Here is a 57,671-nt window from a genome sequence, read left to right as displayed (position 1 = left end):
AATTACAGCGTTTACGCATTGGTAATAATACCAGGGTCAATTTTATTGTGACAGGCGATGTTGAAAGCAAAACAATAGCGCCACTTGTTCTGATGACCTTTATTGAAAATGTATTTAAATACGGTGTAAGTAAACATGAAAAAACCACCATCGATATTAAGATCAGTGTGAGTGATACCGATATTTCTTTCTTTTGCAGAAATCATATTTTTGTGCGCCGGGTGGAAAATCAGCGCGGTGGAATAGGCATCAGGAATACACAGCTGCGTTTAAATCATTTGTACCCGGACAAGCATTTACTCAACATATGGAATGAGGATAAAGAGTATTCAGTACAGCTTATAATTAATCAAATATAGTTTATGGCATTGCAATGTATAGCTATTGATGATGAGCCCCTGGCTTTAAGGCTGATAAGCGAGTATGTATCGCGTTTCCCGGCCCTGCAACTGGTTAAAACATTCGACGATGCTATATCCGGGGCCGAGTTTTTAAAGGCCAAACCCGTCGATCTTCTTTTCATTGATATTAATATGCCCGATATCACCGGCATCGACCTGGTAAGAGCCTTGCAGGTAAAGCCTATGGTGATATTTACTACCGCCTATAAAAACTTCGCCTACGAAGGTTTTGAGCTGGAGGCACTGGATTATATCCTGAAACCCATCAATTTTAAGCGTTTTGAAAAAGCGGTGGAAAAAGCCGTTGATTACTACCGTTACAAGAACCAGGCAGGCAGCGAACAGCCCGAAGAAAGCTTATATGTATATTCGGAATACCGCATGGTAAAAATAGATCTGAGCGCCATTGAATATATTGAAAGCATGGAAGATTATATCAAGATACATCAAACCAATGCCCCAACGGTGCTTACGCTGATGTCATTAAAAAAAGTGCTTGAAAAATTACCTCCTGATAAATTTCAGCGTATACACCGCAGTTATATTGTATCGCTTGGTAAGATCCGTTCTATCCAGAACCGCAAAATTAAATTGACCTATGTTGAGCTTCCTGTGAGCGACAGTTATCATGATATCATCCGCAACTGGATGAAATCCAGGTAAAAAACCGTATCTATCGGCACAAAACACCCGTTTACCGATACATCCCCCTTCCAGACCACTCCCCCATATACATTTACATTAATTAATAAACACATTGTTTAACCTTATTAATGCTTGTATATCATGGAACGTAAAAGCTTTCTTCGCACCTTTGCCGTAGCAGCAGCGGCGGGCCCTTTGCTTATTGAAGCCTGTAAAAAAGACTCTTCATCAACCCAAACTGAAACAACAACTACTACATCAACTAACGGCACTACCTGTACCACCTCCCCAACAGAAACAGAAGGACCATATCCTTACGTTGGCGGCGAAATAACCAACCCACTGAACCGGGCCGATGTTACCGGTGGGCAAACCGGGGTGCCTTTAACAGTAACTTTCCTGGTAGTGAACGTGAACGACAATTGTAACGTAGTTACCGGTGCCCGGGTAGATATATGGCATTGCAATAAAGATGGCTATTATTCTGGATATGCAAATCAGCCCGGTCTGCTGGGTAGCAAAAGCTATGTAGGTGAAACCTGGTTGCGGGGTTATTTACTGACAGACGCTTCAGGTATAGCCAAATTTACTACCATTTACCCTGGCTGGTATGGCGGCAGGGCTACACACATACATATGGAAGTTTTTGTGAATAGCGTGTTGAAAAAAGTATCGCAGCTTACTTTCTCTGAAACCATATCTGATGCCGTGCATGTTTCTACTTTATATGCTGCACACGGGGTAAACCCTATACGCAACGCGAGCGACAGTGTTTTTGGCGACTCGGCAACCGACCTGGCATTGGAAACCCTGGCTTTAACGGGCAGCGTTTCGGCAGGATATTCGGGCACTTTTACTATTGGCGTGGCACTTTAAAAAGGTTGTACGTGATGCGTTTGACGTTATACGTACACAGCTGTATTCTCATTCAAAACTTATTACGTATTACGTACAACGTATGACCTAAAAAAATCAAAAGAAATGGCACTCATCAAATTAGCATATAAACAGATCATTGATGCATCGGCGCAGGGCAGATTTGAAAGAAGCGTGTTGCAGGCATCGTACCAGGAGTTTTTGCTCAAAATGCAAACCTATAACCCTAACCTGGAATTTAAAACTTTTACCGCGTTAAAAGCCCATGACGGGCGGGCCAATTCGCTGCATTATAAATTGAGTTTCTCGATTGGGCATTTTATACAGGCCCTGGATAATAAAATACCCGGATTGACCGATAACCTGGGTAACGCCGTCAAATTTGAGCTGCCGCAGTTTGAATTGATAGAATCGCACATCAATGATATTTCGTCGCATAAAGTGGCTATTACTTATACTACCGGTATTTTAACCCTGGTTAACCAACTGGCGGAGTTTATGGTATTGGCAGAGGGCGATGTATCCGAAAAATTTGTAGCCGATACCTTTATATTAAAAATGCAGCATGGGCTTTCTATAACCAGTTACCAGGAGTATCAGCCAGAGTCGCTGTTTAAAGATACTTTCCAGCAGGTTTAACCCTATTATTCCCTTTTTTTCATGATGTCAGGTTGGCGTCTGTGTGTTTTACACGCAGGCGCTTTTTTGCTATGCTTTAACAAAGCCTACCACATTTTGCAGGTAGTTGTCCATCATATCAATATCAACCACATCGTTAATAAAACCAATGTGCATATCCGGGCGTACGATGATGGCTTTCTTCTGCTTTTCTTTAATACCAAAGGCATCAAATACCTGCTGGTTTCTGGCTGATGGCGGCAGGTAAAAAAAGTTAAGGGTTCCCGTATAGTTTTGGGTGATCCATTTGGCCAGGGTAAACAGATCGAGTTCCTGTAGCTTACCCAGGGTTATCATGGTGAAGCCGGGCTTGCTGCACCACTCATGCAGATCGGTTTCCTGTTGTTTCTTTTCATCGAACACTTTGAGATATGGTAATCTGTCGCCGGCTTTTACGGGCGAATCATGACTCAGGTGTAGGTTGATCTGGCTTTCGCGATAGTTGATACCGGTTTGAGATATCCGCTTAAAAAAAGCTGCCCTTAGTGCCGGTTTACCCCAAACGTTTTTCAGGATAGCGGGTAAAGCCCACTTTTTGAACAGCCCTACAAACCAATTGCGCGATAGGATCAGTTTAAAAACACGGTCGGTCGTGTTTAGTAGATCTTTCGCTACGGGCATGCGTTCGGCAGCATAGGTATCCAGTATTTTTTCCTGAAGTTGGTTATTCACTACCCCGGCCAGCTTCCAGGCCAGGTTGTAGGCATCCTGCAAACCGGTATTCATCCCCTGCCCGCCCACTGGCGAATGGATATGCGCGGCATCGCCAATTAAAAAACACCTGTTCTGCCTGAAATTATCGGCCATGCGGTGATGCAACTGATAGGTAGTAAACCAGTTGGTACGCTCCATCCCTATAGTTTGTCCGGTAATGGCATTCAGAAAAGGCAATGCTTCTTCTATTTGCAGATCCTCTCGTTGATCGAGCTCAGCGGGCAGCTGACCAACAACGCGATAACATTGCTCTTCGGGCATTGGAAAAAAGGCAGCGAATCCTTTTTTTGATAAAAACAGATTAACCTTGTCGCCAAAAGCATTACTTATTTTCACATCAGCCAGGTAAAACTGGTGTTGGTAGGTATCTCCATTAAAGGGTATCTGCAATTTTTTACGCACCAGGCTGTGTGCCCCGTCGGCACCAATGAGCCAGTCGCAGGTTATATGCTGGGTTTCCTCAGCGCTTTGTAATTGTACTATCACCTTACCGGGCTGCTGCTCTATGGTCACTAACGAAGTATTCCAGTAAACGGGACAACAGTTCAATGTTAAAAAGTCGAGCAAAAGACGTTCGTTCTTGCTTTGCTGGTACAGGTGCACAAAGGGGAAAGCGGTTTGCCCCTCGCCCACATTACTTAATGATAACGAGGCTACTTCTTTACCTTCCTGGTTAAACACAACCCCTGAAGCTTGTTTTCCCCCTTTTATAATGGTATCAATAACGCCCATTTGCCGGTATATCTCCAGCGAACGGGCCTGCACGGCCAATGCCTTGGAATGAGTGGTTGGGCCTTGTTTACTATCAATAATTACAGGCTGCACACCATAGCGCAATAACTGAGCAGCCATCATCAGGCCCGAAGGGCCGGCTCCCACTATCAATACGCTGGTATGATGCTGCGTAACCGTCATTTAATTATTAATGAAACCATCATGAGCGACCGCTCAAAAAACCGAAATAAATATAGCTCATGATAGCTTCATTACCTTTAAAAAACAAATAATTCTAATGAAAAAGCAGGAAAATTGTTGGCCGCTTGTGCAATTCGGGTACTTTTTTCTGCCATTCGGCAATAGTTTTGGTTTGTACAAACTCCGTAGGAGCTGTAAGATCGGTTGCTATGCAGAGCTTGGTTTTTGGATTGGCGGTCTTTAATATTTCTTCCAGCATGGGATTATTGCGGAAAGGCGTTTCAATAAACAACTGTGTTTGATCGAGCTTAATAGCCGTAGCTTCCAGTTCTTTGATCTTTTTGCTGCGCAACACCTTATCAATAGGCAAATAGCCATGAAAAGTAAAGCTTTGGCCGTTAAAACCAGAAGCCATCAGCGCCAGTAAAATAGAGCTTGGGCCTACCAGAGGTACTACTTTAATACCCATGCGGTGTGCTTTATCTACAATTTCGGCGCCTGGATCAGCTATGCCAGGGCAGCCGGCTTCGCTCATCAAGCCCACATCGTTACCGGCCTGTAAGCCTTTAAAAAAGTCGGCTGTACCCATATCGCGGTTATATTTGCTGTAATCGTGAATGAGCAGTTCGCTTTGCGGCGTTTTTAAACCGGCCAGCTTTAAAAATTTGCGGGCGGTCTTTTCATTCTCCACAATGTACTCTTTGATACTGTTAATAGTATCAACCAGGTAAGGGGTAAATGATTTGGCAGCCGTTTCTTCGGCCAGCGGTACGGGGATTAAATAAAGGGTTCCATAGGGCATATTGCAAAGTTGGTGTTTTTTGTTTAATTTAAGCTATTGAAAGGAGCCTGAAAAAAATGAATTCATTAGGCGTAAACTGGTTTATTGAGGGATATATTGATTTTGAGCAAAAAAAGTACGTCCTGCTGAATTATTTACAGGAAATTAACCGCCATTTTGATAAGAGCAGGCTGTATCCCAACCTGGCCGATCTTATTTTTCATTACAACAACCTGGTTGATTTTAGAAAGAACAAAACGGTGCTCCAGCAGGCCTTTCCGCAACGCTTAACACAGGCAGATATCGACGCGGTAAAGCTTACCTATCAAAAGATCATTAAAGATGATCAAAACATGCAGGAAATAGAGCAGATCATCGCCTTTGCCCTGTCAAAAATGGATCCCGCGATACAAACGGGCAAAGAGATCTATGATTTTGTAGAAAGCCGGCTTAATATTGGTCCGGTAGGTATTGTACCCCTGATGCCGTATCACGGCTATTTTTCGTTACGCAACGGCAAGGAGCGTACCAACTGGATATATGAATATCACCTTACTATTTTTGAGGATAAGTATGATAAGTACCGTGGCATCAATATATCATTTATTGATACTTATGAGCACAGCATCACCAACACACCCGAGGCTATGAAGCTGAGCCTGATCAACCGCAACAAGTTTTTACCCAACCCTGCGGTATATTATGTACACAGCGATATCACCTTTCCGTTGGAGCAAACGTTGTTGCCGGTAGCTAAAAGGAGTTTGGTAAAATATATTTCGAGCGCAGCGTAGTCCTTTCCGTCATCCCGAACTTATTTCGGGATCTCATTAAACGGTAGCCGTCATACTGCATATTTTGCATATGAGATGCCGAAATAAATTCGGCATGACGTTGTGATTTTAACCCAGGCACAATAAATCTTAAAATATTGTGATAGCCCAAAGTTTTATTATTTTTGAGCTCACAAAATTAACGACATGAATTTTCCAGCTGAGTTAAAATACACCAAAGACCACGAGTGGATAAGAGTTGAAGGCCAAGAAGCAACTGTGGGCATTACCGAATTTGCGCAGCGCGAATTAGGTGACATTGTTTACGTTGACGTTCCTACCAAAGGAAAAGCCCTTGAACAGGATGAAGTTTTTGGAACGATAGAGGCTGTTAAAACTGTATCTGACCTATTTTTACCGGTTGCCGGCACCGTTATAGAAATTAACCCCGCTTTAGACGGCGAACCCGAATTGGTAAATACTGACTCTTATGGCGAAGGCTGGTTAGTTAAGATCAGTATTAATGATGCAGCATCTGTTGATTCATTATTATCGGCAACGGATTACCAGGCACTGGTAAATGCTTAAATGAAATTATTTCTAAAATATCATGGGCTCACTATTTTGTGGGCCTTATTTGTTTTTACGATGTGCGCCGTTGATTTGGGAGATGCCGGCAACTCGCCCATGTTTTTCCCGGGCTTTGATAAATTGACCCATACCGGCTTCTTTTTCACGCTGATAGTGCTTTTTTGCAATGGGATAATAAGGCAACAAAAACCACGGTCACTCTCGTATAAACAGATAGTTTTAGTTACAATAGTTGCCATTTTTTTTGGTGGGCTGATAGAGATACTTCAGCTCACCATTTTTACTTGGCGCAGCGCCGATTGGAGCGATCTTTTTGCAGATACTTTAGGTACCTGCATGGGTATATTTGCAGTACTGGTAACATTAGGAGCAACGGGTTATGGTAAAAAATAAATTCATTGTATTAGTGGCATTCGTGATATTGACGAGCCTATCGTCATGCGGTATATTTAAAAAAGGCTGCAACTGCCCGCACTTTGGGAAAGTAAAGCCGGATGTGCGGATGTACAAATATGCAGATGTACAGATGATGGGGTAGATTGATGTGCAAATATGCAGATGTGCGGATGTGCAGATGATGAGATAGTGTTGATAGTATACTTAAATAAGAAGCAAAGTTGGATCTTCCCAAACATCTTCGTAAGTATCCGTTATTAACGGATCTCGTCCCTGAAGCAAGGCCCAAATACTTGGCGATTATCGGAAACGATTCAATGATATGTATTACGTGTACAGGTTCAAAAAAGTCAGGATCTGATGAAAAATTCTCTCCCGCCCAAATGTACCAACCAGTTGTGTCACCTTCATGGGGATGCCGGAGTCCATTTATAGGCCAAATTCCATCTTTTAGATTCTTAGCTACTCCTATTTTTGAAATCGGTAATGATTCGTAGTAAGGTGAGCCATATTTTTCACATATAGCCATTTGTTCTGTTTTGCAATCCATCATTTTCTTTTCTCGCATAAATATCCGAATAATCCGCATATCTAAACTAGTCATATATTTCTCATTTGCACATCCGCACATTTGCATATCTGCACATCTAAGGCGCACTTGCACATCGTCATCATTTTATCATTTCTCCTCTGCGCATTTGAAATCCGCACATCTACACATCAATCTCACTGTTGTTATTTGGATTTAATATAAATAAGATTACATTTGCTGTGGTTTAAAATTATACGATGACACTTTCACAACTTGAAGTAGGCGAAATAGGAATTGTAAAGGAATTTACTGATCTGGAAATGTCGGTAAAACTGATGGAAATGGGTTGCCTGCCAGGCGAGGAAATAAGAATTTCGCGCATTGCCCCCCTTGGCGATCCGATCGCTATCCATGTTTCGGGCTACCAGTTAAGTCTGCGTAAATTTGAAGCCTCCACCATCGTGTTGCAGTAGTTTTGTAAAAATTGAAAGCCGACATAAGAGTTGCACTTGTAGGAAATCCCAACACCGGTAAATCAACTCTCTTTAATATACTAACCGGTCTTAATCAAAAAATAGGAAATTTTCCCGGGGTTACTGTTGACAAAAAAACAGGCTTTTGCCAGCTGCCCGATGGCCGCACCGCCGAGATCATTGACCTACCCGGTACTTACAGCATCTATCCTAAAAGTAAAGACGAATCCATCGTATTTTCGGTTTTGGCCGATAAAGCCAAGGGATTGACACCCGATCTGATCGTGGTGATACTGGACGCCTCGAACCTGAAACGCAACCTGCTGCTTTATACCCAGATAGCCGATCTTAAAATACCCATAGTGGTAGCTTTAAACATGATCGATGTATCGGATAAAGCAGGTATAGATATTGACATCGATCTGTTTGCAAAAAAACTAGGGGTACAGGTGGTGCCTGTTTCCGCTCGCAAGATCAAGGGTATCGATCAATTAAAAAATGCCATCGCTTACGCCAATAAAATAGCGCTGCAACAAGACACCATTGATGTAGAAGCTATTGCCCCGCAAATTATAGCGCAGATCAAAGACGATCTGAAGATAGATAACTCATATCTGGCCCTGCAATTGGCTCATCAGCATGAAACGCTGAGCTATCTTTCGACCGAGCAAAGCGACCGGATAGAGAAACTGGAACATGAGTTTTCGTTCCACTCACAAAAGTCGCAGGCTACTGAAACGATTGCCCGCTATAATTTCATCAACGACTTATTGTACGATACTGTTAAAAAGCCCGAAACGGCTCATGACGAAACTGTAAGCAATAAAATTGATAAGATATTGACGCATAAAGTGTTCGGCTTTGTGATCTTCTTTGCCATACTGATGTTTATTTTCCAGGCTATCTTTTCCTGGTCGGCCTACCCTATGTCGCTTATTGAGGACCTGTTTATCTGGTTACAAAAAGTGATCAGCAACGTATTGCCTGCCGGACCACTGGTAAGTTTAATAGTTGATGGTGTGCTTGCCGGTTTAAGCGGTGTAATGGTATTTATACCACAAATAGCCATCCTCTTCGCCCTGATATCTATACTGGAAGATACCGGCTACATGTCGCGTGTTACTTTTATGATGGATAAGGTGATGCGCAAAGTTGGCCTCAATGGTAAATCTGTTGTACCACTTATTGGTGGTTTTGCCTGCGCGGTGCCTTCTATTATGAGTACCCGCAACATCGAAAACTGGAAAGACAGGATGATCACTATTATGGTTACCCCTTTGGTAGCCTGTTCTGCGCGATTACCTATTTATACCTTGATGATCGCGCTGGTTGTACCCAATCGTAATGTTTGGTGGATCTTTAACCTGCAGGGCCTGGCATTAACCGCTATGTACCTGCTCAGCATAGTATCGGCAGTTACGGTAGCCTTTGTCATGAAATTTATTTTAAAGGCCCGCGAGCGCGGTTACTTTATCATGGAGCTGCCCGTGTACCGTATGCCTCGCTGGAAAAATGTGGGCTTTACCATGTATGACCGTTCCAAAACATTTGTACTGCAGGCCGGCAAGGTGATCATAGCGGTATCGGTGATATTATGGGTATTGAAATCATACGGCCCGGGAGATACTTTTGCCAAGATCGATCAAAAATATCATCAAACACAATACGTTAAAACCATGACGCCTGATAGCTTGACCAAGGTTATCGCCTCAGAAAAGTTGGAAAGCTCCTATGCCGGCGTATTTGGCCACGTGATTGAGCCAGTGATCAAACCTCTGGGCTTCGACTGGAAGATAGGTATAGCGCTCATCAGCTCCTTTGCAGCCCGCGAGGTATTTGTAGGCACCATGGCTACTATTTACAGTGTGGAGGGAGATGCGGATAAGATGGAATCGGTACAGCAAAAAATGCACAGTGCCACTAACCCTGATACCGGGAAACCGGTATTTACGCTTGCTGTGGCATTTTCGCTCATGATGTTCTACGCTTTTGCCATGCAGTGCGCCAGCACCGTGGCCGTAGTATACCGCGAAACCAAAGACTGGCGCTGGCCCGCCGTGCAATTTGCCTATATGACCGGACTGGCCTACACTGCCAGCTTCATAGTTTACCATTGGCTGAAATAATATTTTGGTTCATGGTTGATAGATAATAGTTCATAGCTACTTGATCTTCGAATCATAGCAATAATAATCTCTTTGTAATTACTTAAAAACTTCTGGCTATGATCTATGAACCATCAACTATGAACTGATGAAATCCCTATATTTGTGTTGAGGTAAAAATTGGATAAAGTAAAAGTTTTAGAAAAGTATCTTCCGCCAGACGCGGCTCCCCTGATTGGCCGCTGGATTGATTACTTTAAATGTGAGTTTAAAATTTCGCGCAACCGCGGCAGTAAATTTGGCGATTACCGTTCGCCATACGGCGGTAAAGGGCATCGCATCTCTGTTAATTACGATTTGAACCCATACGCTTTCCTGGTAACTACAGTGCATGAGTTTGCGCACCTGCATACCTGGAACGAACATAAACAAAAAGCCAAACCACATGGCACGGAGTGGAAAGCCAATTTCAAAAAAATGATGCAGCCCTTTTTTGAAAAGGATATTTTCCCCGCCGATGTAAAACACGCTATCACCAGCTATTTGAATAATCCGGCGGCCTCCAGCTGCTCAGATCTGAACCTGTACCGTTCCCTGCGTAAATATGACGCGCCCAAAGAGTCGGTACTTACGGTAGAGAAAGTGCCGCTTAAAGCCTTGTTCAAAATAAAAGGAGGCCGGGTTTTCCGCAAAGAAGAACAATTACGTAAGCGTTTTAAATGTGTAGAGATAGCCACCAAAAGAGTTTACCTGTTTAGTCCGGTTGCCGAAGTGGAGCTGGTGAGCCACCCGGCCCCCTAAAGGGGGAGTCAAGGAGAGATATAGCGCGCTTTGACAAAATAAATCCGAAATCGAACATCCGAATTCCGAAATCAATTAAATCCTTACTTTTGCGGCATGGCAAAAGTTAAATCATTTGTAAATAACCCTTACCAGGAAAATACTTATCTTTTATATGATGAAACCGGCGAATGCGTCATTATTGATCCGGGCATGTATACCGCTACTGAACAAAATGTGGTAACCAATTTTATAAAGGATAATAATTTAACGCCGGTAATGTTATTAAACACCCATTGCCATATTGACCATGTACTGGGGAATAAATTTGTATTTGATCAATACGGGTTAAAGCCAAAGTTTCATATAGGAGAGTCGGAAGTTTTGGCGGCTGTGGTAGCCTACGCTCCCCAAATGGGCATCCGTTATGAAGTATCTCCCCTTCCCGATGAATTCCTGCCCGAAACTGGTAGTATACAGTTTGGTAATACCACGCTCCATTTGATCTTCGCGCCAGGGCATTCGCCCGCCTCCTTGTGTTTTTATGACAAGGAAGTTAACATCCTGATAGGCGGCGACGTGCTGTTCAGGCTAAGCATCGGCCGGTACGATCTTCCCGGTGGAAGTTTCAGTACGCTGATGGATAGCATTACCACCAAACTGTTTCGCCTGCCCGATGATTGTATAGTTTATCCTGGCCACGGGCCTGAAACTACCATCGGTTACGAAAAACAAAACAACCCGTTTATGAATTAATCATACGTTTGGGTTGTACGTGATACGTTTTACGTAATACGTTTACAAAAATTAGTAATTTACAGATCAAAAAAACGTATAACATCACACGTAAAACTTACAACGTAATTGAACACCTCGGTATATATAGCTAAACGGTACCTGTTCTCGGGCAAAAAAATGCACGCTATTAATATCATTTCGGGTATTTCGATGCTCGGTGTTTTAATTGGCAGTGCGGCGCTTATCATTATCTTATCCGTATTCAACGGTTTCGAAAAAGTGATCCTTTCGCTGTATAGCAACTTTACACCCGAAATAAAGATAGAGACCCGTCTTGGTAAAACTTTTAACCCGGATACCCCATACTTCAATACCTTACACCAGGATAAACGCCTTATTTCCTATACAGCGGTACTGCAGGAAAAAGCCCTGATCAAATATGGCGACAAAACTTTTTTAGCGACCGTAAAAGGTGTAAGTGACGATTTTTTAAAAAACAAACGACTGGATAGTACCGTGCAGGCAGGCTCTTTCACCTTGAAAAGCGGAGGGCAAAACTTCGCTGTTATTGGGGCAACTATCCAAAATAACCTGGGTATCAACGTTCATGATGAACTTTCGCCTATTCAAATATATTCGCCCAGGCGGGGCACAGAAAGCTCAGACAATCCACTTAATGAGTTTGTGGTGCGCTCCATTAACCCATCCGGCGTGTTTGGCATACAGCAGGAGTTTGATGACATTGTGGTCACCCCCCTGGAGTTTGCCCGCGATCTGCTCGATCAGCCCAAAGAGGTCTCCTCTATCGAGCTTACTTATAAAAAGGGCACCAACCTGGCATCGGTACAAAACAAAATCATTGACGATATCGGCACCCAATTCACCGTAAAAAACCGCAAAGAGCAAAACACCGAATTATACAAAACACTCAACTATGAGCGCTGGTCGATATTCATGATACTTACCTTCGTACTCATTATAGCAATATTTAACATCATCGGTTCGTTAACCATGCTGGTGATTGATAAGCGTAAGGACATTGCCATACTAAGCAGCCTGGGCGCCAACAAGCAAATCATACAAGGCATTTTCTTTTTTGAGGGAATGATGATATCATTCATCGGCTGTATTGCCGGTATTGTTTTAGGCTTGATATTCTGCCTGCTGCAACAGCATTTTGGCTGGATAAAAATGGGCGCGCAGATGTCGGTAATTGATGCCTACCCGGTTGATATTAACCCGGTTGACATTGGCCTGGTATTTTTAACAGTTGGCATCATTTCTGTAATAGCATCGGGCATCAGCGCACGATTAAGTATTAAAGGTTTAGATGAAATCAAACAGGATTTGTAAATTTGTGGTATGAGGATAGGGTATATTAAATATTTCGCGTTCTTAGTTGTTTTAATTGCTGCATGCTCATGTAACAGAAACTCGTCAAAAACCAAAGAGTCAACGGTTTATAAAGGCTTGTACAGTTTTGGCCCCGAAATAAAATCATTCAAGGATTGTGATAGTGGTCGTGAGTTTTGGGTTGCCGACAGTTCGGCCCAGTTAGAACTGCAATATTCGCAGCTTAATTTCGAAAAACCTTACGAGCCAGTGTATGTCGAGGTAGAGGGCATCAAATCAAAATCAGGAAAAGAGGGTATGGGATCTGAGTATGACAGCACGCTGGTTGTAAAAAAAGTTATAAAAATAACCAAAGAGATACCTCAGGACATTTGCAATTAATACCTTATTATTAATAGCTTTAATTATTCGTAACGCCTGCTATATTTCAGCCGTTCTAAACCAAATAAATAAAACTCATCTGCCACAGTGGCGTTAACTAATTATTATGGAATCAAAACGTCAGCAAAAATTCGCCGGAGTAATACAGCAGGACCTGGCCGCCATATTTCAGCGCGAAGGCATGAACTATTTGCCCAATACCCTGGTAACCATTACTAAAGTACGTGTAACACCCGATTTGGCTATTGCCCGTATATTTTTAAGCTTTTTTGGCAACAACAACCTGCAGTTGGCCCTGCAAACCATCAAATCGCATGCCTCCGAGATCAGGTATAAACTGGGCGCCCGGATTAAAGACCAGGTAAGGATCATCCCGCAGCTGGAGTTTTTTGTGGATGATACCAGCGAATACGTAGAGCGTATGGATAAGATATTTGAAAAAATAAGCAAAGAAGAGCGCCAGCCCGATGCCGAATAATATTGCCGGATGGACCCGCATGCCCGTTTAAAAACTTATTTGCAAAACAACCCCGCAGCCATTGGCAAAGTGGTTGACTATAATGCCGGCACCGACCGGCTTTTTCCGTTGGATTTTACCGCCGCCAACACCGAACTCAACATGGCCATTATTGCAGATACGCAACAATTTAGTGATTGGGTAAATGAAAAGTTAAAAGCCAATGATTGCCGCTATGGCATTGGCGGCTATATGGAGCATCGTACTATTTATGCCGTTAGTCCGCATTTTGATACAGAGGATGAGCCGCGACGGCTGCACCTGGGTGTTGATATTTGGGGCGATGCCGGTACGCCCATTTATGCACCGTTTGATGGTATAGTGCATAGCTTTCAGGATAATAATAATCTGGGCGATTACGGCCCCACCATAATATTGCAGCACAAGCTTGATGGCTTAGCCTTGTACAGCCTATATGGTCATCTGAGCCGCAAAAGCTTGAACGGCTTGACCATTGGTATGCCTGTCAATAAAAATCAGCAGATAGCCACGCTGGGTAACAACCAGGAGAATGGCCAATGGCCGCCACACCTGCATTTCCAGCTCATGTATAATATGGAAGGCAAACATGGCGACTATCCCGGTGTATGCAAATATTCTGAAAAAGATAGATACCAGCTGAATGTTCCTGATCCGGGCTTGGTGCTGGGCTTTTAACGTCTAAATAAAAGCGGCTCTCACATTAAACTTTATATCCGTTTTATTGTCGATATTTATAATATGGTAAAACGCTTGTTTATACTTGTTTCGCTGATGACAACCGCCGCATTTGCGGCTTTTGCCCAGCCTGCTTTTAAGGGCGGTCAGGGAGCGCTCATGGATTTTTTAAAAGCTAAAATTGTGTATCCAGAATATTCCAGCAAAAACTGTATTTCGGGCACTATTGATGTAGCGTTCAGGCTTGATCATAACGGTAAAGTTACCGGCGCCAGCGTACAGCGCGGCCTGGGTATCGACCTGGACGATGAGGCCCTCCGGGTTATTAAATTGACATCGGGGCATTGGACCGTGCCTGCTGATTATAACGAGAATACCAATCTGGTACAACCTATCCGTTTTGATCCTTCCCAAACCAATTGTGGCAACCTGAATAATGCCGCAAATATGCAAGCCGCTATCGACGATTATAAGAACCGACAGGAGTTGGAAAACGCTGTTACCAATTACTATATCAATAAATATAAAGGCAAAGCCGATACCAGTAAAGAGCCTACTATCCTGGCCTTAAAAAAACAGCTGGGTTTTGATGACGAGTTGATCAGCGACCTGTTGAAACAGGCTAATCAGAAATTAAAACAAGGCGATAAAGACGGAGCCTGTACCGACTGGACCTTTATCCGCAATATAGGCAGCGATAAAGCCGACAGCTTTATTAAAAAATATTGCGGGCAATAAAAAGCAGGTCATGCTGAACTCGTTTCAGCACCCCACAAGCAAAGTAAACACCGTACCTGTCGGATATCCGGCATATGGGAAGCCGAAATAAATTCGGCATGACTTATACTCTGGGCCTATAAAGTTGTTGCTTTATTTTTTACATTCACTGCATGGTTCAACACGAGCAGCAATTACGCAAAAAGGTAAAAACCTGGATCATTATATTCATCATCGGCTTAGTATTGAGTGGGGTAACTGCCTTCCCGATCGAAACAGAACTGGCCTTTTTAGCAGCGCATACCCAGGCTTTTCCTGCCTTTATGCAACCCTGGATCGTGAAAGTTTACCTGGCTGTAAAAACCACTAATCAAAATTATCCTTATTTAAGCTACGGTACCGACTGGCTGGCATTTGGTCACCTGGTCATAGCTATGGTCTTTATCGGTCCCTTAAAAGATCCCGTAAAAAATATCTGGGTTATCCAGTTCGGGATGATTGCCTGTGTTATGGTGTTTCCGCTGGCTTTCATCGCCGGCCCCATACGGGGAATACCCATTTACTGGCGTTGTATTGATTGTTGCTTTGGCATTTTTGGTATTATACCGCTTTATATCTGCTATCGCGATATCAAAAAACTGGAGGTTCTAACTTCCTGAAGGAATGATAATTGTTCTCGGTTTGGAGATTACTACACTCCGGTTAACCATTGGTATCGGCAAATTACTCCGATGGAGTTGATCCAAAATATATTGCACTATCAATTTCCCCATTTTTTGCTTCCCAGCTGTTGAAAGATGACCGCTGTTACGATACAGCATCTTATGCTTTTCATAATTATCACACACCATGTTAAAAGGCACCACTATGGTTGAATCCTGTAGATGGGTGTCTTTTAATAATTGATTAACCTGTTTTCGGTAATCATCAAGGTTGCCGGTACTGCCGTTATCAATAATCAAAGAGGCCACTTCATTGCGGGCTTTTTGCAGCAGATCAAGACTATCGGTCGTTTCTTTAAAACCAAAGTCGGGCATGGTCACAAAAACAGGTTCTATGTTATTTTTTAGTAAATCGCCTATAATGAGCGAGCAGTAATAAGCGTAAAATTCAGCCCCCATCTCGCCGGCGGCGTCGCTTGTACCGGCCAGAATAATACAATAATCAAGATTGTGGTGTAATATCTCGCTACTGGAGTATGGTGAACCCGGACTTGCGTAAAGGTTGTCATAGATCTGTTTTGTTTTGGCCTCGGGTTCGCCAAATGAAATGATCTCGGTTTTTAAACCATGTTTTAAAAACTCATCGCTAATGATAGTATCAAGCGTGGTTCCGCTGGCCCAACTATCGCCGATAATACCTACCCGGAGTACTTTATTTCTGTGCTTTACTTCATGCCGGGATACATGCCTTGGCTCAAAAGAATATCTTTTATACAAGTAATAACCAAATTCAGCTAACAACATACCTGTTAATATGAACAACAGCTTTATTCGCATACTTATACTCAGTTACAAAAGGGGGTTACGTAACAGCACTATTTTTACGATCAAATACCCAATAAAGATTTACTTTTTATAAAATATTTGGAGTGCTTTACAGAAAAAGCATGTAGGTGACATGTTTTAAGGTTTGCCGCAGTTTTTCGAGTGCGATGCCCACCTGGCGCTCAACAGTTTTTGGTGAGATATTGAGCTTACTAGCGATCTCTTTATATTTCATATCGCTAAAACGGCTCATCACAAAAATTTCACGGCACTTTTCGGGCAGGGTATTGATAGCCGCGTTAATTTGGAGGGTTAATTCTTTTTCTTCGTATCCGCTTTCTACGGTGTTGCGTACCTCATCAAAAAGATTATTCTTTTCCAGGTAAGCCACATATAAATTCTCAATTTTTTGATGTTTTAAATAATTCAGGCTCCGGTTTTGCACCATTTTAAATAAATACGAGCCTACGGAGCTTGAAAAAGTAACCTCATGACCTTTTTCCCATAAAAGGGTAAAAACATCAGCAACAATTTCTTCAGAAATGGAGAGATCATTAACAAAACGGTTGCAAAAAAGCGTAAGTCGGGTATAATAAAGCTTAAATAAAGCCTCAAATGCCCTTGTATCGCCCTGCGTAAGTTTGGTAATGAGTATTTCGTCGCTTTTAGTAATCATTTATTCATAGTTCGATCAAAATGAAGCACTTTTTAAAAAACTTTAACAAGTTAGATAAAAAAATTTAAATGTTTCAAATTTAATATGGAAATAATGATAAAGTAATTATAAAACATTCTGCATAGTGTAATATAAACACAATTAATTCGGGGTTTTAAAGCTCGTTACCGAATATTTGTAAAAAATATTTTAAAAGTCTTTGAGGGTAAGCCCTTTCTTAATTGTCTTGTTGGTATAATAAGAATGGATAACGAAGAGATAAAACTATTATTAGTAAAGTATATTACCCGAGAGGCTGACGAGCAGGAAACAGACCGGGTAAGGGAGTGGGTAAAATCGCATCCGGAAAATGAGCAGTACTTTGCCCAGCTATATGAAACCTGGCAAAACATGCTGTATTTGAAACCCGGGATTGTTGACGAGGAGAAAGCGTTTCAAAAATTTTTACCGGCAATACCGCAGGAAACAAAATACAGGCAATTATATAAATGGAGTAAGGTAGCAGCTATTGTAGCGCTATTTAGTGTACTATCTATTTTATTAATAAAGCATTATTCAAAAAATGTGCAGAGCATCAGGCTGGTATCAGTTAATAACGGAGGTATTAAAAAAATAATTTTAACAGACGGCACACTTGTTTGGTTAAACGCTGGCAGTAAGTTGAACTACAATACCGATTTTGGTAAAACAAACCGCACGGTGTACCTGGAAGGCGAAGCATTTTTTGAAATAGCGCCGGGCAAAAAAACCGTTCCGTTTATTGTGAATACAAAAAACTATACCATTAGGGATATTGGCACCAAGTTTAATTTGAAGTCATATCCTAACGATTCTTTCTTTGAAACAACCGTTATAAAAGGTGAGGTTTCTGTTGAGGGTAATATTAATAATAATACCCGTGAAATGAGCCGCATATATGTTAAACCACGGCAAGTATTGCGTATATATTATCAACAGCAGAAAGAAAAATACACTTATAAACCAGATGATCAAACTACCAAAGATCTGAACGAGATACAGGTTTTACAGGTCGACTCGGCCAAGATGGATAAGTACGATGGTTGGAAAGCAGATCTGCTTGTATTTGACGGCAACACGCTCGATGAAATATCCAAAGTACTGGAACGCCGGTACAATGTAAAAATAATCATGAACGATGCCGGGCTGCAAAATTTAAGGTACTCTGGAAGCTTCAAAAATATAGCCACTATTGATAAGGTATTGAGCTTAATAAAAGGGAATACAGACATTGATTATACCATAACCGGCAATACCGTAACCATCACTAAAAACACCAACTAATCAAAATAAAATATAAACCATTAAAAAAGCACGTATGGCAAAAAAATAACTCCTCCCTCCTTTCAATAAAAAACCCGGTGTGCGCTAACACTCCGGGCTATGTAAAAAATTAATAGCTAATACCCTACGCTTGGGGAAGCATTGTATTAACTAATTAACAAACACAAATTTATGATAAATTTTGACAGAAAACCTGTAATGGCTGTGCATGCATGGCAAAAAACCATTAAAATTATGAAGCTTGTTACTGTTTTGCTCTTTGCGGGCATAATGCACATACATGCTGCTGTTTATTCACAAAACGTTTACAATTTTAACCTTAATAATATCTCGGTAAAACAGATGTTCAGGCAGATAGAAAAAAACAGTAAATACACTGTTTTTTATAGGCTTGACCAGGTAAATGCCGATAAAAGGATAAACGTGGAGTTACAGGACGCAAGCATCGAAACGGTGATGAAAAATGTACTTCAGAACCAGCCATTAACTTTCCAGGTGGTTGACGATATCATTATTATTAAACCGGCAGATGGTAAAGTTATTGCAACAGTTACCGTAACCGGCATAGTGAAGGATGCAAGTGGCACCCCACTACCCGGAGTAAGTGTTAAACTGGCAGGCAGTTCATTAGGTACGGTAACTGATGTTAATGGCAAATACAGCCTTACCCTGCCCGATGCCAATGGTACGCTGGAGTTTACCTTCCTGGGCTTTACAACTCAGCGAATATCCGTTAATGGCAAAACCTCCATCAATGTTACACTGGCTGAGGAATCAAAGTCGCTGAACGAGGTTGTAGTAGTAGGGTACGCAACACAAAGAAAAAAGGATTTGACGGGTGCTGTAGCTGTAGTTGATGTACAAGCCATGAACAAACAGGCTTCGGGATCGGTAAATAGCCAGTTGCAGGGACAGGCATCCGGTGTTACCATCATAGGATCGGGCCAGCCAGGTGCCGAACCCCAGGTACGTATACGAGGGTTCAATTCATTTGGTAATAATGATCCGTTATACGTGGTTGATGGTATACCAACACAGGATATCAGCACTATTAACCCTAACGATATTGAGAGCTTTCAAATACTAAAGGATGCCAGCTCGGCCTCTATATATGGTGCACGTGCATCAAACGGTGTAATTATCATTACAACCAGAAAAGGTAAGGGCAAAGTTACTATACAATATGATGCCTATTACGGCAGGCAAGTACCCAAAGGTGGCAACGTATGGCATACGCTAACCCCGCAGGAGCTGGCCGACTTAAAACACCTGGCCCAAACAAATTCCGGCGTTACCGATTTTCAGGATGATCAGTATAATCCAGATGGTACAGGTTCAACTTATACTTTACCTGATTACATTTCACCGGCTGGTGCAAAAAATGGAGCCCCATCTACCGATCCTTCTTTGTACTACGTAAATCCTAATTATACCAACTCTGACGATTATAATAGCTTTTACCGCATCACCAAAGCGAATAAAGCGGGGACAGACTGGTACCATGAAATATTTAAAACAGCGCCTATGACCAGCCATAACCTGGCCGTAAGCTCGGGTAATGAACAGGGTAGCTATTTGTTTTCATTAAACTATTTCAACCAACAAGGTACTTTGATCAACACCTACGAAAAACGATATACCATTCGTGCCAACAGTCAGCATAATTTCAACAAACATGTGCGCATCGGCGAAAATCTGGCTTACTCTGTAGTTGAAAATCCGCAGGTAAGCTATAATAGCGGCGATGCGGTTATAGCTCACGCGTTCAGGGAGCAAACCATCATACCGGTATATGATATTAAGGGTAATTATGCCGGTGATAACGGATCAGGCCTGGGTGATGCCTTTAACCCTGTGGCTATGCAGCAACGTACGCGGAATAACAAATCACTTGCTTACAGGTTATTTGGCAATGTGTTTGCAGAAGCCGACTTTTTAAATGATTTCACCATCCGCACCAGCTTTGGTGGCGAAACCGCTTCGGGAGCCTCTCATAGCTTCACCTATCCTCAATATGAAAACGTAGAGAATTCGCAAACCAATCAATATAATGAGGATTCATACAGCAACTATAACTGGACATGGACCAATACTTTAGCCTATCATAAAACAATTAAAAAGCACGACATTAAACTACTCGTAGGTTCAGAAGCCAACCAAAGCTACTCCAGCAACCTGGGAGGCGCAAGACAAGGATATTTTAGTTTCGATCCTAATTATGTTGACTTAAGTACAGGCAACGTAAGCAGTGCGAGTAACTACAGCTATCGCGGTGAATCATCCCTGTTTTCGTTATTTGCCAGAGCCGATTATATTTTTGACGGCAAGTACCTTTTCAATGCCACCGTTCGCCGTGATGGAGCTTCCAACTTCTCACAAGTTCATCAATATGGTTGGTTCCCGGCCTTTAGTGCGGGTTGGAGGATATCTCAGGAAAACTTTATGAAAGGGGCTACGTGGCTTAATGATTTAAAAATACGCGGTGGATACGGCATTATGGGCAACCAGCTCAACATCACCTCGTCAAACAGGTTTGATGCCTTTAGCAGCGCTGTAGGTCAGTCTTATTATGCCCTTAATGGGGGCAATAATGTTGTGGCCGGTTTTTATCAGTCGCAAATTGGCAATCCGAACGCTAAATGGGAAAAAGACGTCAACACCAACATTGGCTTTGATGCTTCTATATTAAACAGCGCCATTACTGTTACGGTTGATTATTACCGTAAAGATATTCGCGACCTGTTGTACAATCCCGAAGTTTTAGGTACTATCGGCAACGGCGCACCACCGTTTGTAAACATTGCCAAAATGAAAACAGACGGTTTGGATGCCAGCGTAGCTACCAACTTTAAGGTAAATAAGGTTGGGTTTAACGCCACCTTCAACATCACTACTTTTAGCAATAAAATAACCAAAGTATCCAATGATGCCAATTATTTTGATAGCGATAACCCAAGAGGTTTTGACATAGGCTTTGTGCGCAATCAGGTAGGACATTCGTACGGCGAGTTTTATGGTTATCAAATAGCAGGCTTCTGGAATTCACAGCAAGAAATAGATGCTGCTAATGCAAAAGTTCAAAAGGCATCAAATGATCCTAATGCAACCTACCAAACCGATGTTGCAGTTGGTCGTTTTAAATATGCAGATGTTAATGGCGATGGCAAGATCACGGATGCCGACAGAACTTTTATTGGTAACCCCAACCCTAAATTCACTTCGGGATTAAACCTGGGGATCATCTATGCAGGTTTTGATTTTAACGCTTTATTTTATGGTGTTTTTGGTAACAAAATATGGAACAACGTTAAGCGCTGGAGAGATTTTTATTCGTCGTTTACAACAGCAAAAAGCCAAACAGCGCTTTATGACTCCTGGACGCCAACAAATCACAATGCTAAAGCGCCGATACAGGAAGTCAACTCTTCATTTAGCAGTAACGCGCAGCCAAACTCTTATTTTGTTGAAAACGGCTCGTATGTACGCCTGCGTAATGCGCAGATAGGCTATACCTTTTCACCAAACGGCATTCAAAAACTAGGCATTCAAAAATTAAGAGCATATGTATCTGGCACCAACTTATTTACGATAACCGGGTATTCTGGCATCGATCCTGAACTACAGGGACAGCCCGACGGCCAGGGCCATACCACTTTCGGAATTGACGAAGGCACGTATGCAAGTCCCCGTACCTTCTTATTTGGTGTTAGTTTAACGTTATAATTCATCATTAAGCACGATTACAATGAGAACAAAAATATATATCGCTTTAAGTATGGCTCTTGCCGTATCAATCAGTTCATGTAAAAAATCATTGGATAAGCCTCTTCTGGGAGCTTTGGAGTCTCCGCTGCTTCAAACAAAGGATGGCGTTAATGGCCTTCTTATAGGCACGTATGCTGCTTTAGACGGCATGGCAGGCACTTCGGCCATCGGCGGCGGCAATCCCTGGGAAACCTCACCGGATAACTGGGTTTTAGGCGGTGTGGCCGGCGGCGATGCCAACAAAGGCAGTATAGCGGGCGACGTATCTGAGATTGAGCCTATTATGCAATTTTATAGCGATCCTACCAACGTTTTTTACAACAGTAAATGGAAGGCTGATTACGAAGGAATTTCAAGAGCTAACAATGTTTTAAAAGTGGTAGCCAAGGTAACCACCCTTACCGATGCGGAAAAGGCAAATATTATTGGGCAAGCTCGCTTTTTAAGAGGACATTACTATTTTGATCTGCGAAAGGTCTTCAAGAATGTACCTTATATCGACGAAACTACTACTAACTTTAATCAACCCAACAATATCGATGTATGGGCAAAAATAGAAGCCGACTTTGATTTTGCTTATAAAAACCTACCAGCTACTCAAGCAAGCGTTGGCATGGTAAATAAATGGGCCGCGGGCTCTTACCTGGCAAAAACCTATTTATACGAGCAAAAATACCTACAGGCAAAAACGGTATTTGATGATGTTATTTTGAATGGGGTGACCTCAAATGGTCTTAAATATGGCTTGAATGATAAGTTTGATGACAATTTTACGCCGGAAACTGAAAACTCCAAAGAAGCTGTGTTTGCTATACAAATGGCAGCCAATGTTGACCCGGACGGCCCTACCAATGCCAATAATGGCGACATGCTGAATTTTCCGTACGGCACAAACAGCCCATTTCCATGCTGCGGCTTTTATCAGCCATCTGCCGATCTGGTAAATCACTTCCGTACAGATAATAGTGGTTTGCCCTACCTGGATGATTTCAACAGTCACGCTATAAAAAATGATATGCATTTGCCATCTTCGGCAGATTTTACACCTGATGCGGGTAACATCGACCCACGTTTGGATTGGACAGCAGGCCGCCGTGGTATTCCATATCTTGACTGGGGTGTACATCCCGGCGATTCATGGGTAAGGGACCAAAGCTATGCCGGCCCCTATTCGCCAATAAAAAATGTTTACTGGAATGGAACACAAGACGTCGACGGAGATAACCACTCCTGGGCTCCAGGATCGGCCATTAACTATAATGTGATCCGTTTTGCTGATGTGCTTTTAATGGCTGCCGAAGTTGAGGCTCAGCAGGGCAATTTGGTCAAGGCAGAGGATTATGTGAACCAGGTACGTAACAGGGCGGCAAATCCAATTGGCTTTGTACATACCTACATAGATCCTGCAAATCCTACCAAGGGTTTTACAAATATACCAGCGGCTAATTATAAAGTAAGCCCGTATCCAGGTGGTGCATTTTCAAGCCAGGCGTATGCTTTAAAAGCCATTTACTTTGAGCGTAAGATTGAGCTAGCCATGGAAGGCCACCGCTTTTTTGACCTGGTTAGGTGGGGTATTGCCGATACCGAGCTGAATAATTATTTTAAATACCAAAATACCGTGACAACTGACCTTAGAAGTGGAAAGTATGTTAAAGGTAAAAACGATTACTACCCTATTCCGCAACGGCAAATTGACTTAAGTGCAAGTGGTGGTAGCCCTGTACTTAAACAAAACTCTGGATATTAATAAAAGTTCATTCAAAACTTACCGGGACGTATTATCCCGGTAAGTTTTTAACCATCGCTTATCACCCCTCCTGTTTTAAGCATTCAAAACCTAAATATTAATTTTTATGAATAAATCATCAACGCGGTTTTTATCGCTGGATGTATTTCGCGGTATGACCATCTGCTTTATGATCATAGTAAATACACCGGGGAGTGGCGCGGCTGCATTTTCGCCGCTTGAACACGCGGCCTGGCATGGTTTCACCCCTACCGATCTGGTATTTCCCTCATTCTTGTTCGCGGTGGGCAACGCCATGAGTTTCTCGATGAAACGCTATCAGGAAATGGGTACTGCCGCTGTTTTAGGTAAAATATTTAAACGTACCCTGCTTATTTTTTTAATAGGTTACCTTATGTATTGGTTTCCGTTTTTTAATTTCAAGGGCGGCCACATTTCCTTATCACCTATTGCAGATACCCGCATCATGGGCGTATTACAGCGCATAGCCTTGTGTTATTGTTTCGCCTCGCTTATGATCCACTTTCTTTCAAAGCAGTCGGTGGTTATCTTATCTGTGTTGCTATTAGTTGGCTACTGGATCCTGTTGCTGGTTTTTGGTGACCCGAATGATCCCCTGAGCATGACCGGCAATGCAGGCATATTTCTGGATAAGTTTATCCTGGGTGATAGCCATATGTATCATGGTGAAAAAATAGCCTTTGATCCTGAAGGCATCCTGAGTACCCTGCCCGCTATTGTGAACGTAGTTATTGGCTATTATGCAGGTAAATTTATACAGCAAAAAGGCAAGGGTTATGACACCATTGCTAAAATGCTGCTTACCGGAGCGCTGTTTATATTTCTGGCCCTTTGCTGGAACATGGTATTCCCGGTCAATAAAAAATTGTGGACAAGCTCCTTTGTGCTGATTACCACCGGGCTTGATCTGGTGATCCTTTCATTCCTTGTTTACGCGCTTGAGATCAATAATTGGAACAAAGGTAACTGGACCCGCTTTTTTACTATCCTGGGCAAAAACCCGCTGCCTATTTATGTACTGTCAGAAATACTGGTGATATTCTTTTATATGCTCAGTGTAAAAGGAACCAGTTTTTACGACTGGATCAATACTTCTGTTTACCAAGTAATAGCCCCGGGAGCTATCGGCTCACTGTTGTTTGCCATAAGCTATATGCTTATTTGCTGGTGTGTAGGCTGGATACTGGATAAAAAGAAGATCTATATCCGTGTTTAAATTTTCAACCTAAATATATTGCTAAAGGGGTGGCCGTTATCAACAGCTGCCCCTTGTTGTATCAGTCCCGGTTTGCAATAAGCTTGTAACCATCGGCCATATCGGGTATTTGTTCGAACGACATCCCCGGGTAACGTTTTTCTACTCTGCCAATATGAGTACAGGCATGCTCCAGGTATTCATCATCAATTATCTCCTGTATAGCATCCCTGATAGTGGCATGAGTCAGGTTTTTAACAATGATCATATCAGAGGCCCAGAAACTTGCCGAATTAAACTGCGTGATCATTTTTTGAATATTAGCCAACGTAAATAAGGTTGCCACCAACACATCGCCGCTTTCAAGCACAATGTGTACATCAATATTGCCATCAAGTTCGTTGACCTCGTTATACCCGGCCGGAAAAGTGATCTTAAAATCCATCATTATCTTAAAAAAGGTAAAGATAAAACTCCGCCGATCATTAATTTCAATTACTGTATTTATAATTCTTCAGCAGAAAAATCAATAACTACATACATAAAGAATTAAAAAATGAAATTATTAAGCATAAATTCATCTAAAATGAAAATTTGATATAAATAATTGAATTTTTTTAATAAAAATTTGCTTTTTTATCAAAAACACTTCATAAATTACATTTTTAAAAATAACTGATTGGTAGATTTCTAATTATTACGATTTTATATGGAGGAATCAGCTTATTTTAATAAATACGATCCCATTAGCGGCGTATGGGACGAAATGTATGGCGCTAATTGCAGCGTTCGCGACCATTATTTGAAAGTAATCGAATATATTTCAAAAGAATCGGCCGATGACCTGAACAAAAAGGAAGAACTTGCCAAGAGCCTGTTCATGAGCCAGGGTATTACTTTTACGGTTTATAACAGCGGCGAGGGTATCGAAAAGATATTCCCTTTTGATATCATCCCACGCATTATTACAGCCAGCGAGTGGACCTTTGTAGAGAAAGGCATCAAACAACGACTTACCGCGCTTAACCTGTTCCTGAAGGACATATACAACAACCAGTTTATTGTAAAAGATGGCATAGTACCTATTGATATTATTTATTCTTGCCCGCATTTTTTGCGCGAGATGTACCAGCTCAAAGTACCTTATGATATTTACGTACACATATCAGGCATCGATCTGATCCGTGACGAGGATGGTACTTTTTATGTACTGGAGGATAATTTGCGCACTCCATCTGGCGTAAGCTATATGCTCGAAAACCGCGAGATCACCAAGCGTTTGTTTCCCGATCTGCTGCCGCAATGCGGGGTTCGCAGTGTAACCGAGTATCCAACCATATTGTATAAAAACCTTTTGGCGCTTTCGCCCAGGCAAATATCAAACCCAACTATCGTATTGCTAAGCCCGGGCATATACAACTCGGCCTATTTTGAGCATACTACCCTGGCCCGCCTCATGGGTGTGGAACTGGTGGAAGGGCGCGACCTGGTGGTTAATAATCATAAGGTATACATGAAAACCACCACCGGCCTGCAACAGGTAGACGTCATATACCGCCGCGTTGACGATGAGTACCTTGATCCGCTGGTATTTAACCCGGAAAGCATGCTGGGCGTTGCCGGCATTATGGGTGCATACCGCAAAGGTAATGTGGCCATAGTAAATGCCATTGGCACCGGCGTTGCCGATGATAAGGCCGTTTACGCCTATGTTCCGGATATGATACGTTATTACCTTAACGAGGAACCAATCCTTAAAAACGTACCCACACACCAATTAGGTAATCCCGATGAGCGTGAGCATGTATTCAAAAACCTGAACAACATGGTGGTTAAAAAAACCAATGGCAGCGGAGGCTATGGTATGCTCATGGGCCATGCCGCTACTGAACAGGAAATTGACGATTATAAAAAGGAGATCCTAAAAGATCCGCGCAATTTTATTGCTCAGCCAACTATTAGTCTTTCGGCGGCGCCTTGTTATATGCAGGGTTTATTAAAGCCCCGTCGTGTCGACCTGCGTCCCTATGCCCTTTATGGCCCAGACGGCATCGAGATTGTTCCCGGTGGCTTAACACGGGTGGCCCTTAAAGAAGGCTCGCTGGTGGTAAACAGCTCGCAGGGAGGTGGCAGCAAGGATACATGGGTGCTGGCGTAAGCCCCCGGCCCCCTAAAGGGGGAGTGATAAAAGATTAAGGACAAAAGACAGTAATACCGAACATCGAATTTTGAATAATGAACACTGAAGTAAAACTTATTGGGACATTAACACTTCATCATTCGATGTTGGAAATCGATATTCATTTTTAAAAATATTCTCCCTTTAGGGGGTTAGGGGGCTCATATGTTAAGCAGGGTTGCAGCAAGTTTTTATTGGTTAAGCCGTTATATTGAACGCAGCGATGGTATGCTGCGGATGCTCAAAATAAACTACGCCTCATCGCAGGATACTGTTCAGGAATTTACCTGGGAACCGGTGATCAGGATATTTGTGGGTCTGCATGAAACCGACGCCGACACCCTGGATAATGATAGCCGGTCGGTTTTAAAGTATATGGTAACGGGCAAAAACAACCCAAATTCCATATTGAATATTATTACGCTGGCCCGCGAAAATGCCCGTGGCGTTCAGGAACACATCACCAAGGACTTGTGGCAATGCCTCAACGAGTACTATCATGCAGTAAAAGATCCGCGGATAGAACGAGCCCTGCAACGGGAAGATCCCATAGGCGTACTCGATATTTTAATAAAGCAGGTAATGCTCTATTACGGCACCGTCGAGATCACGATGGAACGTGGTGAAGGCCGGAGCTTTATGAACATCGGCAAATACCTGGAACGGGCCATACAATCGGTTGATATCCTGGATACCAAATTCAGTTCCGTAAGTGATAATCCCAACCTGCTTACCGATACCACTTATTGGAAACACCTGTTACTTTCCTTAGGCGGTTATGAGCTGTACTTAAAAACCTATCGCGAAGGCTTTGAGGCCGAAAATATACTGGAGCAGGTAGTTTTAAACAACGATTTCCCGCGGTCGGTAATTTATTCGGTAAACAATATCCAGCGCTATTTCGATAGGTTAAAAAACGATACCAATGTGGATACCTACCGGGAAATGTCGTTCCAGATTGGGCGCTTGCAAAGCCGCATCAAATACAGTTCGGTACGCAGCATTAAACAGGAAGGCCTGCACGGATTTCTCACCCAGATCCGTACTGAATTATACAACGTAGGCAACTCCCTGAATGAGTATTATTTTGCCAATTCATAATTTAATTTGAACGTCATGCCTGAATTTAAAATACAACATATAACCCGCTATACTTACGAAAGCCTGGTACGTGACAGTGCCAATCAGATCATTCTTTTCCCCATAAAAGATGAGTATCAGGATGTGGTAAAGCAGGAATTACATATCACCGGCAACCCGGTTGTTGACACCCATATTGATTATTATGGCAACGAGGTAGGCAGTTTTACCTATAGCGAACAGCACTCCATGTTGACTATCAACTCCAAACTGGATGTAATTACCCGTCAGCGCCCTTTGCCAGTGAATGATATTTTCCCCGAACAGCAATGGGAAGACCTGAAACGCCTGCAATACATGGTGCCCTACATTGATTTTTTAAAGCAGGAATATTTTGAGGGCCTGCCCGAACTGCAGGTTATTGTAGAACAGGTAAGATCAAAGGACGATACGCCTTACCGGATAGCGCTCCGTTTTTGCAATTATGTGTACCTGAATTTTGAATATATCAAAGGCGTTACTACCGTTGAAACCACACTTGACGAGGTTTGGAAATTAAAGGCCGGTGTTTGCCAGGATTTTGCCCATATTTTAATGGTGATGCTCCGCTTGCTCAAGATACCTGCACGCTACGTAAGCGGCTATATATGCACCCACAGCAGTGCTATGCGTGGTGAAGGCGCCACCCATGCCTGGGCCGAGGCCTATATTCCGGATTATGGCTGGTTAGGCATCGATCCTACCAATAACTGCGTAGCTAATGAAACCCATGTACGCCTGGCTGTTGGCCGCAGCTTCCCGGATTGCTCACCCGTAAAAGGCGTTTACAAAGGCTCATCAGGACATAAACTGGAGGTTTCAGTATCGGTTGATGATGAAAACTCCCCTGCTTACGATAACCATACCCTCCATGAAACCGCTCCGCTGCAACCGGTGACCGAATACACCAAAAACAGCTATCAACGCCATATGGAGATCATTCAACAGCAACAACAGCAGCAGCAATAGAACGATGTGCAGATTTCAAATGTGCGAATGTGCAGATGAAAAGCCAATGAGCATCTTCTAATTATTTGCATATCTGCACATTCGCACCTCTACACATCTACCCCAGCTTATACTTTCTTAAGAGCCGCCATCAGTACTGGGATTTTTGGCACCATTGGATAGGCCTGCGATAATTTGCCATTACGGTTATAAATAGCAATATACGGTGTGTTTTTTATCTGGTAATATTTTTGCACCAAATAAGTATATCCTTCGGTACCTATAATGATATTGTGATATTTGGCTAAATCAAAATCGCGCTGAAAAACCTGGATTGCCTTTATCTGCGTAACAAAAGTTATCATCACGATCTGTACATCCTGTAGGTTTTTTAACTGCGGTTTCAGATCATACATTAAGTGCTGGCAGTGGCCGCAATCAGGTTGAAAGTAAATCACCATTACAGGCTTATTCTTTTTCAGATTGGCCGGGGTAACATACACGCTATCGGTAGTTAGTATATGATATGGCGGAATACCCGTATTAGCGCCGAGGGTTTGGGCCTGCGTACAGCCAGCCGCGATAAGCAAGCAAAGGAACAGATATATCTTTTTCATTAGATTAATATAGAATTTCATTAAGCATATTTACGATATTTTTAACTTTCCAGCAATTCCAGCTGCCAGGCTATCTGCTCTTCGGTTATTGGGAATAACGCATTTTCGCGTACGGTATGATAAACCGCGTCAAATAAACCATTATAATTACCCTTGTCTGACGCAACCCACTCCACGGTTTTCTGATTATCAACCCCCATCAGCACCAGTTTGCCTTCGCTGCCTTCGGGTTCAATACCAAAACCATCATCGGTTGGCTTCATGCCGGTATCCAATTGAGCCTCCTGCACATCGGTACGCAGCTTTACAAAGCTCCCCAGCGTTCCGTGGATCACAAAGCCGGGTAAATGTTCGGCTATCAGCAAACCCGATGTTAAGTATACGTTCAGTTGGTTAGGATATGATAGATGGATATTAAAATAATCATCTACCTGCGAACCTGGGCGGTGCGAGGCCGTTGTTTTTACATAGCTCAGCGGTTTGCCAAATATGCTGATAGCATTATCCACCAGGTGAGCACCGAGGTCATAAGTAAGCCCATTGCCGGGGGTGTCTTTGGTTTCCTTAAATACTTTAGGTCCAATAGGCATCCGGTATCTGTCGAGCCTGAAATGCACTTCGATCAGTTCGCCCAGTCTACCGCTTTCAATTACCTTTTTTACCGATATAAAACCACTGTCGTACCGGCGGTTCTGATAGATCATTACCTTCAGGTTCAACTTTTTACCCAGGTCGAACAAGGTTTTTACCTCTGCCGATGTCACCGCCGCCGGCTTTTCGATCAGCACATGCTTGCCCGCGTTGAGGGCTTGTACAGCATAGTCAAAGTGGGTATTGTTGGGGGTGTTTACAACAATCAGTTCAATTTCGGCATCGTTCAGCAGCTCATCGGTGGTATTATAGCTGATCACATCAGGATAAACCTTTCCGGCCTTTTTTTCGTGGCGTTCAACAATAGCTTTAAAGGTAAAACCCGGATTGGTGGTTAAAAATGGCGCATGAAATATCCGGCCCGACATGCCGTAGGCCATAAGGCCGGTAACGATTGGTTTTGATGACATAGATAGAATTTATTTAAGCCAAAAGCTCAATGCCGAAGGCCGAAAGCTTTTGCCTGTTTAGTTTTTTAGTCGTATTACAAAAATCAAACAACGTGTATCTCAAAAATACTTTTTAAACCTCAAATTTTAACAAATTTCTGGTCAAAAACGGTGTAAAAACAGCTCAAAATTCATTCAAAATCATCCATTTTAACACTTTTTAACAAATTTTAACGCAGTTTTAACATGTTTCGAAAACTTTAAAAAGTATTACACTACTGATATTCAACGAACTGCGAACCAAACGGCTTATTTTTGAGCCTTTTTATTCCTTTAACCAAACGGCCCTGCTTACAATTTTCAAAGCAAGCAGGGCCGTGGAGGTGATACACCTAAAGATACGCTTTTTTGAAGCTAAATCCTAAGGTTTTAATCACTAAATTCTAAGTTCTAAATCCTAATTTTTAAAACCCAAACTTTAAATTCGAACCCGAGCATCCAAAACCGAAACAAATCCGAAATCGAACATTCGAAATCCGAAATCAGGATATTATCTCAATCTTTTTTTAATGGCTTCAATTTCGGCCAGGTGACCTTTTATAACCGGCAAGGTGTTAGCAGCAAAAGCCTTCAGATCGGCATCTTTACAGTTTTTAGCCGCATCTTCAAACATCGCGATGGTCTTTTTATGCCCATCAACCATAGCATCCACAAAGGCCTTGTCAAAATCGGTTGTTGATTTGGCCGAAAGATCTGCCAGCTCTTTTTGCTTGTCTTCGCTTGGCGCGGCAGGCAGAGTGATGTTTTTGATTTTGGCGATACCCATTAATTCCTCATTAGCTTTGCTATGATCTTTTACCATCATTTCGGCAAATGCCTTTACTTTCGGATTAATGGCTTTTTGCACCGCGACTGTGGCTACCGCAACTTCGGCCAGGCCACCATTGGCGGCATCGGTTGCAAATTTAGAATCGCCCTGGTCAACCGCAATGCCAGTAGCGCCGCTTGTGGTAGTGTCTTTAGTATGATTTGCGCTGTCTGCGCTTTCTTTACTATCTGTTTTGGCACCATTATTACATGCCTGGAACATCCATGCCGATAGCACGAACATCATCATTAAACTTAATCTTTTCATAGTGAGTGTATGTTTATATTGTTTTATAGTCAACAATTTTTACTCAGATAAGTTTCATTTTCTTATTTGTAAAATAATTTAACAGATACTATTGCATTTTTAGTTCCCTCCCCACGGGAGGGGCGCGTCAGCCTGGTGTAATGGCAGGGAGGGGTTTATGCGGGCGATTATCATCCTATTCCATAAACCCCTTCCTCCCCTTCCCGAGGGAAGGAATCGCACAGTGCCAGAGCTTTTTGAGCCAGGTGTTATGCTAAGCCCGTCGAAGCATGGTGGGCTGGCCTCTGCGCTCTATCCTTCGACGGAGCTCAGGATGACAGGCCTTCGCTTTAATCAACAAAGGCCATCATGCAAGCATGATGGCCTTTTTAAATCTATAAATAAATCCTTTATTTCAACTTTGCCAAAGCGGCTTTTACGCGTGGGATCAGTTGTTGGATATCTTCCAGGGTGCTGGCACCTACCGAGGCACGGAACCAGTTTACATCGTCGCCTGTGCCAAAGGCCGAGAACGGCACCAGGGCTACCTTGGCTTCTTTGATGAGGTAAAAGTTGATATCGGCCGAGTCTTTCAGCACGGTTCCATCAGGTGTGGTTTTGCCGGCATAATCAATTTTTAAGGTCAAATAGATGGCTCCCATCGGCTGGATCGAATCTACCTGGAAACCTTCGGCTTTTAATGCCTGGAAACCTTCGTGCAGCGTATTCAGGCTGGCCTGAATTTTCGCTTTGATATCTGTCAGATAAGCATCTACCGCCGCATCATTGGTAATGAAGCTGGCCATAGCCACTTGTTCGGCTTTGGGCGACCATGCACCCATGTGCCCCACAATAGCTTTCATATTATCAATAACATGCGCCGGACCAAAACCCCAGCCTACCCTTACACCTGTTGAGGCGAAACATTTGGACGCGCCATCAATAAATATGGTATAGTCTTTCAGTTCCGGACGCAGGCTAACCGGATCAAAATGCTCGAAACTGCCAAAGGTCAGCTGCGAATAGATCTGATCATACATCAGGTATAATGGTTTTTCGCCCGCCGGGCGACTTTTATTTTCGGCAATAACCAGGTCGCAAATTTCTTCCAGGTCCTTTTTGCCAAACATGGTACCGGTTGGGTTTAATGGCGAGCATAAAGCCAGCAATGCCGCGCCTTTTAAATGCGGACGGATCTCGTCGGCAGTAGGCATAAAGTTATTTTCGGCAGTAGTTGGTATCATGATGGCTTCGGCGCCTAACAGATCGCTGTAGTGGTTATTGTTCCATGATGGTAAAGGGAATACCACTTTTTCGCCGGGATTAACAACCGCCAGAAAGGTAGAATAGATCAAGGGACGTGAACCGCCAGAGATCAGTATTTCATTGGCCGAATAGTCCAGGTTAAAGCTCTTCTTTAAAAAAGCCGAAACACTCTGGCGCAGGTTCAGCATCCCATCAGCCGGTGGATAATTAGTTTGATTTTGGTTATACGCCTCCACAATACCAGCCTTCAATTCGGCCGGGATGGGATAAATATTGGAGTCAAAATCGCCGATGGTTAAATTGGCGATGTTTTGGCCTTGTCTTTTCAATTCGTTTATCTCGCCTGCAATCTTGATGATCTCGGAGCCGCGCAGATTTTGAGCTAATACGGAAATACTCATTGGAAATATGAATTTTATGAGCGGCAAATATACGGGGAAAAGCTGAAAGCGAAAGGCTGAAAGCGGAAAGCCGAAAATAAGCAGAAAGCAGAAAGCTTAAGGCATAAAGCTATAAAAACGACGATTAGACTCACTCGATCATCGCTACGCTCTTAAAAAGTCGTCATTGCGCAGCGTGGCAATCCCCGACTTACAGAGACGCTCTGCATATCGGGGATTATTAATGTTGTTAATTGTTTTTTAAAGGTAATAATGAGCTCCCTCCGGTCGGTTGTCCACGTCGTTCCTCCTCGCAATGACGCGCGGGGGAGGAATGCTTAAGCTTAAGGCCGAAAGCTATCAAACAAAAAAGCGAAAAGTAACATCCAGAGATCTTACTTTTCGCTTTCAGCTTTGAGCCTTCGGCTTTCGGCTTATAAATATGCTTTTCTTAATTTGATAATGCGCATCCAGTGCATCAGTTTCATCACCGGGTAAACAGGATCTATCTCAAACCATTTGGCACCAAAATTGGCCCTGTTTGGGTTTTTGTGGTGATTGTTCTGAAATAATTCGCCCAGCATTAAAAAATCAAATGGGGTGGTATTTTTTGATTTGTCGCCATTGTCAAAATTGGCGTAACCATATTTATGACCGCACCAGTTTACGATAGCGCCATGGATAGGCCCCATTAAAAAATGGATCGGGATTAACAGGTACATCCACCATTGTGTGGCAAAAACCACATAAAAAGCGATATACAGGATACCAAATGATATACGTGATACCATGGATGAGCCTACGTAGTCAACAAAACGCCACTCGGGGATGTTTCCTTTAAAACGCTCTTCTGGATTTGACAACCTTTTAACGTGCATGCTGTAGCTTTTTGAGGTGTAGATCATCATCTGAAAAACATCTTTAAAAAAGTGCGGCGAATGCGGATCTTTCTCGGTATCACTGTAAGCATGGTGCTCACGGTGCATAATGGCATAAGCCCTTGGATTTAAAAACGAGGAGCCCTGGCAGATATAAGTAAGCAGGTAAAATGTCCCTTCGTAAAACTTGTTAGTAGTGAACATTTTGTGAGAAGCATACCTGTGTAAAAAGAACGTTTGGAAGAATAGCGACAAAAACCAGTGCGCTATAAAGAATATGATGACTACCACTGAATTGAATGAATTAGAATTTGAATGTTATTTATAATCTTTCCAAAGATACGATTAAAACCGAAATAAAGTTTTTACAGTTTCAGAATGATTACTATCTAACGCAAAAAAGGTGATTGTGTGTGTTTGTGGGAGAAAGTTTTTTTATTGCGCGGGAAGGGTGGCGAAAAACATACCTCGCGGCACAATCTATAACACTTCTCCTATATGTCATTGCGAGCGCAGCGTGGCAATCTCCTCGCTTGTATATTGAACGCGAGGAGATTGCTTCGTCGTTCCTCCTCGCAATGACATATTTCTTGGGACTATACAGGCGCCTTTTGGAATTATTCCAATTCAAATTGCCGGGCAAGCAATTCATATGATTTTAACCTATCATCAAAGTTTTCGGTGATGGTTACAGCCATAATTTCATCTACATCATAATCTTCGGCCAGCCAGGTTAGTTTTTTCTTTATTTCCATAGGTGTGCCCGTAATTACCCGGTAGCGGTTCTGCCTGATGCGTTCCAACTCACTCGGATCATACACCACATCCTTTACATCGGCATAACTCAGTGGTACAATAGGGCCGCCTTTTTCAAACTGCAAAAAGCGGTGATCCATCACGGCCTGGTGCTGCTTTATTTTTTCCTCATCCTCCGAGCAAAAAACAAATATGGCTACGTTCACTTCCGGCTGCGCCAGATCGTCTGATGGCTGAAAACGTTCGCGGTATAATTTTACGTTGAGCGGACCACCGCTGGGGTTTATAAAATGCGCGAAGGAAAAGCCCATACCAAAGTGGGCAGCAAACAAACCGCTTTGCCCGCTGGAGCTTAGCAGCCATTTATCGGGCACGGTTTTTACCTGCGGAATGGCCCTTATCCTGGCCTGTACGGTACCCGGCTCATAAGTATCATGAAAATAATTGTTCAGATCGGTCAACTGTTCTACAAAATCATCTTCCCTGAACTGGTTTGATGGGTTAAGCACTGACGCGGTAATACGATCGGTACCCGGCGCGCGGCCCATGCCCAGGTCAATACGGCCCGGGAAAAGAGCTTCCAACATCCTGAAGTTTTCGGCAACCTTTAGGGTACTGTGATTGGGCATCATGATACCTCCCGAGCCAATACGCATGCGCTGGGTTTGTGAAGCCAGGTACGCTATCAGTACTTCGGGTGTTGAGCCGGCCAGGATGCCGGTGTTATGATGCTCGGAAACCCAATAACGGGTGTAGCCCAGCTGTTCGGTATATTTTGCTAATTCGATGGTTTCTTTTACGGCCTGCTCGGCGGTTGCGCCTTTTCTTATCGGCGACTGATCAAGCACGCTTAAACGGATTTTCTTTGTGTCCATAATATGATAAACACAAATGTAATGATAGGGTTGCGACGCGGGTTTATGAGGAGCTTTTTATGGCATTGGGATTATAATATACAAACCACGTCATTGCGAGGTACGAAGACAACCGACCGGAGGGAGCTCATTAATGCCAATGAAAACAAACACAACATTAATAATCTTTATGCTATACAGAGCGAATAGAACAGCTTAAACCTTGAATGACTAACCTGCCTGCGTAGAGATTGCTTCGTACCTCGCAATGACGCTTTTCTTATTATTAAAGCCCTCCCCTTTGGGAAGAGTTGGGCAGGGTGTTAGTCAATAAAATGATACAGGAAAACCACATCGCCGGCAAAGGCGGGTTTCTTTTGACCTTCAATTTCCAGTTCGATGGCCATGGTGGTTTTGGTAACGCCGCGCAGGTTGATCAGGTTGGAGAGTTTCACTTTCAATCGTACTTTATCATTTACCAATACCGGTTGCGCGAAACGCAGGCTCTCGATGCCATAGTTGATCTCCATTTTAAGGTTGCGGATATCGGCTACCTGTTTCCACAGATACGGGATGAGCGACAGGGTCAAATAACCGTGCGCGATGGTAGTTTTAAAAGGACTTTCGGTTTTAGCTTTTTCCGGATCGGTATGGATCCACTGGTGATCGAGCGTGGCATCGGCAAATTTATTGATCTGCTCCTGGGTTATGGTATGCCATTCAGATACGCCTAACTCTTTACCTAATTGCGCCTCAAACTCGTTATAATTATTTACAATGATCATCAGTATTCGGTTTATAATTTGTACAGCAAAGTAATTACAATAAATTTAATTACATGAACTAAAATTAAATTCCCCCCAGCCCCCTGAAGGGGGAATAAAAAATGTGCAGATGTGCAAATTTCAGATGTGCAGATTTTTTTATATCCTGCGTAATCTTACTTATTTGCATATCTGCACATCTAAAATCTGCACATCCAAACTCCCACTCCAGGGAGTCGGGCGGCTTACGGTTTCATTCCTGTGCTTGTTAGTTTGGGCTCCAGGCTAATGTAATCGGTCATGATCTGGCCGGCTTCGCGTTTTACAAAGTCAAGGTCCTCGTCTTTTGGTTTAGCCTGTCCTTTTTTAAGGGCCGGTAATCCTAAAGCTACCCTGCGAAGGTTATTGTGCTCAAACGCTTTCTTTTCATCCGCGTCGCGTTGTTTTTTTAATGCCGCCTCGTTCAGGGTTACACTGTCTTCAGCATCGTGTTTTTTGAAATCGGCAATGTCTTCCAGCATATATTTATAGCTGTCGCTGGTGGTCATACGCTGATCATGCAATTTCTGAAGCTGTGGTAAAACACCGGTAAAGCTGCCCACTTTGGTAAAGTCGGTTTTAGCGATGATATCAAATGGCATAGCCGAAGGCTCTGTATCTTCACCATATTTATCCAACGGAATTAACGATGGGAATGCAATATCAGGCGTTACACCTTTATGCTGTGTTGAATTACCACTGATGCGGTAAAATTTAGCAATGGTCAGGTTAAGCTGGCCATAAGTGCTTTGGCTACCTGTTGATATTGCTTTCTTTCCTCCGGTTGCCGCGCCGGCCAGTTGATTGATTTTGTCGCGTATCGGCGAGCCTAAGACCCTGTCCAGATCAATAGCGCTTTGAACCGATCCCTTACCATAGGTTTGTGTACCCATGATAATACCGCGACCATAATCCTGTATTGCACCGGCAAATATTTCTGATGCCGAAGCGCTGAAACGATCAACCAGGATACTCAACGGACCAGAATAGGCTACTCCCGGATCATCGTCCTTATCCACCTCTATCTGCCCTTGGGTGTCTTTAACCTGTACTACCGGTCCGGTTTTGATAAATAAGCCGGTAAGCTCAATCGCCTCCATTAAAGAGCCACCACCATTTTCACGCAGGTCAATAACTACACCATCCACATTTTGTTGTTTCAGGGTGTCCAGTATCAGCTTAACATCGTGGGTTGTGCTCTTGTAATTCGGGTTACCTGCTTTATAATCGTTAAAATCGATATAGAAAGCCGGTATAGATATAACCCCTATTTTAACGGCTTTACCATTGTTGTTATAGGTGCGTATTTCTTTTTTAGCTGATTGATCTTTTAAGATGATCTTCTCGCGTACCAGTTCAATAACTTTGGGTTTACTGCCGACACCGGCACCTGCGGGTAATATTTCAAGCCGGACTACAGTACCCTTTGATCCGCGTATGATAGCAATGGCGTTATCAACCCGCCAGCCTATTACATTCTGAAACTCGCCGGTTTTACCTTGTGCAACACCAACTATACGGTCGTTGATATTCACCTGGTGGCTTTTATCGGCAGGGCCGCCCGGTACTATGGTTTTAATGGTCACGTATTCGTTTTCGGTAAGCAGCGAAGCTCCGATACCCTCTAACTGGCGCGACATCTCGATATTAAAGTTTGCCGCGTTTGATGGGTTAAAGTAATTGGTATGCGGATCAATAGCCTCGGTAAAGGCATCCATAAAATACTGGAAAACATCCTGATTGGATAGTTTATTGGCCTGCGTCAATAAATTCTGGTAACGTTTTTTAAGCGTTTCTTTGTTTTTAGCCATATCATTGCTGGCTAATTTCAGATTCAGCAGGTCGTATTTTACACGTTGTGCCCACATGGCATCCATTTCAGCTTGTGTAGCTGGCCATGGTAACTTATCGCGGTCATAAACAAAGTTTTCATCTTTATTAAAATCAAAGTTGGTGTTGATCTGTGCCAGCGAATAGTTTACGTGTTCCAGGTATCTTTTTTGAAACACATTGAATATATAAAACGCGTCATTCAAATTTCCACTCTTCAGGTCGTCATCCAAAACGGTTTTATATTTTTCAAAATCTTTGATATCAGATGCTAAAAAATAACTGTGGTTTTCGTCCAGCAGTTTTATATACCGGTCAAAAACTACGTTCGAAATAGAATCATTCAGATCAACCTTTTTATAATTATGGTTTAAAATCAATGAGGTGATCTGCTTACAAACAACACTTTGCTGTTCATCAGGTTGCAGATCAGTGGAGCCAGGGACTTTTATTGGTTTTGACGGCGACGCTTTACAAGCAAGTGCGGCAGCCAGTAGCAATACTAAATATACTTTCTTAAACATATCTTTTACTGTAGTTAAATCGGGGTTCGTGTAAAACATCAATACTTGTGCCTTTTTATTAATTTGCTAAATGTAAATAAAAAGAGACAGTTGAAATACTGTCTCTTAATTACAATAACAATTATACGATAATGTTTTGCTTGTAGTATATAACTACCAGCATTTTACGCTAATGTTACATAAAAATTTTACTTTATAGCTGCTTTGGAGTCAGTATCAGCGGTTTCCGCATAGCGGATCTCGGTTTTTAAACGGGTCTTATTCTCTTCCAAATAACGCATTTGTTTATCAACCGCAGCTACATCCATGGTAAGGCCTAATGAATTGGCAATGGTACGGGCTTCGATCAGATCCTGTTTAGCCTGCGGGAAATCGCCATAGCCGGTTTTTACCGCGGCCAGGTTAATGAGGTTGGTGATGGTATGCCTATTATCATTTTGCTGGCGCGATATCTGCAAGCTTTGCAGCAGGTACCATTTAGCCTCCGATAACCTATTCTGTTTCAAATACATCTGCGCCAGATCACTAAAATTATAGCTGGCCGAATTATACACCCGGAAACGCATATTATGCTGGGCCGTTTTCATCACCGATGCTTCCATCAGGAAAAGAGCATATGGAGTGCGCTCTATTTGAGCGTACATGATCTTAGGTTTCGCTACTTGTGCAAGAGGCAATCTTTTGATAGAATGGTCTTTCAAAAGCGCGATCTGCGGATAGCGTTCATGCTTTCTGAAAGGGTTGTACTTATACCACTGTGCAGACGCGGAGAGGCTAAGTGAACATAAGAATACAAGTAAAATGATTCTCATTTAATCTTTTTAACTGGGTTTAATTTAAATTAATCAGTAAACAAATATAATAATATAAATATTATTATATGCAATACCCTGTATGTGCGTAGTTTACACAGACAGTTCCTTTAACGCAGTAATCCTACCTAATGTTATAATTAATTATTTTAATTTTTATTCAAAAACTTCCACATCGCCGTCATGCAGGGCCCAAACCATATAAGGATGGGTATCGGCATGATAAATATGACCATCGGCTGATATTCCAACGATGCCGGCAAATCCGTTAAAAGGCTTTAATTCATCCAATGATTTATCAGTAGCTGCAGATATAGGCATGCCATCAGTAACCCGGGTAACAATTTTTGAAGCAACAGAGCCGCTTACAATATCCTCGCCAACACCGGTGCAGGAAATACCCGCATGGGCATTGGCGTAGTTACCGGCAGTAGTGGCCGAATCGCTTACGCGGCCCGGTATCTCAAAGCCTTTACCCCCTGTTGAGGTAGCTGCCGCCAGGTCGCCATAAATATCAAGCGCTACGCAGCCTACGGTACCCAGGCGAATAGAATCACGCAGTTTTTGTTCATACTCGTGGCGCCGCTGCGGGGTTTCGGGGTTATAATAGCCTATGCCATTTTCGGTGGCAAAATCACGGGCTCCCTTGCCACTCAACACCCTATCATCATAGGCCAATAGCTTTTCGGCTATACATATAGGGTTTTTTACATCCTCAATATTGATCACTCCCGAAAAGCGTTGCGTTTTACCATCCATCAAAGACGCGCTCAACCTAATCCTGCCATCGCTTTGAATTTGTGAACCGGTACCCGCGTTAAACAGATCGCAATCCTCCAATAACCTCACCGTGTACACTACCGTTTCCAGCGCGTTGTGCGTTTGCAGGTATTTATGACCGGCCTCTACTATTTCTTTCAAAGCCTGTTGTTTGGCCTGCTTTACTTCCTGGTTGGTTCGCGATTCGCTAAAGAAACCGCCGTGTATAATGATCTTCATATTAAACTGAGTTAATTGATCAAATTTGTATAAACTATAACTCTTTTGTGATGGGTTTATTTTGATTAGCAAACACCCCCTCTAAACGGCGAAGCCCTCATGTAATAATCTCCCCCGAAGGAGGAGACTTTTGATTGTCCTCTCATTTTTAAAGCCCTCCCCTCTGGGGAGGGTTGGGCGGGGTTTTATTGTAACAGGTCGCTATCCGGGGCCTGTATAAAAACGCCTTCCTCTACCTTCACCGTTTTTTTGATGATCAAGCGGTGCTGAGAAAGATCATATATATCAAATATAGACATTACGTGTACTTTGAGGTTATCGATAGATACCGGCGAGCCCATCTCCACATCATAAATATTGGTGGCCACAATATTACGGCCATCCACCAGGATAATTAGTCCCGAACCAATGGCCTCCATCATATTGCCTTCGGTGATCAGCAATCCTGTATCCTCCCCCAAACCAATACCCAAAATGCCGGGATTGGTTGCCACCGCGTACATTAACCTGCCAATACGACCACGCTGCACAAAGTGGGTATCTACAATTACCGAGTCGATAAAACCCAAACCAGCCGTGATCTGCACTTCGCCTTTGATCAGGGCTTCGTTGCTTTGCCCGCGGTATATCATATGTGTGGAAGCTGCCGCCGCGCCTGCCGAAGTACCTGCTATCACAAAGTTTTCGTTCTGATAACGTCGCTTCAGTATTTGTAAAAATTCGGTGCCGCCAAAAATGGCTGTAAGCCTCAGTTGGTCGCCTCCGCTAAACATCACCACATCGGCCTTGCGGATCCGGTCGAGATATTCCGGGTTACCGGCATCCTCCCGGCTTTTAATATGCAATACGTTTACATTGGTTACATTTAGTTGCCCAAAAGCCTTCACATACTCATTGCCAACAAGCTCCGGGATCTGCGAGGCTGTGGTTATTACTTCAATTAATGAACCTTCGTGCTTGTCAGATTCGGTAATAATTCGCTTTAAAATTCCCTGTTCAAAAAATTTAATATAATCGGGCTGCATGATGTGCTCCTGGATGGTCACGTTACTCCCCATGTCTACAGCTCCGCCTATAATGATTAGTTTTCCTTTCGGGACAGTCATAGTTCTTATATTTAGTTGAAGGGGCTGATTGGGCTATATCAGGCCGACCGAGTTAGCCTAAATTGGGCAATATCCCATAAATAACCATTTACTCCGTCAACTTTTTCACCTAATCAACCGGTTTTAAATACAAATTAAGATAAAAACCCGCACAAACGCAGGCTGTTGTGAACATTTAATGCCTTTTTACCTTTAAAAGTTTTATTTACACTATTAAGTTTTATAGTTTTAAAGAAATTAAGCCGGCTAAAATTTTTGTAACCAAGGTATGAAGATCGAGAATATACAAGTGTTACGCGGACCAAACATCTGGAGCATCCGTCGTAAAAAATTAATACAAATGCGGCTTGACCTGCAGCAGATGGAGCATAAGCCCACCAATGAAATTGAGGGCTTTTATGACCGTTTGGAAACGCTGTTGCCCAGCCTGTACAGCCATCGTTGCTCGCCAGGCGTACCGGGCGGATTTTTTCAGCGAGTTATCGCGGGTACCTGGATGGGGCATGTTATAGAGCACATCGCATTAGAAATTCAAACCCTGGCGGGCATGGATACCGGCTTTGGCCGCACCCGCGAAACCAAAACCAAAGGTGTATATAATGTAGTGTTTGCCTACCTGGAAGAAAAGGTGGGTGTTTTTGCAGCAGAATCGGCAGTACGCATAGCCGAAGCTTTAATAGCGGGTGAAGATTATACCGTGCAATTAGAGGCGGATATACAACAAATGCGCGAGATACGGGAAAATACCCGCCTGGGCCCGAGTACAGGCTCCATTGTGGAAGAAGCCATTGCCCGCGATATCCCCTGGATCAGGTTGAATAATCAATCGTTGGTGCAGTTGGGTTATGGCAAAAACCAGGTACGTTTCCGGGCTACCATGACCGAAAAAACCAGCAGCATAGCCGTCGATATTGCCAGCAATAAAGACGAAACCAAGCGCATGCTGCAGGAACAGGCCATCCCGGTTGCCAAAGGCATCACCATATCTTCTTTGGAAGGTGTGACCGAAGCTATCCGCAAAATAGGTTTCCCTTTAGTATTTAAACCGCTTAACGGCAACCACGGGCGCGGCATATCCATCAATATTAAAACCGAAGAAGAGGCCATTGCCGCATACCAGCATGCCGCCAAAATATCATACAAAGTAATTGTAGAGCGTTTTGTTACGGGCTATGATTTCCGCGTATTGGTGATCGATAATAAAATGGTGGCGGCCGCCCTGCGGGATCCGGCACATATTATAGGCGACGGAACCCTTACGATACAGGAACTCATCGACAAAGAAAACGCCGACCCACGCCGCGGCTACGGGCACGAGAAGGTTTTAACGCTCATTGACATTGACCGCGATACGCTCGACCTGCTGGAAAAGAAAGGCTATACGCTGGAAACCGTACCAGCCAAAGGTGAAAAGATCTTTGTAAAATCAACCGCCAACCTGAGCACCGGCGGTACTTCTGTTGATGTGACCGACCATGTGCATCCACAGAATATTTTTATCTGCGAGCGCATCTCCAAAATTATCGGTCTGGATATATGCGGTATCGATATTATGGCCGAAAACCTGACCGAGCCGCTGACCGAAAACGGCGGTGTGGTTTTGGAAGTAAATGCCGCGCCGGGTTTCCGCATGCACATAGCCCCGAGCGAGGGCCTTCCGCGCAACGTGGCTGGGCATGTATTGGATATGCTTTACCCTACCGGTAAATCTGCACGGATCCCTATTATTGCTATTACCGGCACCAACGGTAAAACCACTACCACACGTTTGATAGCCCACATTGTTAAGAATAACGGCCACCGGGTAGGCTTTACCACCTCCGACGGTATTTACGTACAGAACAACATGATGCTGAAGGGCGATACCACCGGCCCGGTAAGCAGCGAATTCATACTGCGCGACCCAACGGTTGATTTTGCCGTTCTGGAAACCGCCCGTGGCGGCATCCTGCGTTCGGGCCTGGGTTTTGGCTTTTGCGATATAGGTGTGGTGACCAACATACAGGAAGATCACCTGGGGCTGGCCGATATCCATTCTCTTGACGATCTGGCACGTGTAAAAAGCGTAGTGCTGAATTCGGTTAAAAAAGATGGTTGGGGTGTTTTGAATGCTGATAACGAGCATTGTGTACGTATTGGCAACAAAGCCGATTGTAACATTGCCTATTTCAGCTTAAATGAAAACAATCCTATCATTAAGTCGCATTGTCGCAAGGGGGGTATAGCGGCCATCTGCGAAAACGGTTTCATCACCATTCAAAAAGGCGACTGGAAGATCCGCGTGCAGCGTACCATCCTCATTCCACTTACTTTTGGAGGCACCGTGCCATTCATGATCGAGAACGTACTGGCCGCTACATTGGCTACGTTTTTATGGGGATTCAAGACCGAGGACATTAAAATGTCCTTAGAAACTTTTATTCCATCGGCAGCGCAAACACCGGGACGAATGAACATCTTTGAGTTCAGGGATTTCCGTTTCATGATCGATTTCGCGCACAACCCCGATGGCTATAACGGTATCAAGGCATTTTTAAGCCATATCGATTCGCCGCTTAAAATAGGTATCATAGCCGGCACCGGCGACAGGCGCGACGACGACATTCGCGAGCTGGGTAAAATATCGGCCGAAATGTTTGATTACATCATCCTGCGCCAGGAAAAACACCTGCGCGGCCGCACTGCCGAGAACATCATTGGTTTATTGAAAGAAGGTATCGAATCTGTTGATGCGAACAAACCTGTGGAAATAGTACCCAAAGAGGTTGACGCCATAAAGCATGCTATGAGCCTGGCCAAACCTGGCACCTTTATCACCGCCCTGAGCGATGTGGTGGATAACGCTATTGAAACCGTACAAAACTACCAGGAACAGGAACGGAACGGCTTGTTTAATGTATAACCCCCCAGCCCCCTGAAGTGGGAGCTTTTGAAAATCTTATTTACGCGTGGCTTCTGGAGCCGCGCGTTTTTTGTTTATTCTCACGTCATTGCGAGGTACGAAGCAATGACGCGTTTATTATGGTTGGAATTAACCCTACGTATCCACTCCCCCTTTAGGGGGCCGGGGGGCTGGCGCGCTCAAATAATAATGCCACAACAACATACTCGCTACCGTACGATATGGTGCCCATTTTTCGGCTACGGCGATTAATTCCTCCCGGGTGGTTTCTTTGGGTAAGGACTTTACTCTTTTTAATGCATTTACCGCAGCAAGGTCACCTATTGGGAAAATATCGGCGTGCTGCAGTACAAACATCAGGTATACATCGGCAGTCCAGTTACCGATGCCTTTGAGGGCGGTTAGTTTGGCGCGGATAACATCGTCGGGCAATTGTTCTAATTCAGTTAAATTGATCTGCCCGCTGATGATGGCCTCGGCGAGGTATTTGGTATAGGTAGTTTTCTGTCGGCTAAAATAGCAGGCTTTAAATTCTTCATCCGTTAAAAGCAATACCCTTGCCGGGGTGATCTCCTGTATATACTCCTTCAATTTATTTAATGCCGATAAAGCAGAGGCCAGCGAAACCTGTTGCTCCAGAATAATATGCACCAAAGTTTCAAAAGTATTGGGTCTTGACCATAAGGGCGGGTAACCATGCGTGTTAATGATATGAGCCAGGTCGGCGTCTGATTGGGCTAGCTCATCGCAAATGGAATGGTAGTTGGAGTGGTTAAACTGTTTTAACATTAGGATGTTGATCAATTGGTGCTTTTCACAAAATAAATAATTATTTTAGCATTAAATTCAATGGTATGGACATTCAAGCAGAAAAGCTAAATCTTTTACAAACTATCCTGAACTCCAATGATGAGGGTTTAATTATGGATGTGAAAGCCTTTTTGTCTGGCAGAAAAGCCGACTGGTTTGATGAGCTGGGAACTGAACAGCAAAAAGACATATTGGAGGGTATATCAGAGGCCGATCGTGGCGAAACTGTTCCTCATGCCGAAGTGGTAAAACTATTCGGAAAATGGGGATTGAAATAGTATGGACCAAAAAAGCGGTTGAAACGTTTGGCAAAAGAATAGCTTATCTACAAGAACACTGGACAGAAAAAGAGCTATTTAACTTTACAGCCCGTGTAAATGAGTATCTCGAAACATTACAAACTCAACCATTAATGTTTCGTAAATCCGCCAGGATAAAACATACACACATCGGTGTAATCATAAAACAAGTTTCATTGGTTTATAGAATCAAACCTAAAAGTCAACGCATTGAACTGATTGCCTTTATTGATAAAAGGCAAAATCCCAAGAAGAATAAGACCTAACCATTAGTTGGAATGCTTAAACTGTTTGAGCATGGGTTTGTTGATTATGATATTAATTTACAGCCATTGCGAGGAGGAACGACGAAGCCATCTCCTCGCATGCCTATACTTGGGATGAGATTGCTGCGCTCGCAATGACGAATTAGATATAACGCCGATTAAATTACTAATTTTTTTAGGATTTAGCATTTAGTTTTCTGAATTTTACCTTTATGAACAATCTGCCTCCTTTAGCCGAACGTATGCGCCCGGGATCGCTCGACGATTATGTGGGGCAAAAACACCTTGTAGGGCCGGGCGCGGTTTTACGTAAAGCCATCGAATCGGGCTCGCTGCCTTCCATGCTATTCTGGGGGCCGCCGGGGGTTGGTAAAACTACCCTGGCTTATATCATTTCGCAGTCGTTATACCGGCCGTTCTTTTCCCTGAGTGCTATTAACTCCGGCGTCAAAGATGTTCGGGAGGTAATTGAAAAAGCATCACAGCTTAAAGAACTGGGCGAAACGTTACCTATATTGTTTATTGACGAGATCCACCGCTTTTCCAAATCGCAGCAGGATTCGTTATTGGGCGCTGTGGAGCGTGGTATTGTAACGCTCATTGGCGCCACTACCGAAAATCCGTCGTTTGAGGTGATCTCGGCTTTGCTTTCGCGTTGCCAGGTATATATCCTGCAGTCATTGGTCGAGGAAGACCTGCTCAACCTGCTGGACAAGGCCATGAAGGAGGATGTGGTACTGAAGGATAAAAAGATCATTATCAAAGATCATGAAGCCCTGCTCCGTCTTTCCGGAGGCGACGCCCGTAAGCTGCTCAATATATTCGAGCTGCTGGTAAACGCCTTTAATACACCCGAAATAGTTTTAACTGATGAGGTTGTACTGGAACATGTACAGCAAAACATGGCCCTGTACGATAAAACCGGCGAACAGCATTATGATATTATTTCGGCCTTTATTAAATCCATGCGTGGTTCAGATCCAAATGGAGCCGTATACTGGCTGGCCCGCATGATCGTAGGCGGCGAAGACCCGCTGTTTATTGCCCGGCGAATGCTCATCCTGGCATCCGAAGATATCGGCAATGCTAACCCCAACGCGCTGTTACTTGCCCAAAGCTGTTTTGAGGCGGTTAATAAGATCGGCATGCCCGAGTCGCAACTGATCTTATCACAAACGGCTATTTACCTGGCTACATCAGCCAAAAGTAATTCGGCTACAACGGCCATTGGAGCAGCCATAGCCCTGGTGCGTCAAACCGGCGATCTGCCCGTGCCCTTGCACCTGCGTAACGCGCCAACCAAATTCATGAAAAATATAGGCTACGGTAAAGACTATAAATACGCCCACAGCTACGAAGGTAATTTTACTGATCTTGATTTTTTACCCGATGCCATCCGCGGTACACAGATTTACCAGCCAGGCAATAACGCCAAAGAGAACGAATCAAAAGAAAAGTTAAGAAAACTCTGGGGCGACAGGTATAAATATTGAGAAGCAAGATATTAGAGTCAAGAATCAAGAGTGTGAAAAGGGGGAATTTCCATCAGGTTTTTGACTCTTACACCCCTTGCGCTCGTTGCAACGAGCGCAAGGGGTAAATCTTAGCAAAAGAAGTTATCTGCTTTAACAAAACTCATCAAATGCTGCTATTAAATCATTAGCAACCGAATTTGCATCCCGGGATTCGATCCTGTGTTTGGGTATGAAATAAACCAACTCATTATCTTTAAACAGCGCAAATGAGGGAGAAGATGGGGGAATATCTGATACATAAGTGCGGAACCGTGCGGTTGCATCCAGGTCCTGCCCGGCAAACACGCTGGCTACTCTGTCGGGCTTTTTATCATGTTCCAGCGCCAATTTAATTCCAGGGCGTGCAGTACCGGCGGCACAACCGCAAACGCTATTGATAAAAATCAGCGTAGTGCCAGTCTGTTTCATGATTTCATCAACGTCATTCGGCGTGAGTAATTCTTGAACGCCCACTTCTGATATTTCATCTCTGAAGGGTTTTATTAATAAAGGAGAGTAAGGCATAAACTATTATTTTAAAGTGAGTAAATATGGTTAAGGTTTCAGGGTATTATTATAATTGAATATCATTATAAATATAAATGAAAAAATACTATATAACAAAGCGTATAAGTCTGAGACTTTTCCACATATTTTAATAAATATATTAGTTTCTATATATTTAAAACTAAATCAACCAACAGGCGACTTTCCTCGAATCCTCATTCCTGACGCTTGCCTCCTCTCACCCTTCCCTACTCGTCTTTGGTAAAGAAAAACCTGGTCATGTCTTCATTGTCATCAACATTAAAAGTTTGAGCCGGGGAAACGCTAACCAATTTCCAGCCACCAATATAATAAGGTTCCAGTAACTGCATTATCTGATTCTCGTGAGCCGCCTCCTGCTCACTCGCTTTAACTTTGAGGTTAAATTCTACATATTTTTGAACCTGAACTGTATCATCGCGGGTAATAAATACATTTGGAGGAGTACGGCCGAATATTGGCTTACCGGATTTCTCCAGAATAGAGATGATCATATGTTTGGTTTTGCCATTTTGCTGGGCAAAGGCCTGATAAACCGAGCCAATAATCAACACCAGGACCAGAATTGCTTTTTTCATAAGTAAATTTGAGTTGTTGTTTAGTTGATAGACTAACTCTTTGGCTTTGGTTTAACGCACTTATAACTAATATTTTAAAAATATTTACCTGCCTTCGCAAATTTCCCGGGGTTGTTTTATTCTTATCTCTTGGCTCTTGATTCTTATCTCTTGCCTCTCCTATCTTGTTTCTTATTTTGTATATTGAGCCCATACTTAACCTAATACTTTAAACAGCCCATGGTATCTACTTTCATCAGGCATGAATTAAAAGCTTTCTGGCGATCAAAAAACACAGGAAAAAGTGTTGCCATACGTGTGGTGATGTTTTTTTTGATCCTTTACCTGTTTGGTTGTATATTATTGGTAGGTATAAGTATGGATAAAATGCTGGAGCTCGCCTTCCCGAATGATGACCTTATTAAATCATTCTGCGGTATTCTATTGATCTACTTCCTGGTTGATCTGTTGATGCGCCTGCAATTGCAGGAATTGCCAACCTTAAGGGTGCAGCCATATCAGCACTTGCCTATCAAAAGGAATACCCTGGTGAGGTATCTGGCGCTCACTGCTGTTTTTTCGGTGTTTAACCTGTGGCCTTTTATATTATTTCTGCCCTTTATATTCAAAATCATTGCTCACGATTCCGGGTTTATTACAGCGCTTGCATTTATTATAGCTATTGGGGGTCTCACGGTTTTTAATAATTACCTGGCACTATACATCAAAAGAAAATCAAACTTAAATGGCTGGGTATTCCTGGCTTCTGCCACCGTACTGATATTGATCACCACCTGCGATTTTAGGTGGCACTTATATTCCCTGCATGATATATCCTATGCTTTTTTCGGTCGCTTAATTATTATCCCGGCCCTGGCTATTGTACCACTGATGTTAGGCATCGTGATGTATTATTTTAACTTCCAGTACCTGAAGCAAAACATGTACCTGGAAGAGCTTACCGCTCATAAGGTAAAGAAATATAAAAGCAGTACCGATATTCCGGTGCTGGCTCGCTTTGGCGCCGTTGGCGATCTGGCTGCTAATGAAATAAAGCTGATATTGCGTAACAAGCGCCCCCGTTCGGCCCTGGTTATGGGATTGTTCTTTATGTTTTACGGACTTATATTTTACACCAACAGTCAGTACGGTCAAACCTGGTATATTTTTGTGGGAATGTTCATGACCGGCATATTCATTATCAGCTATGGGCAGTTTATGTTTAGCTGGCAGGGCTCGCATTTTGATGGATTGCTGGTGAGCAACATTAGTTTTTCCGATTTTTTAAAGGCCAAATACCTGCTTTTTACCGCGGTATCAACCGTAGCCTTTTTATTAACCACCCCCTATGCTTATTTTGGGTGGAAGATAGTGGTAATGCATTTTATCATGTATTTATGGAACATCGGCATCAATACCACCATGGTACTGTTTTTTGCCAACCGCAATTTTAAGCGCATCGACCTGTCAAAAGGGGCATCATTTAACTGGGAGGGTGTTGGCGCAACGCAATTGCTGCTATCGTTCCCGCTTATTTTGGCACCTTATCTTATTTACCTGCCGTTTTTAGTTTTTAAACATCAGGATATGGGATTGATAGCTCTTGGCGTTATTGCTACCCTATTTATACTAACCCGTAATTATTGGATAAAACAGCTGGAGGCCGACTATTACTCCAAAAGATACCAGATAGCCGAAGGCTTCAGAAACAAATAATATGATTGAGATCAAAAACCTAAAAAAAGTATATAACGACGTTACTGTTGTTGACATCCCACAACTGAGCATAGCTAAAGGCGAAAGTGTTGGCCTGGTTGGTAACAATGGCGCAGGCAAAACCACGCTGTTCCGGATGATATTGGATCTGATACGCCCGGAAAGCGGTGAAATATTATCAAACGGCGAAATAGTTGCCGGGCACGAAAACTGGAAAACTTACACCGCATCGTACCTGGACGAAGGCTTCTTGATAGAATACCTTACTCCCGAAGAGTACCTGTATTTTATCGGCGGCCTGCATCAGCAAAATCACGCCCAGGTTGATGAAGCATTGGCTGCTTTGGGTGATTTTTTTAATGGCGAAATATTAAACCGGGGTAAATACATCCGCGACCTGTCAAAAGGTAATCAATGCAAGGTTGGTGTGGCATCATGCCTGTTGCAAAACCCACAACTGCTGATGCTGGATGAGCCTTTTGCCAATATCGACCCCAGTACGCAGTTCCGGCTAAAAAACATGCTGAAGGAGGCGAATAAGAGCAAAGGCATTACCACTATCGTATCCAGTCATGACCTTAACCATATCACTGATGTGTGCGACCGTATCCTACTGATGGAAAAAGGTGTGATCATTAAAGATATCGCCACCAGTTCATCAACCCTAAACGAGCTGGAAAGCTATTTTGGAGTGGGACAAACTGTGGGATCTTCACCGGTTGTAGGTATTGATCAGGAAGAGAATCACTAAGTAGGAGCTAAAAGCCGAAAGCATAAGGCTTAAAGCTGGAAAAACGCTGCAAAAAAAGGCCTGTCAGTCTGAGCTTGTCGAAGACTCGTGGGCAAAGGCCTCTACGCGCCCCCTTCGACAGGCTCAGGGTGACAAGCTCCCATATGTCTATAAATAATAAGGCACTTTACTTAGAAGCCTCTACCTTCTCCGCAAGCAAATCACTCGTCAGTTTTTCAAACTCACTGATAAATTCGGTATAGTATTCACCGGTGCCGGGACCGCTGAACCCGGTATGTATCTTACGTACATCACCGCTTTTATCAATAATGATAGTGGTAGGGAAACCTACTACTTTGGCCAGCATGGGCAGGCTTTTAGCTGTTTCAGCCTTGTTGCTGGTGTAACCGGTTATCAACAAAGGATAAGGTACATTAAACCTGTTTTTTACCTGCTGGAGCGCCTTTTTTGATTTTTCAAAATCGTTAGTACGCTCATAGGCCAGGCCTATAACCTCCACACCTTTGGGCTGAAACTTTTTGTAATAGTTTACCATGTAGGCCGTCTCATCCATACAGTTGGGGCACCAGGAGCCTAATATCTGCACAATAACAACTTTGTTTTTATAACGGGCATCCTGAAGCGAAACTTCTTTGCCGTTCATATCCTTAAAGCTAAAATCTATTTTTTTATAGCCTGGGTTCAACGCGGTAAGCGAATACGCGTCGGGTAGTTTTGCATTCGCATTTTTAACAGCTGTCCACGCTTGTACAAACGATGTACCTATAAATTTACCATCGGTTATGGTTTGGGCGTCATTAACAGTGGCTGTAAAGGTGTAAGCATGCCCGCCGTCAAAGCACGACAGGTATAATTTATTACCCGATACCGATCCTTCCAGGAAACGGTAATCACCGGTTGTGGTTAAAAATGTACCGGTAAGTTTGTTGCCGGTCTGTTTAAATTCACCTACGGTGGTATCGGCGTGTGCACCTTCACCAATCACGGCCGACCAACGTCCGCTAACATCAAAGGCAGGTTTTTCTGGTGTCGCGGTAAATCTCCATGAAGTATTTGGTTCGGCCGAAAACCCGATCAAAGCGTCGCGCTCGCCTAAATGCCTTATCCAATTCCCTTTTAAATTACCGGCTTCCAGCTTCAGCTTAAATTCCGAATCAAACAAAGGCATGCGGATAAACACCGAATCGCCTTTGGTTACCACATCGGTTACTTTCAATCGCTCGGTACTGTTTATCACAAAAAGCTCTTGTTTGCCACCATTGTCTTTCACCTCAAAATTGAAGGGAATATCCGTGCCCGATGTTGTTTTAAGGGCGCCACGCCATACCCCTGTTTTGAGTTTGGGTTGAGCAAATGATACCTGTAAAAGGAAAACGAGTACCAGGGATGCTATGATCGATCTATAGTTCATTTTTAAAATAGTCTACTAAGTTGATATACTTTGTCAAAAGTATAAAAACTGCCAGCTATTTCAAAACTATTTACCTATGGGGATATAGCGTATGAAAAGATATGACAAATAAGTAACGCTCAAAAAAAGAATGTCACCCTGAGCTCCGTCGAAGGGTAGAGCGCGGAGGCCTACCCACCATGCTTAGACGGCGTTACTAATGACGCGTGGCCCTCGTGTCATTGCGAGGAGGAACGACGAAGCAATCGCGAACAATGCAAGACGGCCTTGTATTCTACGAGATTGCCGCGCTGCGCTCACTACTTCAAAACTTCGCGTGAAATTACAATACGTTGTATTTCGGACGTCCCTTCATATATCTGAGTGATCTTGGCATCTCGCATTAATCGCTCTACATGATATTCTTTTACAAAGCCATAACCACCGTGTATCTGCACGGCTTCGGTAGTAGTGCGCATAGCCACTTCTGATGCAAAAAGCTTGGCCATGGAACCAGCCTGCGTATATGATTTGCCGTGGTCTTTTAACCAGGCTGCTTTAAGACATAGTAAACGGGCAGCCTCAATTTCAGTAGCCATATCGGCCAGTTTAAATTGAATGGCCTGTAAGTCGGCAATGGTTTTGCCAAAAGCTTTACGCTCTTTGGCGTATTGAACAGCCAGTTCATGAGCGCCCGAGGCTATCCCTAATGCTTGTGCTGCAATACCAATACGGCCGCCTTCTAAAGTGCTCATGGCAAATTTAAAGCCGAAGCCTTCATCACCAATGCGGTTCTCTTTAGGCACTTTCACATCGGTAAACATCAGGGAGTGGGTATCAGATCCGCGTATGCCCATTTTATTTTCTTTTGGGCCTATTGTAAAACCTGCCATGCCCTTTTCAACAATGAGCGCGTTGATACCATGATGCTTTTTGGAAGCATCTGTTTGGGCCATTACAATATAGGTCGACGCGGAGTTCCCATTGGTGATCCAGTTTTTGGTACCGTTAAGTAAATAATGATCGCCCATATCAATGGCGGTGGTGCGTTGTGAGGTGGCATCTGAGCCAGCTTCCGGTTCCGAAAGGCAGAATGCCCCTATCACTTCGCCTTTGGCCAGTGGTACCAGGTATTTTTGTTTCTGAGCTTCTGAACCATATTTTTCCAGGCCGTAGCAAACCAGCGAATTATTGACAGAAACTACTACCGATGCGGAGGCATCAATCTTGGAGAGTTCTTCCATCACCAACACATAGGATATAGCATCCATACCACTCCCCCCATATTGCGGCGAAACCATCATTCCTAAAAAACCCAGCTCTCCCAGTTTTTTCACCTGATCGGCCGGAAACTTCTGGTGTTCGTCGCGTTCTATCACTCCCGGCTTCAATTCTGTTTGTGCAAAATCGCGTGCCGCCTGGCGTATCATGAGTTGTTCTTCTGTAAATTCGAAATGCATAATATTTAAAAAAATAAATATAGTGATTACTATGCATGCATAGCAAATTTATTGCATAAAAAAAGAGAGCTTTTTTCAAAGCTCCCTTTCCCCTAATTAATTTAAACTATTGATTAAACCCAAAACAAAGAACAAAAAATCTCAACTTGGGCGTCTGAGAATTCAAAAAAAGTTTTTCATTGGTAGATGATTTTTAATTTTTTTCACAGATCAAATGCAGGGCGAGTTGTAGTAAACAATTTTGTTGCCACAATTTTTAATTTTTGCTAACTTAAACGTCAGTAAATATCCGTTCAGACATATATTATTATCAATATTTTTACGCAATTTTAAATACTTATAATTATTTATTTTTTCATAAAGGTAATTTCCCGATTTATAAACCAAGCCGACACCACACATGCTACTTACTGATTTTGAATACCTTACCAACTCCGATGAAGCTTTTAAGAAAAAAGTAGCCCTGCAAATCAAAAATCTGAGAAGGCAGAATCAGGTAACCCAAGAAAAATTCTTTACCGAAACAAGCATCAATATAGCCCGTTTAGAATCAGGTAAAATCGATATCAGGCTGGATACATTAAGGAAGGTTTGTTACTATTTTGATGTTTCTTTAGCCGGTTTTTTTCAAGGCATTTATTAAACAGGTATTTTTTTTATTAAATTGCTATTTCAAATTCTATTATTCCATACATCCGTTGTATTTTTTAACATACACAATAAAAAAATTTATGATCAAAAGAACATCCCCCGCGACAGCTATCGCTTTTGCTTTTGGCTTGCTGGCGCTTTCAGCCTGTAACGATAAAACCAAGACCTATGCCGATAATGATCCCGTGTTTAAAAATATGGATACATCGGTAAAACCCGGCGACGATTTTTTTAAGTATGCGAATGGTACCTGGCTCAAAAAAAATCCGATCCCTCCGGCCTATGCAGCCTGGGGAATAGGCAATGTGGTAGAAGAGGAATTACGTAACCGCATGAAAAAAATAAATGAGGATGCGCTTAAAGCCGGTGCCCCCAAAGGCAGTAATACCCAAAAAATAGGTGATTTTTATTTCAGCGGTATGGATACTGTTGATATCGAGAAGCAAGGCTTATCGCCACTTAAAGATGAGCTGATTAAAATTGACCAGGTAAAAGACATTAAAGCGCTAATAGAAGAGTTTGCACACCTGGGTACCATCGGTGTTACTACCCCCCTGGGTACCTATGCCGGGCAGGATGCTAAAAACAGCGCCAAGATCGTCCTGCAGCTTGGTCAGGATGGTATAGGTTTGCCCGACCGTGATTATTATTTTAATACAGATGCGCATAGCGTTGCCGTTCGGAACGATTATCAGCAAAAACACTTACCTACAATATTTAAGCTGATCGGCTTACAGCCCGATGCTGCTACCTTGGCCACCACACAGACATACGCCCTCGAAAAATCGCTGGCAGACAGCAGCCGCAAACTCGAAGATCTGCGCGATCCCTATCATAACTATAATAAAATGCCGCTGGCGGGCTTAAGCAAGCTGGTACCAGAGGTAGACTGGAAACCGACATTTGAAAAAATGGATTACAAGAAGGTGGATACCGTTATTGTTGGTCAGCCCGAATATTACCGGGCGTTCAGCAAAGCACTCCATACCTATAGTATAGACGACTGGAAAAATTACCTGCGCAAAAACCTGGTATCTGAGTTTGGCTCTTACCTGAGCAAGCCTTTTGACCAGGAACTCTTCCGTTTTTACGGCACCATTCTTAACGGTAAAAAAGAGCAACTGCCACGCTGGAAACGTGTACTGGATACCGAAAACGGGGTCATGGGCGAAGTTTTGGGACAGATATTTGTAAAGGAGTACTTCCCCGAAAAAACCAAAGAGCGTTATGTGAACCTGGTGGAGGTAATGCGAGCCTCATTCAAAGAACATATTGAAAAACTGGACTGGATGAGTCCTGCCACCAAAGAAAAAGCTTATTATAAACTGAGCAAAGTAATGCCTAAGGTAGGCTACCCGGATAAATGGAAGGATTTTTCGACCCTGGAGATTAATCGAGGCCCCTATGCTTTGAATGTAATGCGAGGCAATAATTTCTGGCATAAATACAGCGCTGCCAAACTGGGCAAACCCGTTGACCGTACCGAATGGGGCATCACCCCGCAAACCTATAATGCCTATTACAATCCATCAAATAATGAAATTGTATTACCTGCAGGCATATTTACTATTCCCGGCGCAAAAGATGAGGATATTGATGACGCGGTGATATATGGCTACGCGGCGGCCTCTACCATCGGTCACGAAATGACCCACGGTTTTGACGATGAAGGTCGCCAGTTTGATGCCGAAGGTAATTTGAAAGCATGGTGGCTGCCACAGGATTCCGTAAAGTTTACCAAACGGGCGCAAATGCTCGTGAATCAATTCAATGGCTATAGCATTTACGGCCTGCATGTAAATGGTAAAGCCACACAAGGTGAAAATATTGCCGACCTGGGCGGCATTGTGATAGGACTCGACGCCTTTAAGAAAACCAATCAATATAAAGAAGGAAAAACCATTAATGGATTAACCCCGGTACAACGCTATTTTCTGGGCTATGCACTGGGTTGGCTCGGGCAGGACCGCCAGGAGTCATTATCCAGCCAGATCTTGACCAATCCTCACGCCCCTGGCTTTATGCGCGTAAACGGGCCGTTTACCGATGTGCCTGAGTTTTATGAAGCATTTCATATTAAAAAAGGCGATAAAATGTGGCTGGATCCAGATAAAAGGGTGAAGATCTGGTAGCATGCCGCAAGCCTGAAAACATCAAAAATAGCGTCATTGCGAGCGTAGCGTGGCAATCCCTAACTATACAGAGCGGCTCTACAAATCGGGGATTGCCACGCTACGCTCCTTTAGATTAGCATAATTATTATATTGGATTATTTGATTGAGCAAGAAGCAGGGTAAACTAAGCTTCGCTCCGAGTTAGTGACTCACATTGCGATTAAGACCCTGCTTCCTTTTCATCAACCTTA

The 57,671-nt window shown here is 43.1% G+C and carries 54 protein-coding genes (1 of these 54 running past the window's edge); 32 read left to right on the top strand and 22 right to left on the bottom strand.

The genetic code is table 11. From position 1 onward, the window contains the following. From BLR84_RS23525 to BLR84_RS23510, 4 genes are all read left to right on the top strand, one after another. Positions 1-359, top strand: the final stretch of a protein-coding gene (locus tag BLR84_RS23525) for a sensor histidine kinase (protein ID WP_090472713.1). Its footprint begins 835 nt before the window's first position; only the last 359 of its 1,194 coding nucleotides appear in the window; the start codon falls outside the window, past its left edge; the stop codon is at positions 357-359. 3 nt (positions 360-362) lie between these two features. After that, positions 363-1,064, top strand: a complete 702-nt coding sequence (locus tag BLR84_RS23520; RefSeq protein ID WP_090472712.1) for a LytR/AlgR family response regulator transcription factor — start codon at positions 363-365, stop codon at positions 1,062-1,064. A gap of 123 nt (positions 1,065-1,187) precedes the next feature. Beyond that, entirely contained in the window at positions 1,188-1,922 is a 735-nt protein-coding gene (locus BLR84_RS23515) for a dioxygenase family protein (RefSeq protein ID WP_090472711.1), read from the top strand. Between the two features lie 105 nt (positions 1,923-2,027). Then, positions 2,028-2,561, top strand: a complete 534-nt coding sequence (locus BLR84_RS23510) for a hypothetical protein (RefSeq protein WP_090472710.1) — start codon at positions 2,028-2,030, stop codon at positions 2,559-2,561. Between the two features lie 69 nt (positions 2,562-2,630). Here the strand turns inward: BLR84_RS23510 and BLR84_RS23505 are convergent, their stop codons facing one another. Together BLR84_RS23505 and BLR84_RS23500 are read right to left on the bottom strand one after the other, a co-directional pair. Next, positions 2,631-4,229, bottom strand: a complete 1,599-nt coding sequence (locus BLR84_RS23505) for an FAD-dependent oxidoreductase (protein ID WP_090472709.1) — start codon at positions 4,227-4,229, stop codon at positions 2,631-2,633. A 94-nt stretch (positions 4,230-4,323) separates the two neighbouring features. Next, positions 4,324-5,031: an SAM-dependent methyltransferase gene (locus BLR84_RS23500; protein WP_090472708.1), complete on the bottom strand. Its 708-nt coding sequence runs from the start codon at positions 5,029-5,031 to the stop codon at positions 4,324-4,326. A gap of 56 nt (positions 5,032-5,087) precedes the next feature. Between BLR84_RS23500 and BLR84_RS23495 the strand changes: the two genes are divergently transcribed. The 3 genes from BLR84_RS23495 to BLR84_RS23485 all read left to right on the top strand — a co-directional run bounded on the left by BLR84_RS23495 (position 5,088) and on the right by BLR84_RS23485 (position 6,767). Continuing rightward, complete coding sequence (locus BLR84_RS23495; RefSeq protein ID WP_090472707.1) at positions 5,088-5,804, top strand: hypothetical protein; 717 nt, start codon at positions 5,088-5,090, stop codon at positions 5,802-5,804. A gap of 186 nt (positions 5,805-5,990) precedes the next feature. After that, positions 5,991-6,371, top strand: a complete 381-nt coding sequence (gene gcvH / locus BLR84_RS23490; RefSeq protein ID WP_090472706.1) for a glycine cleavage system protein GcvH — start codon at positions 5,991-5,993, stop codon at positions 6,369-6,371. Then, a complete protein-coding gene (locus BLR84_RS23485) occupies positions 6,372-6,767 on the top strand; it encodes a VanZ family protein (protein WP_090472705.1) in 396 nt (131 codons plus the stop codon). It begins immediately after the preceding gene. Between the two features lie 43 nt (positions 6,768-6,810). Here BLR84_RS23485 and BLR84_RS30290 read toward each other — a convergent pair whose 3' ends face one another. Continuing rightward, positions 6,811-7,374: an immunity protein Imm33 domain-containing protein gene (locus BLR84_RS30290; protein WP_218128468.1), complete on the bottom strand. Its 564-nt coding sequence runs from the start codon at positions 7,372-7,374 to the stop codon at positions 6,811-6,813. A 185-nt stretch (positions 7,375-7,559) separates the two neighbouring features. On the opposite strand from BLR84_RS30290, the gene BLR84_RS23480 reads away from it, so the two are divergent. From BLR84_RS23480 to BLR84_RS23435, 10 genes are all read left to right on the top strand, one after another. Beyond that, on the top strand, positions 7,560-7,775 hold the full coding sequence (locus BLR84_RS23480; protein WP_076373926.1) for a FeoA family protein: 216 nt from the start codon (positions 7,560-7,562) through the stop codon (positions 7,773-7,775). A gap of 11 nt (positions 7,776-7,786) precedes the next feature. After that, the gene (gene feoB, locus BLR84_RS23475) at positions 7,787-9,901 is read left to right on the top strand and encodes a ferrous iron transport protein B (RefSeq protein WP_090472704.1); all 2,115 of its coding nucleotides are present in this window, start codon (positions 7,787-7,789) and stop codon (positions 9,899-9,901) included. Positions 9,902-10,060: 159 nt separating this feature from the next. Next, a complete protein-coding gene (locus BLR84_RS23470; protein ID WP_090472703.1) occupies positions 10,061-10,681 on the top strand; it encodes a SprT-like domain-containing protein in 621 nt (206 codons plus the stop codon). A gap of 96 nt (positions 10,682-10,777) precedes the next feature. Beyond that, positions 10,778-11,416 (top strand): MBL fold metallo-hydrolase, encoded by a 639-nt coding sequence (locus BLR84_RS23465; protein WP_090472702.1) that lies wholly within the window; start codon positions 10,778-10,780, stop codon positions 11,414-11,416. Between the two features lie 108 nt (positions 11,417-11,524). After that, positions 11,525-12,751, top strand: a complete 1,227-nt coding sequence (locus BLR84_RS23460) for an ABC transporter permease (protein ID WP_090472701.1) — start codon at positions 11,525-11,527, stop codon at positions 12,749-12,751. Between the two features lie 9 nt (positions 12,752-12,760). Beyond that, positions 12,761-13,132: a hypothetical protein gene (locus BLR84_RS23455; protein WP_090472700.1), complete on the top strand. Its 372-nt coding sequence runs from the start codon at positions 12,761-12,763 to the stop codon at positions 13,130-13,132. A 106-nt stretch (positions 13,133-13,238) separates the two neighbouring features. After that, a complete protein-coding gene (gene rbfA / locus BLR84_RS23450) occupies positions 13,239-13,610 on the top strand; it encodes a 30S ribosome-binding factor RbfA (RefSeq protein ID WP_176852138.1) in 372 nt (123 codons plus the stop codon). 9 nt (positions 13,611-13,619) lie between these two features. Then, positions 13,620-14,306, top strand: a complete 687-nt coding sequence (locus BLR84_RS23445; RefSeq protein WP_090472698.1) for a peptidoglycan DD-metalloendopeptidase family protein — start codon at positions 13,620-13,622, stop codon at positions 14,304-14,306. A gap of 63 nt (positions 14,307-14,369) precedes the next feature. Beyond that, the gene (locus BLR84_RS23440) at positions 14,370-15,044 is read left to right on the top strand and encodes an energy transducer TonB (protein WP_090472697.1); all 675 of its coding nucleotides are present in this window, start codon (positions 14,370-14,372) and stop codon (positions 15,042-15,044) included. 152 nt (positions 15,045-15,196) lie between these two features. After that, positions 15,197-15,682 carry a hypothetical protein gene (locus BLR84_RS23435; protein WP_090472696.1) on the top strand — a complete coding sequence of 162 codons (486 nt, stop codon included), beginning with the start codon at positions 15,197-15,199 and terminating at the stop codon, positions 15,680-15,682. On the opposite strand, the gene BLR84_RS23430 is transcribed toward BLR84_RS23435, so the two are convergent. Then, positions 15,671-16,489, bottom strand: coding sequence for an SGNH/GDSL hydrolase family protein (locus BLR84_RS23430; RefSeq protein WP_143013980.1), 819 nt, complete (start codon positions 16,487-16,489; stop codon positions 15,671-15,673). The two genes, BLR84_RS23435 and BLR84_RS23430, sit on opposite strands and share 12 nt — an antisense overlap. Positions 16,490-16,619: 130 nt before the next feature. Further along, the gene (locus BLR84_RS23425) at positions 16,620-17,186 is read right to left on the bottom strand and encodes an RNA polymerase sigma-70 factor (RefSeq protein WP_090472694.1); all 567 of its coding nucleotides are present in this window, start codon (positions 17,184-17,186) and stop codon (positions 16,620-16,622) included. Between the two features lie 243 nt (positions 17,187-17,429). Here BLR84_RS23425 and BLR84_RS23420 point away from each other — a divergent pair, with 243 nt between their 5' ends. The 4 genes from BLR84_RS23420 (at position 17,430) to BLR84_RS23405 (ending at position 25,240) form a co-directional block, all read left to right on the top strand. Next, on the top strand, positions 17,430-18,488 hold the full coding sequence (locus BLR84_RS23420; RefSeq protein WP_090472693.1) for a FecR family protein: 1,059 nt from the start codon (positions 17,430-17,432) through the stop codon (positions 18,486-18,488). Positions 18,489-18,722: 234 nt separating this feature from the next. Further along, on the top strand, positions 18,723-22,211 hold the full coding sequence (locus tag BLR84_RS23415) for a TonB-dependent receptor (protein ID WP_218128465.1): 3,489 nt from the start codon (positions 18,723-18,725) through the stop codon (positions 22,209-22,211). A 22-nt stretch (positions 22,212-22,233) separates the two neighbouring features. Continuing rightward, complete coding sequence (locus BLR84_RS23410; protein WP_090472692.1) at positions 22,234-24,003, top strand: RagB/SusD family nutrient uptake outer membrane protein; 1,770 nt, start codon at positions 22,234-22,236, stop codon at positions 24,001-24,003. A 106-nt stretch (positions 24,004-24,109) separates the two neighbouring features. Next, complete coding sequence (locus BLR84_RS23405) at positions 24,110-25,240, top strand: acyltransferase family protein (protein ID WP_090472691.1); 1,131 nt, start codon at positions 24,110-24,112, stop codon at positions 25,238-25,240. Between the two features lie 61 nt (positions 25,241-25,301). Here the strand turns inward: BLR84_RS23405 and BLR84_RS23400 are convergent, their stop codons facing one another. After that, positions 25,302-25,667 (bottom strand): hypothetical protein, encoded by a 366-nt coding sequence (locus BLR84_RS23400; RefSeq protein WP_090472690.1) that lies wholly within the window; start codon positions 25,665-25,667, stop codon positions 25,302-25,304. A gap of 261 nt (positions 25,668-25,928) precedes the next feature. Between BLR84_RS23400 and BLR84_RS23395 the strand changes: the two genes are divergently transcribed. The 3 genes from BLR84_RS23395 (at position 25,929) to BLR84_RS23385 (ending at position 29,486) form a co-directional block, all read left to right on the top strand. Continuing rightward, positions 25,929-27,377: a circularly permuted type 2 ATP-grasp protein gene (locus BLR84_RS23395; protein WP_090472689.1), complete on the top strand. Its 1,449-nt coding sequence runs from the start codon at positions 25,929-25,931 to the stop codon at positions 27,375-27,377. Positions 27,378-27,563: 186 nt separating this feature from the next. After that, positions 27,564-28,499: an alpha-E domain-containing protein gene (locus BLR84_RS23390; protein WP_090472688.1), complete on the top strand. Its 936-nt coding sequence runs from the start codon at positions 27,564-27,566 to the stop codon at positions 28,497-28,499. A gap of 15 nt (positions 28,500-28,514) precedes the next feature. Continuing rightward, positions 28,515-29,486 (top strand): transglutaminase family protein, encoded by a 972-nt coding sequence (locus BLR84_RS23385; RefSeq protein WP_090472687.1) that lies wholly within the window; start codon positions 28,515-28,517, stop codon positions 29,484-29,486. Positions 29,487-29,593: 107 nt separating this feature from the next. Here BLR84_RS23385 and BLR84_RS23380 read toward each other — a convergent pair whose 3' ends face one another. From BLR84_RS23380 to BLR84_RS23330, 11 genes are all read right to left on the bottom strand, one after another. Next, entirely contained in the window at positions 29,594-30,082 is a 489-nt protein-coding gene (locus BLR84_RS23380; protein ID WP_090472686.1) for a TlpA family protein disulfide reductase, read from the bottom strand. A 41-nt stretch (positions 30,083-30,123) separates the two neighbouring features. Further along, entirely contained in the window at positions 30,124-31,143 is a 1,020-nt protein-coding gene (locus BLR84_RS23375; RefSeq protein WP_090472685.1) for a Gfo/Idh/MocA family oxidoreductase, read from the bottom strand. 529 nt (positions 31,144-31,672) lie between these two features. Further along, positions 31,673-32,257, bottom strand: a complete 585-nt coding sequence (locus tag BLR84_RS23370) for a DUF4142 domain-containing protein (RefSeq protein WP_090472684.1) — start codon at positions 32,255-32,257, stop codon at positions 31,673-31,675. A 389-nt stretch (positions 32,258-32,646) separates the two neighbouring features. Next, on the bottom strand, positions 32,647-33,903 hold the full coding sequence (locus BLR84_RS23365) for a pyridoxal phosphate-dependent aminotransferase (RefSeq protein WP_090472683.1): 1,257 nt from the start codon (positions 33,901-33,903) through the stop codon (positions 32,647-32,649). Positions 33,904-34,316: 413 nt separating this feature from the next. After that, positions 34,317-35,051 carry an acyl-CoA desaturase gene (locus BLR84_RS23360; protein WP_090472682.1) on the bottom strand — a complete coding sequence of 245 codons (735 nt, stop codon included), beginning with the start codon at positions 35,049-35,051 and terminating at the stop codon, positions 34,317-34,319. A gap of 326 nt (positions 35,052-35,377) precedes the next feature. After that, a complete protein-coding gene (locus tag BLR84_RS23355; RefSeq protein ID WP_090472681.1) occupies positions 35,378-36,391 on the bottom strand; it encodes an LLM class flavin-dependent oxidoreductase in 1,014 nt (337 codons plus the stop codon). Between the two features lie 302 nt (positions 36,392-36,693). After that, positions 36,694-37,155 carry a MaoC family dehydratase gene (locus tag BLR84_RS23350; RefSeq protein ID WP_090472680.1) on the bottom strand — a complete coding sequence of 154 codons (462 nt, stop codon included), beginning with the start codon at positions 37,153-37,155 and terminating at the stop codon, positions 36,694-36,696. 224 nt (positions 37,156-37,379) lie between these two features. Then, complete coding sequence (locus BLR84_RS23345) at positions 37,380-39,527, bottom strand: carboxy terminal-processing peptidase (protein WP_090472870.1); 2,148 nt, start codon at positions 39,525-39,527, stop codon at positions 37,380-37,382. Positions 39,528-39,715: 188 nt separating this feature from the next. Further along, on the bottom strand, positions 39,716-40,339 hold the full coding sequence (locus BLR84_RS23340) for a tetratricopeptide repeat protein (protein WP_143013978.1): 624 nt from the start codon (positions 40,337-40,339) through the stop codon (positions 39,716-39,718). Positions 40,340-40,495: 156 nt separating this feature from the next. Beyond that, complete coding sequence (locus tag BLR84_RS23335; RefSeq protein ID WP_090472678.1) at positions 40,496-41,338, bottom strand: isoaspartyl peptidase/L-asparaginase; 843 nt, start codon at positions 41,336-41,338, stop codon at positions 40,496-40,498. A 185-nt stretch (positions 41,339-41,523) separates the two neighbouring features. Continuing rightward, entirely contained in the window at positions 41,524-42,444 is a 921-nt protein-coding gene (locus tag BLR84_RS23330) for a cyanophycinase (protein WP_090472677.1), read from the bottom strand. Positions 42,445-42,712: 268 nt separating this feature from the next. Between BLR84_RS23330 and cphA the strand changes: the two genes are divergently transcribed. After that, positions 42,713-45,346 carry a cyanophycin synthetase gene (gene cphA / locus BLR84_RS23325; RefSeq protein WP_090472676.1) on the top strand — a complete coding sequence of 878 codons (2,634 nt, stop codon included), beginning with the start codon at positions 42,713-42,715 and terminating at the stop codon, positions 45,344-45,346. Positions 45,347-45,481: 135 nt separating this feature from the next. Here the strand turns inward: cphA and BLR84_RS23320 are convergent, their stop codons facing one another. Continuing rightward, positions 45,482-46,135, bottom strand: coding sequence for a DNA-3-methyladenine glycosylase family protein (locus BLR84_RS23320; RefSeq protein ID WP_090472675.1), 654 nt, complete (start codon positions 46,133-46,135; stop codon positions 45,482-45,484). A 65-nt stretch (positions 46,136-46,200) separates the two neighbouring features. Here BLR84_RS23320 and BLR84_RS23315 point away from each other — a divergent pair, with 65 nt between their 5' ends. The 3 genes from BLR84_RS23315 (at position 46,201) to BLR84_RS23305 (ending at position 48,214) form a co-directional block, all read left to right on the top strand. Further along, positions 46,201-46,434, top strand: coding sequence for a hypothetical protein (locus BLR84_RS23315; RefSeq protein WP_090472674.1), 234 nt, complete (start codon positions 46,201-46,203; stop codon positions 46,432-46,434). Then, positions 46,419-46,721 (top strand): type II toxin-antitoxin system RelE/ParE family toxin, encoded by a 303-nt coding sequence (locus tag BLR84_RS23310; protein WP_090472673.1) that lies wholly within the window; start codon positions 46,419-46,421, stop codon positions 46,719-46,721. Before BLR84_RS23315 ends, BLR84_RS23310 begins: the two co-directional genes overlap by 16 nt. Before the next feature lie 212 nt (positions 46,722-46,933). Further along, positions 46,934-48,214, top strand: a complete 1,281-nt coding sequence (locus BLR84_RS23305; protein WP_090472672.1) for a replication-associated recombination protein A — start codon at positions 46,934-46,936, stop codon at positions 48,212-48,214. A gap of 132 nt (positions 48,215-48,346) precedes the next feature. On the opposite strand, the gene BLR84_RS23300 is transcribed toward BLR84_RS23305, so the two are convergent. Further along, positions 48,347-48,760 carry a BrxA/BrxB family bacilliredoxin gene (locus BLR84_RS23300; protein WP_090472671.1) on the bottom strand — a complete coding sequence of 138 codons (414 nt, stop codon included), beginning with the start codon at positions 48,758-48,760 and terminating at the stop codon, positions 48,347-48,349. 230 nt (positions 48,761-48,990) lie between these two features. After that, positions 48,991-49,359 (bottom strand): hypothetical protein, encoded by a 369-nt coding sequence (locus BLR84_RS23295; RefSeq protein WP_090472670.1) that lies wholly within the window; start codon positions 49,357-49,359, stop codon positions 48,991-48,993. Positions 49,360-49,578: 219 nt separating this feature from the next. Here BLR84_RS23295 and BLR84_RS23290 point away from each other — a divergent pair, with 219 nt between their 5' ends. Both BLR84_RS23290 and BLR84_RS23285 read left to right on the top strand, forming a co-directional pair. Then, the gene (locus tag BLR84_RS23290; protein ID WP_090472669.1) at positions 49,579-51,054 is read left to right on the top strand and encodes a DUF5687 family protein; all 1,476 of its coding nucleotides are present in this window, start codon (positions 49,579-49,581) and stop codon (positions 51,052-51,054) included. Position 51,055: 1 nt separating this feature from the next. Next, a complete protein-coding gene (locus tag BLR84_RS23285; RefSeq protein WP_090472668.1) occupies positions 51,056-51,805 on the top strand; it encodes an ABC transporter ATP-binding protein in 750 nt (249 codons plus the stop codon). Positions 51,806-51,971: 166 nt separating this feature from the next. Here the strand turns inward: BLR84_RS23285 and BLR84_RS23280 are convergent, their stop codons facing one another. Together BLR84_RS23280 and BLR84_RS23275 are read right to left on the bottom strand one after the other, a co-directional pair. Then, complete coding sequence (locus BLR84_RS23280; RefSeq protein ID WP_090472667.1) at positions 51,972-53,216, bottom strand: peroxiredoxin family protein; 1,245 nt, start codon at positions 53,214-53,216, stop codon at positions 51,972-51,974. A 299-nt stretch (positions 53,217-53,515) separates the two neighbouring features. Beyond that, on the bottom strand, positions 53,516-54,655 hold the full coding sequence (locus tag BLR84_RS23275) for an acyl-CoA dehydrogenase (protein WP_090472666.1): 1,140 nt from the start codon (positions 54,653-54,655) through the stop codon (positions 53,516-53,518). Between the two features lie 400 nt (positions 54,656-55,055). Here BLR84_RS23275 and BLR84_RS23265 point away from each other — a divergent pair, with 400 nt between their 5' ends. Both BLR84_RS23265 and BLR84_RS23260 read left to right on the top strand, forming a co-directional pair. Further along, positions 55,056-55,298: a helix-turn-helix domain-containing protein gene (locus tag BLR84_RS23265; RefSeq protein WP_090472664.1), complete on the top strand. Its 243-nt coding sequence runs from the start codon at positions 55,056-55,058 to the stop codon at positions 55,296-55,298. 88 nt (positions 55,299-55,386) lie between these two features. Next, positions 55,387-57,438 carry a M13 family metallopeptidase gene (locus BLR84_RS23260; protein WP_090472663.1) on the top strand — a complete coding sequence of 684 codons (2,052 nt, stop codon included), beginning with the start codon at positions 55,387-55,389 and terminating at the stop codon, positions 57,436-57,438. Positions 57,439-57,671 lie beyond the last annotated feature (233 nt).

Origin of the sequence: Mucilaginibacter sp. OK268 (genome assembly GCF_900103125.1) — a bacterium.
Lineage (GTDB): Bacteria > Bacteroidota > Bacteroidia > Sphingobacteriales > Sphingobacteriaceae > Mucilaginibacter.
This window is presented reverse-complemented; position numbering and strand designations above follow the sequence as displayed.

Bases quoted from the DNA above. Each gene is read 5' to 3' on its own strand.
- BLR84_RS23405 (WP_090472691.1), top strand. From the start codon at position 24,110: ATGAATAAATCATCAACGCGGTTTTTATCGCTGGATGTATTTCGCGGT.
- BLR84_RS23505 (WP_090472709.1), bottom strand. From the start codon at position 4,229: ATGACGGTTACGCAGCATCATACCAGCGTATTGATAGTGGGAGCCGGC.
- BLR84_RS23395 (WP_090472689.1), top strand. From the start codon at position 25,929: ATGGAGGAATCAGCTTATTTTAATAAATACGATCCCATTAGCGGCGTA.
- BLR84_RS23355 (WP_090472681.1), bottom strand. From the start codon at position 36,391: ATGGACACAAAGAAAATCCGTTTAAGCGTGCTTGATCAGTCGCCGATA.
- BLR84_RS23435 (WP_090472696.1), top strand. From the start codon at position 15,197: ATGGTTCAACACGAGCAGCAATTACGCAAAAAGGTAAAAACCTGGATC.
- BLR84_RS23485 (WP_090472705.1), top strand. From the start codon at position 6,372: ATGAAATTATTTCTAAAATATCATGGGCTCACTATTTTGTGGGCCTTA.
- BLR84_RS23425 (WP_090472694.1), bottom strand. From the start codon at position 17,186: ATGATTACTAAAAGCGACGAAATACTCATTACCAAACTTACGCAGGGC.
- BLR84_RS30290 (WP_218128468.1), bottom strand. From the start codon at position 7,374: ATGACTAGTTTAGATATGCGGATTATTCGGATATTTATGCGAGAAAAG.
- BLR84_RS23265 (WP_090472664.1), top strand. From the start codon at position 55,056: ATGCTACTTACTGATTTTGAATACCTTACCAACTCCGATGAAGCTTTT.
- BLR84_RS23290 (WP_090472669.1), top strand. From the start codon at position 49,579: ATGGTATCTACTTTCATCAGGCATGAATTAAAAGCTTTCTGGCGATCA.
- BLR84_RS23260 (WP_090472663.1), top strand. From the start codon at position 55,387: ATGATCAAAAGAACATCCCCCGCGACAGCTATCGCTTTTGCTTTTGGC.
- BLR84_RS23365 (WP_090472683.1), bottom strand. From the start codon at position 33,903: ATGAGTATTTCCGTATTAGCTCAAAATCTGCGCGGCTCCGAGATCATC.
- BLR84_RS23275 (WP_090472666.1), bottom strand. From the start codon at position 54,655: ATGCATTTCGAATTTACAGAAGAACAACTCATGATACGCCAGGCGGCA.
- BLR84_RS23515 (WP_090472711.1), top strand. From the start codon at position 1,188: ATGGAACGTAAAAGCTTTCTTCGCACCTTTGCCGTAGCAGCAGCGGCG.
- BLR84_RS23480 (WP_076373926.1), top strand. From the start codon at position 7,560: ATGACACTTTCACAACTTGAAGTAGGCGAAATAGGAATTGTAAAGGAA.
- BLR84_RS23510 (WP_090472710.1), top strand. From the start codon at position 2,028: ATGGCACTCATCAAATTAGCATATAAACAGATCATTGATGCATCGGCG.
- cphA (WP_090472676.1), top strand. From the start codon at position 42,713: ATGAAGATCGAGAATATACAAGTGTTACGCGGACCAAACATCTGGAGC.
- BLR84_RS23310 (WP_090472673.1), top strand. From the start codon at position 46,419: ATGGGGATTGAAATAGTATGGACCAAAAAAGCGGTTGAAACGTTTGGC.
- BLR84_RS23320 (WP_090472675.1), bottom strand. From the start codon at position 46,135: ATGTTAAAACAGTTTAACCACTCCAACTACCATTCCATTTGCGATGAG.
- BLR84_RS23335 (WP_090472678.1), bottom strand. From the start codon at position 41,338: ATGAAGATCATTATACACGGCGGTTTCTTTAGCGAATCGCGAACCAAC.
- BLR84_RS23420 (WP_090472693.1), top strand. From the start codon at position 17,430: ATGGATAACGAAGAGATAAAACTATTATTAGTAAAGTATATTACCCGA.
- BLR84_RS23330 (WP_090472677.1), bottom strand. From the start codon at position 42,444: ATGACTGTCCCGAAAGGAAAACTAATCATTATAGGCGGAGCTGTAGAC.
- BLR84_RS23415 (WP_218128465.1), top strand. From the start codon at position 18,723: ATGAAGCTTGTTACTGTTTTGCTCTTTGCGGGCATAATGCACATACAT.
- BLR84_RS23340 (WP_143013978.1), bottom strand. From the start codon at position 40,339: ATGAGAATCATTTTACTTGTATTCTTATGTTCACTTAGCCTCTCCGCG.
- BLR84_RS23300 (WP_090472671.1), bottom strand. From the start codon at position 48,760: ATGCCTTACTCTCCTTTATTAATAAAACCCTTCAGAGATGAAATATCA.
- BLR84_RS23345 (WP_090472870.1), bottom strand. From the start codon at position 39,527: ATGTTTAAGAAAGTATATTTAGTATTGCTACTGGCTGCCGCACTTGCT.
- BLR84_RS23295 (WP_090472670.1), bottom strand. From the start codon at position 49,359: ATGAAAAAAGCAATTCTGGTCCTGGTGTTGATTATTGGCTCGGTTTAT.
- BLR84_RS23315 (WP_090472674.1), top strand. From the start codon at position 46,201: ATGGACATTCAAGCAGAAAAGCTAAATCTTTTACAAACTATCCTGAAC.
- BLR84_RS23440 (WP_090472697.1), top strand. From the start codon at position 14,370: ATGGTAAAACGCTTGTTTATACTTGTTTCGCTGATGACAACCGCCGCA.
- BLR84_RS23430 (WP_143013980.1), bottom strand. From the start codon at position 16,489: ATGTTGTTAGCTGAATTTGGTTATTACTTGTATAAAAGATATTCTTTT.
- BLR84_RS23495 (WP_090472707.1), top strand. From the start codon at position 5,088: ATGAATTCATTAGGCGTAAACTGGTTTATTGAGGGATATATTGATTTT.
- BLR84_RS23385 (WP_090472687.1), top strand. From the start codon at position 28,515: ATGCCTGAATTTAAAATACAACATATAACCCGCTATACTTACGAAAGC.
- gcvH (WP_090472706.1), top strand. From the start codon at position 5,991: ATGAATTTTCCAGCTGAGTTAAAATACACCAAAGACCACGAGTGGATA.
- BLR84_RS23280 (WP_090472667.1), bottom strand. From the start codon at position 53,216: ATGAACTATAGATCGATCATAGCATCCCTGGTACTCGTTTTCCTTTTA.
- BLR84_RS23400 (WP_090472690.1), bottom strand. From the start codon at position 25,667: ATGATGGATTTTAAGATCACTTTTCCGGCCGGGTATAACGAGGTCAAC.
- BLR84_RS23465 (WP_090472702.1), top strand. From the start codon at position 10,778: ATGGCAAAAGTTAAATCATTTGTAAATAACCCTTACCAGGAAAATACT.
- BLR84_RS23500 (WP_090472708.1), bottom strand. From the start codon at position 5,031: ATGCCCTATGGAACCCTTTATTTAATCCCCGTACCGCTGGCCGAAGAA.
- BLR84_RS23455 (WP_090472700.1), top strand. From the start codon at position 12,761: ATGAGGATAGGGTATATTAAATATTTCGCGTTCTTAGTTGTTTTAATT.
- BLR84_RS23410 (WP_090472692.1), top strand. From the start codon at position 22,234: ATGAGAACAAAAATATATATCGCTTTAAGTATGGCTCTTGCCGTATCA.
- BLR84_RS23305 (WP_090472672.1), top strand. From the start codon at position 46,934: ATGAACAATCTGCCTCCTTTAGCCGAACGTATGCGCCCGGGATCGCTC.
- BLR84_RS23390 (WP_090472688.1), top strand. From the start codon at position 27,564: ATGTTAAGCAGGGTTGCAGCAAGTTTTTATTGGTTAAGCCGTTATATT.
- rbfA (WP_176852138.1), top strand. From the start codon at position 13,239: ATGGAATCAAAACGTCAGCAAAAATTCGCCGGAGTAATACAGCAGGAC.
- BLR84_RS23350 (WP_090472680.1), bottom strand. From the start codon at position 37,155: ATGATCATTGTAAATAATTATAACGAGTTTGAGGCGCAATTAGGTAAA.
- BLR84_RS23375 (WP_090472685.1), bottom strand. From the start codon at position 31,143: ATGTCATCAAAACCAATCGTTACCGGCCTTATGGCCTACGGCATGTCG.
- BLR84_RS23285 (WP_090472668.1), top strand. From the start codon at position 51,056: ATGATTGAGATCAAAAACCTAAAAAAAGTATATAACGACGTTACTGTT.
- BLR84_RS23445 (WP_090472698.1), top strand. From the start codon at position 13,620: ATGGACCCGCATGCCCGTTTAAAAACTTATTTGCAAAACAACCCCGCA.
- BLR84_RS23520 (WP_090472712.1), top strand. From the start codon at position 363: ATGGCATTGCAATGTATAGCTATTGATGATGAGCCCCTGGCTTTAAGG.
- BLR84_RS23380 (WP_090472686.1), bottom strand. From the start codon at position 30,082: ATGAAAAAGATATATCTGTTCCTTTGCTTGCTTATCGCGGCTGGCTGT.
- BLR84_RS23370 (WP_090472684.1), bottom strand. From the start codon at position 32,257: ATGAAAAGATTAAGTTTAATGATGATGTTCGTGCTATCGGCATGGATG.